A 56,622-nucleotide genomic window follows, 5' to 3' on the forward strand; every position below is an offset into this window, starting at 1 on the left:
GGCGGCGGGGGTACCCCGCCCCCCCCCGCGGGGTCCGCCCTGTGGCCGCGGGGGGCCCCCGGCGCGACCCCCACGCCCCCCCCCCCCCCCCCCGCCGTGGCGCGTGACCGGGCCGGTCCGCGCCGACATGTCCTTGCCCGCGCCGGTCACCCCGCCGGCGCCAGCGCCGCTGCGCGGCAGAAATAGAAGGAAAGCGCCATGGAGTCGACCGTCGTCGAAGAGGAGAGCGGTCTCAGTCAGCGTCCGCCCGAACCGAGGCCCGTGCTCGCCCGGCCGCGGCTCACACTCACCGTGCTGTTGTGCGCGACCTTCATGCAGTTCCTCGACGTCTCCATCGTCAACGTCGCGGTGCCCTCGATCCAGCGTGACCTGCACGCCGGCACCGGTACCGTGGAACTGGTGGCCGCCGGCTACACGCTGGCGTACGCCTGCCTGCTCATCACCGCGGGCAGGCTCGGCGACCGCTACGGCTACCGGCGTCTGTTCGCCACCGGAATGGCAGTGTTCACCGTCGCCTCACTTGCCTGTGTCCTCGCGCCGGACAGCGCGTTCCTGATCGGCGCCCGGGTCGTCCAGGGGCTCGGCAGCGGACTGATGGCCCCGCAGGTGCTGTCCGTCATCCAGGTGGAGTTCCCGCCGAGCAGCCGGGGCAAGATCTTCGGCAGCTACGGTACGGCCATCGGATCAGCCACCGTGGTGGGGCCGGTCCTCGGCGGGCTGCTGATCGCACTACACCTGTTCGGCTTGGACTGGAGGCTCGTCTTCGCCATCAACCTCCCGGTGGGTGTGGCCGCCCTGTGCGCTGTCCGCGCGATCCCGCCGAGCACCCGGCAGACGCGTGAGCGACTCGACCCGGCCGGTGTCGCGCTGATCGTCGCGGGGCTCGCCCTGCTGATGTTTCCGCTGGCGGTCGGCCGGCAGCAGGGCTGGCCGGCATGGTCCTGGGTCTCGCTGGCGGCTGCTGTCGTCGTGCTGGCCCTGTTCTGCTGGACCCAGGTCAACCGTGAACGCCGGGGCCGTGACCCGCTGCTGCACTTGCGCCTGCTCGGCAACCGCACGGTCCGCCTCGGCCTGCTCGTGGTCCTGGCGTTCTTCGCCGGTGTGCCGCCGTTCTTCTTCCTGCTCTCGGTCTACCTCCAGGCCGGTTTCGGACACTCCGCTCTGGTCGCGGGAGTCACCCAGCTTCCCTTCGCGGTGACCACCGCCGTCGGCTCACGCGTCGCGGGTCGGCTGGCCCGCCGCTACGGGAGCACCATCCTGGTGTACTGCACCGCCGCTGTGTCGGTCTCGATGCTTGCCCTGGCCCTGATCGTGCACGGGGTGGGGGTGCGGGCCACACCCTGGGAACTGGCACCGCCGATGCTGGTGGGCGGGGCCGCGTTCGGAGTCTTCACCGCTTCGGCGTTCAGCATGCTGCTGGCCCAGGTGCCCGCCGCGGCCGCGGGTTCGGCCTCCGGCATGCTGACCACCGTCCAGCAGGTGGCCGGCTCGCTGGGCCTGACCGTCGGCGCGATGGTGTTCTTCGCCTCCCAGCCGGCCGTCACCGGCGGGGCCGAACGGCGCAGCGCTGCGACGTCGTTCTTCCACACGCTGCTCTACGAGACGGTGGTGTTCGCGCTCGCCTGCCTGGGCACGTTGTCCCTGCGGCGCGTTTCGGCTGCCGCCGGGCCCGATCGGGGCTGATGACGCAGCTGAGCGGCATCCGGTGTGCGGCGGTCGCACTGCCGTGGCGCCGGCACTCCGGTGCTGGCACCGGCCGGGCCGGAGGATCGGCCCGGCCGGCGCACTCCGCTCTCGCGCTGGATCACCCGGCCGGACCTCCCGGCGTGCGCGGCCCGGCCAGGTCGGCTCCGGGGCGTCGAACGGACCGGGACGGACACGGCCCCTGCCAGCATGGAGTTCCCCTCGCGCGGCACCGTCACGGCTGTCAGGCGTCGGTGACCAGGACGGCGTTGCCGCGGACCTGGCGGTCGCGTAGGGCGCAGACCACTTCGCCGGTCCGGGTGCAGTCGTCCTGGAGGCCGATCTACGGGTGCAGTCGTCCTGCGGCCACCAGGCCGACGAGCATGGTGAGTTCGTCCCCGCTACGAGCGCGATCCCCGCAACTACCTGACTTTTCTCGGTCTCGCCGCAGCCAAGCCATGTGCCGTTGGACCAGCCGCAATCCCGCACCACTCACCGTGCTGTCGCCAGAGCAGAGGAACTCAGAAGCCACAGGTGCGGCCCCGTGCGAGGTGGTGGAGGCGGTTACTCACCCGTGGACCTTGGTTGCGGTCGGATTTCCCGCCCGGCGCCCTCGTCGCCCTCGCGGTACAGCACCAGGTGCTCGTGGTGGAGAACGCCGTCGCGGACGTCACCGGTGGCGGTGAAGCCGGTGTCATCGACGTAGTCGAGGTGGTTGCCGGTGACGGTGTAGCTGCCCGTGTAGGCACTCGGGCGGTTGCCACGAGCCTCGTCGTAGCGGCCGTTCGGCAGCAGTTCCTGGCGGATGAATCCGTCAGCGGTCACCCACATCCCGACGTACGGGTGCGGGTCGCGGGGCGTGTCGTTGCTGGTCATGCTTCTACGATCGGCCCGGCGACCGGTGGCAACCAGGCCGCCGTCTCCCCAGGTGAGGGCTTCCTGGGTGCCGGGCACCCACCATCGCGAGCCGGCCGGATCGTGGGTGCCCGACACCTAGGGACAGAGCGGCCTGGTTCCGGCCCCACCGCGCGACGAACCTGATGGTCAGGCGGCCGTGGTGGCCGCCGGAGACTCGCCTCGGACTCGCGTCGACGCTCACTCCCGCAGCGGACACACCGATGAGGCGACTCCACCGAGGAGCACGCAATGACCATCACCGACACCGGCACCGTGAGCTGGAACCCCGAGGCCCTCGACGAGATCCTCTCGAACGACGAGGGGCGTCCCGTCCTGTTCACGAATGCCCGGATCCTGACGATGGACCCGTTGATCGGGGCCATGGTCGGCGCCGACATCCTGTTCGTCGGCTCGCTGATCGCGGGGGTCGGCCCTGGCATCGTCACCGCGGCCGGGGACGACAACGCCATCGTCGTCGACGGCACCGTCACGACCATCGTCCCCGCCGTCATGGACGCCATCGCGCTGGCCCGCGGCCGCAGCCGCCGCCCGGAGTGCGTCGCGACGCTGACCCCGGGCAACACCTCCGACTTCCTGGTGGTGCCCGACGAACTCGCCGACGACGCGCCGAGCGCGGTGGCCACCCTCCTGACCCGGCCGGAGCAGGTCCGCGCACTCGTCGCGGCCGGCAGCCCGGTCCTGTGGGACGGCACCGACGTCCCCGGCCGGGCCACCGCGCCCGAGACGGGCTTCCCGGCCGCCACGGACCTGACCGGCAGCCCGCGCCTCGGCGTCTGGATCGACCGGAACGACTTCCTGCACCAAGAGCTCACCGCCGACGGCCGCTACGACGAGACCCGGGGCGGGCGCCCGCACGCCTACCAGGGCCGCTACTGGATCGACGGCGACCGCATCGACTACCTGGACGACCTCGGCTTCTGGACCTACGGCGAGTTCCAGGGCGACGAACTGCACCACGCGGGCTACGTCATGAAGCTCGGCTGACCTTCGCCCCGGCCCACCAGCCGTCCCGGCCCCTCAGTCCTCACCCGCGTGCAGCCTCTCCTCCCCCGCCTTCTCCGCCGTACCGAAAGAAGACCCCTCATGAACCTCAACGACACCACCAGCGCCGCCATACTCGAAGATCTCCGGCGGCGGCCCGCCGACCGGCGGCGCATCCTGTTCACCGGCGCGACCGTCGTCACCATGGACCCAGGCCTCGGTGTCATCGACGGCGGCGACCTCCTCGTCGAGGGCGACACGATCACCGCCGTCGGCCCCCACCTCGACGCGGGCGACGCCGTGGTCGTCGACGCCGCCGGCACGATCCTCACTCCCTGGCCACGGCCCTCCACAGCGGTTTCGACAAGTTCGACAACCTCGCCCGTATGGTGTTCGTCGACCCGGCAGGGCGCGAGTTCTACCAGGAATGGGAACGAGCCGCGCACTCCTGCGTCGCGGAGATCAGGGCCGCCTACGGCCACGACCCGGATTCCGCCCGCATCGCCGAGGTCGTGGCGGAACTGTCCGCCCAGAGCGCGGAGTTCGCCGCGATCTGGCAACTGCACGACGTCAAGAGCAAGTCCCAGGAAGGCAAGCATCTCAGACACCCCCAGGTCGGAGATCTGCACATCAAGTTCTCGGCTTTCACGGTGAACGGGGCCCCGCACCAGCAGTTGGTGGTCTATCAAGCCGAACCGGCCAGCCCGACGGCGGCCGCCTTCGAGACGCTGAGGGCCATGGCCACCCGTCCGAAGCAGGCCCGGGCCGGAGCGGTGGACGCGAGCATGTGAGCTCCGGTGGAGCCTGGTCCTGACACGCCGAGGAACAACGCGACCTTGACGGGTTCGGGCAGCGGGTAGCCCGAGCAGTTGCCGATGTCGACCACAGTGGCGGCCATGTCGGCCGTAGCGACCGAGATGACGCGCTCTCCGGTTTCGACCAGAGGGCCTGGCACGCCTGCCACGACCGTGACGCCGCCCACCGCCCCGCGGGAGCCTCGGGTTGTCCGCGCGCCACGAGCCAGCGGCGCGGACCCGCGCCGTGCGCCCGTCCACGCGGATCCGCCGATCAACTGGGCTGTGCGGTGGGCATGATCGTGACCTGCTGGAGGTTCGCGCGCGGCGGCAGGGCGGCCAGGAAACCGATGGTCTGCGCGATGTCCTCGGGCTTGAGCCACTCCATCGACTCCTTGGACCCCGCGAGCCACTCCAGCGCACCCACGTCCGTCACATGGTCCTGAAGTTCCGTACCGACGATGCCGGGCTCGATCGCCGACACACGTACGTTCTTCGGGCCCAGCTCGACACGAAGGTGCCGGGACAGATGGGTGACGTAGGCCTTGGTGCCGGAGTAGACGGCGAAGTTGGGGAAGATGTTCTGCGCCGCGATGGACGAGGTGTTGATCAGGTCCGCGACACCGCGTTCCCCGGCCGTCTTGACGAGCTGAGGCGTGAACGCGCCGATCACGTGCATCAGACCGGTGACGTTCAGATCGATCTGGCGCTGCCACTGGTCGGCGGCCAGCTCCTCGATCGGGGCGGGAAGCATGACGCCCGCGTTGTTGAACAGCAGGTCGGCACCGCCCAGTTCCGCTGCCACCCGGTCGGCCGCCCCCTGCACGGCCGCCGCGTCGGTCACGTCCACGGCGATCGCCAGGGCGCTGCCGCCGTTCTTCTCGATCCTTCCGACCAGGTCGTCCAGCCGGTCGGCACGCCGTGCCAGGACGACGACCTTCGCGCCCAGGGCGGCGAGGTGCTCGGATGTGGCCTCGCCGATGCCGCTGGACGCTCCGGTGACGACCGCGACACGGCCCGACAAAGGCTTGGCAGGGGTCTGCGTGGACATGGTGTGCACCCTTCCAGAGGAGAACGAGAGGGACGCTGTCTCCGGCACCGGCATCGCCGGTCATGTATCCAGCACACCACTCCCGCTCCCGGCGCGCGCGGTCGCAGGAGTGGCACCCGGATCTGCCGCGCCCCGGCGTCAGCCCGCCCGGGTGGCGGGCTCGGCCTCCTCGTGCTTGTCGGCCTCCGCGTCCAGGAGCCGGATCAAGGTCGTCCGGGCGCGGGCCACGCGGGAGCGGAGCGTGCCGACCGGGCAGTCGCTGATCTCGGCCGCCTCCGCGTAGGGCAGCCCGACCAGTTGGGTGAGGACGAACGCCTTCCGCCGCTCGTCCGGCAGCGACGCCAGGAGGTCCAGCAGCGCGACGCCGTCGTCGAAGCCGGGCAGGTCCTGCGGCTGGGTCAGTTCGACGGCCGTCTGCCAGTCCGGTACGTCGGACAGGCGCGGCCGGGCGGCGGCGTACCGGTAGCTGTCGATCACCGCGCGGCGGGCGATGGCCAGCAGCCAGGTACGCGCCGAGGAGCGGCCCTCGAAGCGGTGCAGACTGCCGAGCGCACGCAGGAACGTGTCCTGCGCCAGGTCGTCGACGGCCTGCGGGTCGGCGCAGAGATGGGCGACATAGCGCTGGACGTCGCGGTGCAGGGCACGGACGAAGCGCTCGACCGCGTCGGTGTCGCCGGCGCGGGCGGCGAGCGCCCAAGCGGTGATCGACTCGTCGATCGAGGCCGTGGTGTCGCGGCGGCAACGCGAGGCGGGCAGGGCAGGGGTCATCACCTGGTGTCCTTCTCGGTCATCCGGATCCGCTCCGGGTGCGCGCAGGCGCGCGGGCGGATGGTCCGGTGAGGGGGAGACGGCCCTACGACGCGTCGGCGCACCGCCCTTCGGACGTGTGCACGAGGCTACGAACCGGCCTCGCGGCTACGGCGCCCTGCGTCGGCGTCAGGCCGAGGCCCGAGGCGCGCGGGAGCGGCCTCGGGGTGCCGGCTGTCGTCAGACGACAGCGGTCCCCGCAGGCGGACCCCGGGAGATGATCGCGTGGACGAGAAGGAGGAGACGCGGCGCGCGCTCCGAGCGACGGCGACGGACCCGCGGGCCGGGGCGGTCCGGGGTACGGGGCAGGGTGAACAGCAGCCGCAGCGGCGCCGCCAGCCGGCCCGCCATGGCCCGCAGGATGCGGAACGCGGCCTTCTCCCCGTACGCCAGCCACAGTCCGCACAACAGCGCGGCCAGCAGATGGGCGGCGACCATGCCGGACGACCAGGAGCCGCCCATGGGGTGCCCCAAGGCGTCCGTACGGCTCATGTCCATGGAGCCCATACGCATCGGCGCCATGCCCGCGCCCATGTCCATAGAGCCCATGTCTGTCGAGCCAATGTCTGTCGAGCCCATGCCGGGCATGCCGTTCATGCCCGTGTCGACCTGACCCCCGGACATCGGCTGAGCGAACGTGAACGCCGAGTGGAGGGCCGTCTGGGCAGCGACCACGACCGTCACGATCAGCGGCAGCCCGCGTTCGCGTCCCGCCAGGCACCAGCCCGCGGCACCGGTCACCGCCACGCCCGTGCCGAGCGCCCACGCGGGGACATCGCGGCCGGACATCAGGACGTGGCCCAGGGCGGCGAGCAGCACACAGGCGACCGCGAACACCGCGGCCCGTAGCGTGCGAGAACACCGCCCTGCTGTCATGGCGCCTCATCCTCGCATCCGGGCTTCCGTCATCCCGTACGGGTACGGAAACCCGCAGGGTCCCGCCTCAGCCCCCGGTGTGTGGTCCAGAGCACGAGACGGTCCGCGCGGCCGCGCGCAGTGCCGCCGGCCAGCCGGTGCGCGACTCCGGGCGCCCGCAGGCCCGTAGTCCGACGACGGGCGCACCCAACAGTCCCGGGCCGGCCAGGGCCAGGTCGGCGACGAGCAGCAGTGCGCCGGGGGCGGGCCGGGTCAGCGGCAGGATCACCAGCAGGAAGCTGCGGAACGGTCCGCAGCCGTCGATCCGCGCCGCCTCATCCGGTTCGGGTGGCAGGCAGCCGGGCGTCAAAGGACTGGCCGCTCATCAACCAGAACGGCCTGTCGGCTCAGTCGTTCCACCCGAAGATCGGGGGCGCGTCGGGGAGAGCGGCCAGGCGGTGCGGGCCCGGGAGCGGGCGGAGCAACGGCTTCGGGACGTGGCGCGGGCGTACACCCCCCGCACGGCCCTGTCGCTCGGCCTGGTCGTCATGCACGACGTGTGCGTGCCGGGATCGGGACCGGGCTGGTTCTTCCAGCAGAAGACCGACGACTACAAGGTCGTCTGCTCGATGAACATCACCGCCTACTACGGCGCCGACCCCAGACACGTGGGCGACGCCCTCGACCGGATCCTGACCGTGGGCGACCACGCCCTTCCGGGCCGTCCGGATCCGGAAGTCCCATCCCCGTTCACGCACGACGATCACGGAAAGCAGCTCGTCGCCTACTACCGGGGGCACGGGCCGAACCCTCAGGGCGCGCAGGCCACGGAACCGACCCGGCTGGCCGTCCCCGGGCAGACGCTGACCTGGGACACGACATGCGGCGGCGCCTCGCGCCGACTGGTCGAGGAGCCCTACGCCGGCCTCGTGGACGATCCGCCGGTGTCCCGCTTGGTCCGTGACCCGAAGGCCGCCACGGTCGCCGCCATCCGGAAGCGGTACGGCCTGGTGTTCAAGCTGGAACTCCCCTGCAGCAACTATTACGAGGCGCTCAAGAACGGTCGGACACGCACGGAGTGACGTAGGGTTGCCTGTTCGTACAACTCGCCCAGACCCAGCTGCTCGAGCTGGGCCGTGGCGCTCTTCCCGGCTTTCTCCTTCGTTCCCTTGTCTTTCATCCCGCTAGGTCCTGTCGTCAAACTCCCGTCGTCCGCCCGGAGGGCGGCCCCTGCGACGTCAGTGTGCGTGCTCTGGGGGTACCCCTGCTTCAGGCTGCGGGAGGTCGCGGAACTCGTCGGCGACCCGTCCACCGACGCGGTGGCGCACTTGCGCCGGCTGCGCGGCCTGCTACTGGAGCGGCGTGATCGCGCTGACGCCATGGTGGCGGCCATCGACAAGGAACTCGCGTCACGAGCGAAGGGACTGAAGGTGACACCGGAGGAGCAACTGGAGGTGCTCGGTGCACGGCTGTACGACGCGATCGGCGGCGCTTACACCGCGACACGGCGTACCGAGCCACGGATCGCCGCGCAGATCTGGGACGCGCTCGGAAATTGCAGGGCGTCGGCCTCGGCAAGGGGACCGACGTGGCGGGCGCGCTCCTGGTCACCTCCGCACTGATGCTCGGTGTCTACACGATCGTCGAGACCACCGACTACGGCTGGGCTTCCGCACACACGCTGAGCTTCGGCGGCGTGGCGCTCGTCCTGTTCCTGGCATTCGTCGCCCGACAGGCGAAGGCTCCCCACCCGCTGCTGCCGCTGCGTGTGTTCCGCCCGCGCAACGTCTCGGGAGCGATGGGCCTCCAGGCTCTCATGCTGGCCGGGATGTTCAGCTTCCAGTTCCTGTGCGTGCTCTACCTGCAGAAGGTGCTCGGCTTCGACGAGATACACACCGGCCTCGGCATCTTCCCGGTCTCGGTCGCGATCGGCGCCCTGTCCCTCGGCCTCGCGCCCAAGCTGATCGCACGCTTCGGTCCCCGTGCCGTAGTCCTCCCGGGACTCTCACTGATCGCGGCAGGTCTCGCCGCGCTCGGCCGCGTACCCGAGGGCGGCAGCTTCGCCGTGGATGTCCTGCCCGCGCTGCTGCCGCTCGGCATCGGCTTCGGACTCGCGATGCCGGCGCTGGCCACGCTCGCGATGTCAGCGGCCACACCCCAGGACTCGGGGATCGCCTCCGGCATGTTCAACACCATGCAGCAGATCGGCGCCGCCTTCGGCCTCCCGGTCCTCAGCACGCTCGCCAATGCGCGCACGGATGCCCTGCTGGGTGACGGGGCAAGCACCGCCTCGGCGCTCACGGGCGGCTACCAGCTCGCCTTCCGTATCGGCGCGTGCCTCGTCGCCGTCTCTCTCCTCCTCGCCGCCGCCCTGCTGCGATCCCCCGCCCCTGCGCAACATCCGGGCGGGCGGCCACGGCGGTGGCCGTGCGGGGGCCGGAGCGGCACCCTCGCTATACATGCCGTGTATAGCCGACATGTATAGTCACCGCATGCTTTCAACGGGGAAGACGAACAGACGTGCAGTCGGGTTGCCTGCGACCGCGGCCCTTCTCGCCACCATGACCTTCGCGCTCTCGGGGTGCACCACCCTGCACACCACCGCGCCGGCGACCGTCCGTACCCACGCCGCCGCCGGCGCTCCGGCCCGGTTCGGGACCGTGGACTGCCGCCAGGCCAAGTGCATCGCGCTGACCTTCGACGCGGGGCCCAGCGAGAACTCGGCGCGGCTGCTCGACATCCTCAAGGAGAAGAAGGTGCCCGCGACCTTCTTCCTGCTGGGCAAGCGGCACATCGAGAAGTACCCGGAACTGGTCAAGCGGATGGCCGCCGAGGGACACGAGGTCGCCAGCCACACCTGGGACCACAAGATCCTCACCCAGATATCGCCGCAGCAGATACGCGAGGAGTTGCAGAAGCCGGACGACGCGATACAGCAGCTCACCGGGCGCAAGCCCACCCTGATGCGTCCGCCCCAGGGCCGTACGAACGACACCGTGCACCGGATCTGCCGTGAGATGGGGCTCTCCGAGGTGCTGTGGAGCGTCACCGCCAAGGACTACGCGACCGGCGACTCGGACCTGATCCGCAAGCGCGTGCTGGAGCAGGCGTCCCGGGACGGGATCATCCTGCTGCACGATCTGTATCCGGGCACCGTGCCCGCGGTGCCCGGGATCATCGACGCGCTCAAGGAACGGGGGTATGTGTTCGTCACCGTGCCCCAGTTGCTGGCCCCGGGGAAGGCCCAGCCGGGCACGGTGTACCGCCCCTGACGTCGGCCCGCCGGGCTCACCAGGCCAGGTGCAGTTGCCGCGGCGAGCGGTGGATCAGGGTCGGGCGCATGGTGACGGGGCGGTCGTCGGCGAGCCGCGTCCCGGCAACCGGCGGGTCAACTCGGTGAGACTTCTGCAGAGTTGCTCGCGGGCGAGCGAGGCGCCGGGGCAGCCGTGCACGCCCAGGCCGAAGGCGAGATGGCGGACGGGAGCGCGGGTGGTGTCGAACGCGTCGGGGCACGGATGCCGGGCGCCGTCGCGGCCTGCACCCCCGAAGGCGACGAAGACGACCGCCCCGGCGGGGAGTTCGGTGCCGGCCAGGGTGACCGGCCGGGTCGTGGCCCGCCGGAAGCCCTGCAGCGGGCTGTCGTAGCGGGCGGCCTCCTCGACGGCCGCCGGAATGCGCTCGGGCTCCGCGCACAGCAGCCGCCACTGGTCCGGGTGGCGCAGGAGATGCAGCACGGTGGTGCCGATCAGGGCGCCCGCCGAAGCCGCGGCCGAGCGCGGCGGGCGAGGGCAGGACGTCGGGCCGCAGCGCGCCCGCCGACGAGAAGTCCTCGGGCCGTCGCAGCGCCTCGCGTACGTCGGCGTCCCGGGCGACCAGCCGGCAGTCCAGCTCGGCGACGCGGGTGAGGCCCTCGGTCTGTCGGGCGCGCGCGTAGTGCGGGTGGGGATCGCGCTGCCACCCGTCCAGTTCGTCGTGCTGTTCGCGATCCACGGGCGGCCTCCGGCCGGGGTGCGGGTCGCGCTCATCGTGACGTACGGGCGCGCGGACGCGGTAGGGGGCCACGGCGGAACCGGCCAGGGGGAGCGCGTCAGGCCGCCGGTGCCCGGTGCCCGCCTCGTACGATCCCCCGGTGGTCCTCTTCTGCCTCGAACGCCTTGTTCCGCTCCCCGCCGACCAGGCCTGGCGGCGGCTCACGGACTGGCCGCGCCATGCGGAGGTGGTGCCGCTGACCCGGGTGACCGTGCTCACGCCGCCGCCGACGGCCGTGGGAACGGTGTTCGTGGCCCGCTCCGGCGTCGGCCCGTTCGCCTTCGACGACACGATGGAGGTGACCGTCTGGCGGCCTCCGGCACTCTGCCGCCTGGAGAAACGGGGCACGCTGGTGACCGGCTGGGCGGAGATCGAGATCCGGCCGTACTACGAGGAGCGCTCGCGCGTGCTGTGGCGGGAGGAACTGGCCGTACGCGGGCTGCCGGGGCTCTTCGACCCGCCGCTCGGAGGGCTGGCCCGGCGGATGTTCGGGCGAGCGGTGGACGGACTGCTGCGGCTGGATCCGGCCGCCGATGTCAGTGGCGGCCCCTACAGTCCACCCTCATGAACTTCCGGCGTACTTCCGGGAGTTCCACCGTGTGCTCGCACCCGGCGGCCATCTCCTCACGGCGTTCAAGGTCGGTGACGAGTGTGTGCACCTGGACCATGCCTACGGGCACGACCTCTCCCTCGACGTCTACCGCGTCCGGCCCGAGCAGGTCTCCGCGTTGCTGACGGACACCGGCTTCGAGGAGGTCGCCCGGCTGGTACGCGCGGCGGACGAGCGGGAGAACACCCCGCAGGGGTACCTCCTGGCCCGCAAGCCCGACTGAGGCCGACACCAGGCGTGCCTGCGGACGGTCAGGCCACCGAGCCGATCCCCCGCACCGTGCCCCGGGCGGTGTCGTGGTGGATCGGGGTGTGGGCGCCGGTGAGGGAGACGCCGGTGCCGCCGCGGCGGGCCGCCACGATCTCCGCGGCGATGGACAGGGCCGTCTCCTCGGGGGTACGGGCGCCGAGGTCGAGGCCGATGGGGGACCTCAGCCGGGCCAGTTCCAGCTCGGTGACGCCGACCGCGCGCAGGCGCTCGGCGCGGTCCAGGTGGGTGCGGCGGGAGCCCATCGCGCCGACGTACGCCACCGGCAGACGCAGTGCCAGCTTCAGCAGGGGTACGTCGAACTTGGCGTCGTGGGTCAGGACGCACAGGACGGTGCGCGCGTCGACCCGGGTGCGGCCCAGATACTGGTGCGGCCACTCCACGACGATCTCGTCGGCGTCCGGGAAGCGGGCGCGGGTGGCGAAGACCGGGCGCGCGTCGCAGACCGTGACGTGGTAGCCGAGGTACTTGCCCATGCGGACCAGCGCGGAGGCGAAGTCGATCGCCCCGAACACGATCATGCGGGGCGCCGGGACGGACGACTCGACCAGGACCGTGAGCGGTGCTCCGCAGCGTGAGCCCTGCTCTCCGACTTCCAGGGTGCCGGTGCGGCCCGCCTCCAGGAAGGCGCCCGCCTCGGCCGCCATCGTCCGGTCCAGCTCCGGGTGGGCGCCGAAGCCGCCCTCGTACCCGCCGTCCGGGCGTACCAGCAGCGCCCGGCCCAGCAGCTCGGCCGGGCCCGCCACGATGCGCGCGAGCGCCGCGGCGGAGCCGGCGGCCGCGGCGGCCAGCGCGGAGGCCACCGCCGGCCGCGCGGGATCGGCCGCCCGGACCGGGGTGACGAGGATGTCGAGGACACCGCCGCAGGTGAGCCCCACGGCGAAGGCGTCCTCGTCGCTGTACCCGAAGCGCTCCGTGACGCTCTCGCCGTCCTGGAGGGCCTGCCGGCACAGCTCGTAGACGGCGGCTTCCACACAGCCGCCGGAGACCGAGCCGATCGCCGTGCCCTCGGCATCCACCGCGAGGGCGGCGCCGGGCTGGCGGGGCGCGCTGCCGCCGACCGCCACCACGGTGGCGACGGCGAAGTCGCGTCCCTGCGCGGCCCACCGGTGCAGCTCGTCGGCGATGTCCAGCATCTCTCGGTCTCCTTGGCGGTATGGGGGGACGACGGAGGGGGCCGCTAGTGGACGCCCAGCCAGTTCTCGATCGGATGGAGGGCGAAGTAGACCAGGAAGACCACGGTCAGCCCCCACATGGAGGCACCGACCTCGCGGGCCTTGCCCTGGGCGGTCTTGATCGCGGTGTACGCGACGACGCCCGCGGCGACGCCGGTGGTGATGGTGTACGTGAACGGCATGAGGACCACGGTCAGGAAGACCGGGATCGCGGTGGCGCGATCGCTCCAGTCCACGTGCCGGGCGTTCATCAACATCATCGCACCGATGACGACCAGTGCGGCCGAGGCCACCTCCTGCGGGACGATCGCCGTCAGCGGGGTGAGGAACAGACAGGCCGCGAAGAAGAGCCCGGTGACGACCGAGGCGAGACCCGTGCGGGCGCCCTCGCCGACACCGGTGGCGGACTCGATGAAGACGGTCTGCCCGGAGCCGCCCGCCACGCCGCCGATCGCACCGCCCGCGCCGTCGATGAACAGGGCCCGGGACAGCCCCGGCATCCGGCCCTTGTCGTCGGCGAGACCGGCCTCCGTGCCCACGCCAATGACGGTGGCCATCGCGTCGAAGAAGCCGGCGAGGACGAGCGTGAAGACGATCAGGCCGACGGTCATCGTGCCGACCTTGTCCCAGCCGCCGAACGCCACATGCCCGAAGAGCGAGAAGTCGGGCATCGAGACCGCGCCGCCGTGCAGCTCGGGAGGCCCGCCCGCCCAGGCGCCGTCCTTGACGACGCCGGTTGCGTCGAGGAGCGCGGCGACGACCGTGCCGCCGCCGATGCCGATCAGGATGGCGCCGGGGATCTCGCGGGCCTGGAGCATGAAGATCAGCAGCAGGGTGCCGGCGAAGAGGAGGACGGGCCAGCCGGCGAGCTGCCCCGCCGGACCCAGGCTGAGCGGGGTGGCCTTGCCCTGGTGGACGAATCCGGACTTGTACAGGCCGATGAGGGCGATGAACAGTCCGATGCCCATGGTGATGCCGTGCTTGAGCGCCAACGGGATCGCGTTCATGATCGTCTCGCGGAGGCCGGTGACGACGAGCAGCATGATGACCGCGCCGTACAGCACGCACATGCCCATGGCCTGCGGCCAGGTCATCTGCGGGGCGACCTGGGAGGACAGCACACCGGAGACGGAGAGTCCGGCGGCGAGGGCGAGCGGCGCCCTCCCGACGAGCCCCATCAGCAGCGTGGTCAGGGCCGCCGCGAACGCGGTCGCGGTGATCAGGGCCTGTCGGCCGAGGGTGTCCCCCGCCACGTCCCGGCCGGACAGGATCAGGGGGTTGAGCAGCAGGATGTACGCCATCGCCATGAAGGTGGTGACGCCGCCGCGCACCTCGCGTGCGACGGTGGATTCGCGCCGGGATATGTGGAAGTACCGGTCGAGCCAGGACCGGCCGGCCGGGACGCGGGTTCCCGCGCCCGCGTCCTCGGCGGTGGTCCTCGGCTCTAGGGACTGCTGGGTCATGGTGCCGTCTCCCAAGGTTCACAGGGGCACCCGCGGGCCGTCTTCGGCGGTCAACGGGATTTGGGAAGGGTGCACGACCCGGGGGACGGCCCGAGACGAACGGTGGTGCTGCGGGTGCGCCGGCGCCGGGGTGGCCCAGGGGGCACGGATGCTGCCCGGCGGCGGCACGAGCGGGCCTATGCGGTGCCGGTCAGATGTTCGGGCCGCACAGGGGTCCGGTTCAGCTCCAGCCCCGTCGCGTCGCGGATCGCCGCGAGGACCGCCGGGGTGGACGACAGGGTGGGTGCCTCGCCGACGCCGCGCAGCCCGTACGGGGCGTGGTCGTCGGCGAGTTCGAGCACGTCGACGGGGATGGTCGGGGTGTCGAGGATGGTGGGGATCAGATAGTCCGTGAAGGAGGGGTTGCGCACCTTCGCGGTCCTGGGGTCGACGACGATCTCCTCCATGACCGCGATGCCGAGGCCCTGGGTCGTACCGCCCTGGATCTGGCCGACGACGGACAGCGGGTTGAGCGCTTTGCCGACGTCCTGGGCGCAGGCCAGTTCGATGACCTTGACCAGGCCCAGTTCGGTGTCCACCTCCACCACGGCGCGGTGCGCGGCGAAGGAGTACTGGACGTGTCCGTTGCCCTGGCCGGTGCGCAGGTCGAAGGGCTCGGTCGGCCGGTGCCGCCACTCGCGTTCGATCTCGACGGCCTCGTCGCCGAGGACGTCCACCAGATCGGCGAGCACCTCGCCGTCGTCGGTGACGACCTTGCCGCCCTCCAGCAGCAGTTCGGCGGTGGCCCAGGCGGGGTGGTACGAGCCGAACCGGCGGCGCCCGAGCTCCAGTACCCGTTCGCGCACCTGCGCACAGGCGTTTCGTACGGCGCCGCCGGTCATGTAGGTCTGCCGGGACGCGGAGGTCGAACCCGCCGATCCGACCTGGGTGTCCGCGGGGTGGATCGTCACCCGGTTGACGCCCAGCTCGGTGCGGGCGATCTGGGCGTGGACGGTGACGCCGCCCTGGCCGACCTCGGCCATGGCCGTGTGCACGGTGGCGACGGGCTCGCCCGCGACGACCTCCATACGGACCTTGGCAGTGGAGTAGTCGTCGAAGCCCTCGGAGAAGCCGACGTTCTTGATGCCGACGGCGTAGCCGACGCCGCGGACGACGCCCTCGCCGTGCGTGGTGTTGGACAGTCCGCCCGGCAGTTGCCGGATGTCCGCGCCCTCGGAGCTCTCCCACTGGCGCTCCGGCGGCATGGGCATCGCCTTGACCCGGCGCAACAGCTCGGCGACCGGCGCCGGGGAGTCGACGACCTGCCCGGTCGGCAGGACCGCGCCCTGCGACATCGCGTTCAGCCGCCGGAACTCCACCGGGTCCATGCCGAGCTTCTTCGCCACCTTGTCCATCTGGGCCTCGTAGGCGAAGCACGCCTGGACCGCGCCGAAGCCGCGCATGGCGCCGCAGGGCGGGTTGTTGGTGTAGAGGGCGAGGGCCTCGACGTCGACGTCGTCCACCACGTACGGGCCCACGCCGAGCGAGGCGGCGTTGCCGACGACGGCCGGGGAGGAGGAGGCGTACGCGCCGCCGTCGAGGACGATCCGGCATCGGACGTGGGTCAGCCTGCCGTCCTTCGTGGCCCCGTGCTCGTAGTACAGCTTCGCCGGGTGACGGTGGACGTGACCGAAGAAGGACTCGAACCGGTTGTAGACGATCTTGACCGGTTTCCCGGTGCGCAGCGCGAGCAGACAGGCGTGGATCTGCATCGACAGGTCCTCGCGGCCCCCGAAGGCGCCGCCGACGCCCGCCAGGGTCATCCGGACCTTGTCCTCGGGCAGGCCCAGCACGGGCGCGATCTGGCGGAGGTCGGCGTGCAGCCACTGGGTGGCGATGTAGAGGTCGACACCGCCGTCCTCCGCGGGCACCGCGAGACCGGACTCGGGACCGAGGAACGCCTGGTCCTGCATGCCGAAGTGGTACTCGCCCTCGACGATCACATCGGCCCGCCGACGCGCCCGCTCCGCGTCGCCGCGGACGATCGGCTGGCGGTGGACGATGTTCGGGTGCGGGACGTGGCCCGAATGGTGATCCGTACGGTTCTCGTGGACCAGGATCGCGTCCGGGGCGGTCGCGGAGGCCTCGTCGGTGACGAGGGGCAGTTCGCGGTACTCGACCCTGATCTTGGCGGCGGCACGGCGCGCGGTCTCCGGGTGGTCGGCCGCGACGACGGCGACGGGCTCGCCGTGGTGGCGCACCTTGCCGTGGGCGAGGACCGGGGTGTCCTGGATCTCCAGGCCGTAGTGCCGCACCTCGGTCGGCAGGTCGTCGTACGTCATCACCGCGTACACGCCGGGCGTGGCGAGGGCCTCACTGGTGTCGATGGAGACGATCTCGGCGTGCGCGACCGTGGAGCGCAGGATCTGGCCCCAGAGCATGTCCTCATGCCACATGTCGGACGAGTACGCGAACTCGCCGGTGACCTTGAGGGTGCCGTCCGGGCGGAGAGTGGACTCGCCGATGCCGCCCTGGGTGTGCTGAGTGATCTTGGTGGGAGCGCCGTTGGGCATCGTCAGACCCCCTCGGACTGCCGTGCGGCCGCCAGGCGGACCGCGTCCATGATCTTCTCGTAGCCGGTGCAGCGGCACAGGTTGCCGGAGAGTGCCTCGCGGATGTCCGCGTCGGTGGGGTTGGGGTTGTGCTCCAGCATCTCGTCGGCCGCGACCAGCAGCCCGGGGGTGCAGAAGCCGCACTGGACGGCGCCCGCGTCGATGAAGGCCTGCTGGATCGGGGACAACCGGGCGTGCTCGCCGGCCACGGAGTCGCTGCTCTTGGCCTCCCAGCGCCTGGCCTCGTCGAGGGAGGTGCCGCGGGCGCCGGTGGAGCGGGAGCGTTCCTCCGCGTACTCCGCCAGGCCCTCGACCGTCACGACCTCCCGGCCCTCGACCTGCCCCGCCGCCACCAGGCAGGAACAGACCGGCACGCCGTCCAGACGGACCGTGCAGGAGCCGCACTCGCCCTGCTCGCAGGCGTTCTTGGAGCCCGGCAGGCCGAGCCGCTCGCGCAGCACGTACAGCAGGCTCTCGCCCTCCCACACGTCGTCGGCCTCCTGCGGGCGTCCGTTGACGGTGAAGTTGACACGCATCACGCAGCTCCCTTCGCGGTGCGGGCGGTGCCGCGGTACGACTCCCAGGTCCACATCAGGGTGCGGCGGGCCAGGACGCCGACCGCGTGACGGCGGTAGTCCGCGGTGCCCCGGACGTCGTCGATCGGGTTGCAGGCGGCCGAGCACAGCTGCGCGAACTGCCGGACGACGGACGGGGGGACGATCTCGCCGTTGTCCCAGAGGCAGCCCTCCTCGAGTGCGGCGTTCAGGAACTCCTCCGCCACCCGGGCGCGGACGGGGGTCGGTGCGGCCGAGCCGATGCCGGTGCGGACGGTGCGGGTCCCGGGGTGCAGGGCGAGACCGAACGCGCACACGGCGATCACCATCGCGTTGCGGGTGCCGACCTTCGCGTACTGCTGGGGTCCGTCGGCCCTCTTCACATGGACGGCCCTGATCAGCTCGTCCGGGGCGAGCGCGTTGCGCTTCACGCCGGTGTAGAAGTCGTCGATCGGGATCATCCGGGAGCCGCGCACCGACGCGACCTCGACCTCGGCGCCGGCCGCGAGCAGGGCGGGGTGGGCGTCGCCGGCCGGGGAGGCGGTGCCAAGGTTGCCGCCGACGCCGCCGCGGTTGCGGATCTGGGGCGAGGCGACGGTGTGGGACGCGAGAGCCAGGCCCGGCAGCTCGGTCCGCAGATGCTCCATGATCCTCGCGTACGGGACCGACGCGCCGAGCCGTACGGCGTCGTCGCCGGTCTCCCACTCGTACAGTTCGCCGATGCGGTTCAGGTCCATCAGATGCGCGGGCCGCCGGTGATCGAAGTTGATCTCGACCATCACATCGGTGCCCCCTGCTATGGGCACGGCGGTGGGGTGCTCCGCCTTGGCGGCGAGCGCCTCGTCCCAGGTCGCGGGGCGAAGGAAGTCCATGAACGGCTCTCTTCATCGTCTCTTGAGGCGTGGATTTCGAGCCAGATCGGGAGCGGCGGGCCCGGCTCGTTCATGTCCTGTTTCACGCGGTCTGAACTCAGTACACCGCCGGGTCCATGGCCACGGTCAGTCACCGAAACCATGAAGGAGTTGGCTGGCCAGGGCGATCATCTTGTAGATTCATATGAACGGAGGCCATCAGTAACCTCTCCGCTTTCCTCTGGAAACACGACGCCTGCCGGAGGAGATCGCGAGCCCAGCTTCCGAAAGTCCCGGGCAATGCCCTGGGGCTGCCCTCGGAGGCCGAGCACATCCTCCGGAAGCCGTGGGCACGCACTCCGGGCTGGAGGGGAACCTCCTCACGGAGCCCGAGGACCCGCCCGCCGGGCCCTCACCTGACCGAACGTGGATTTCTGGACAAGAACGGCGGCGACGAGACATGCGCCTGCGCGCACTGCTGAACACCGACGCGCTGGGGCTGCGGCTGCTCGGCGGCGAGGACGAGCTGGACCGCACCGTGCGCGGTGTGATGACGACGGACCTCAAGGACCCGAGCCGCTATCTGTCCGGCGGTGAGCTGGTCCTCACGGGCCTGGCGTGGCGGCACGACACCGAGGACTTCGAGCCCTTCGTCCGGATTCTCGCGAGCGCGGGCGTCTCGGCGCTCGCCGTGGGCGAGGCGGAGCTCGGCGACATCCCGGACGATCTGCTGGTGGCCTGTGCCCGGCACCGGCTGCCGCTGTTCGCCGTGCACGAGTCCGTGGCGTTCGCCACGATCACCGAGCATGTGGTGCGCCAGGTCTCCGGCGAGCGGGCGGGGGACCTGGCGGCCGTGGTGGACCGCCACCGCAGGATGATGACCTCGGGTCCGGCGGGCGGTGGCCCCGATGTCGTCCTGGACCTGCTCGGCTCCGACCTGGACCTGCGCGCCTGGGTGCTCTCCCCCACCGGCCGGCCGATCGCCGGCCCGGCGCCGGAGCTCCCCGTGGAGGTGTGCGCCGCGCTGGCCGCCGAGCACCTCGCGGCGGCGCGCGCCGGCCGCCGGGAACCGCACCGGGCGACGGTCGGTACGACGGCGTACTCGCTGTTCCCGATCCACGGCAGCACCGGCCGCCCCGGAGGCGCCGCCCGGGACGTGCGGGAGACGGTCCTGTCGGACTGGGTGCTCGCCGTCGAGGCGGACGCCGGGGACTGGCCCGCCGAGCGGCTCGATCTGCTCCAGGGCGTCACCCAGCTGATCGCGGTGGAACGGGACCGGCGGGACGCGGCCCGCACCGTGCGGCGGCGGCTTGCCCAGGAGGTCCTGGAGCTCCTTCAGACGGGGGCCGCGCCCGCCGAGATCGCGGCCCGGCTTCGGGTCGCCGCGCCCGTGCTGCTGCCCGGGCTGGGCGCGGCCCCGCTCTGGCAGGTGGTCGTGGCCCAGGTCGAGTGGGACGGCGGCGAGATCGAGGGCGGTCCGGTCGCCCAGTCGCTGCTGGAGGAGATCCTGGTCGACCCCCGGTCGACCGGCCCCGAGCAGTCCGACCGGATCGCGGTCGCGCACACCGGCGACGAGGCCATCGCGCTCGTCCCGCTCCCGGCGGTCTCCGCGGAGCCCGAGGGGTCCGAGCCGGGCGTCCTCGCCGACGCCCTGCTGGCGGCCGTACGCGACCCGCTGTCCGCGGGTCTCGACGACGACGGGCGGCTCACGCTGGGTGTCAGCGCCGCCGTGCACTCGGCCGAGGGGCTGCGGGGCGCCCTGGAGGAGGCGCGGCACGCCCGCCGGGTCGCCGCCGCCCGCACGGGCCGGGTCTGCGCGGCCGGCCACCACGAACTCGCCTCGCACGTCCTGCTGCTGCCGTTCGTCCCCGACGACGTACGCCGCGCCTTCACGGCCCGCCTGCTGGAGCCCCTGCGCGACTACGACCGCCGGCACCGCGCCGAGCTGATCCCGACCCTGGAGGCGTTCCTCGAGTGCGACGGCTCCTGGACCCGCTGCGCGACCCGGCTGCACCTGCACGTCAACACACTGCGTTACCGGGTGGGGCGTATCGAGCAGTTGACGAGCCGTGACCTCTCGCGCCTGGAGGACAAGCTCGACTTCTTCCTCGCGCTGCGCATGAGCTGAGGTCACAGCACTGGGGCACCGGTGGCACCGAGCGCCCCCGGTGTCCCACGACTTTGTGAAATCCTTCACCCACCCCCTTGGCCCGGTACCGCGATTGGTGCTGGAATGCCGCCACCACTCAAAGCTCAATGGCGTGCTCGGGGAGGGCAACGTGGCGCATACCGCCATGTCCGGTACCGGAACGACCGCAGGCGACGATCCCCTCCAGACCGCGGTGTGGCGGCTGCGTTCACGCGCCTGCTGGGCCGACGCGGCGGCACTTCTGCCACCGGAGACGGCGGAGGCCTCGCTCCAGCGGGCCTCGCTGTTCGTGGAGCGGTGCCTGTACACGGAGAAGGGCTGGGAGGAGGCCGAGGACGCGTTGCGTACGGCCGAGGCCCAGGCCCACAGCGACGAGGAGCGGGGCGCCGCCGCCTGTGAACGCGGACAACTGGCCTACGCGGCCACGCTGCACGGGGTACGGGACCGGGCGGACGAGGCGCGGGCGGCCCTCGGCCGGGCCGCGGCCCTGATCCCGCCCGGCGCCCCGGGCCGGGCACTGCTGGACTTCCGGCGGGGGCTCCTCGCCGAGAACCTCGCCCGCTCCCCGCAGGCCGCGCGCGCCGCCTACCGGCGCGCCCACGCGGGTGCCTCCGCGCACGGCGACGCGCTGCTGCTCTCCTTCACCTGGCGGCATCTCGCCGGACTCGCCCTGCGCGACGGCGAGATGACGGAGGCTCGGCACGGCTTCACGGAATCGCTGCGGATCCGTGAAGAGCTGGGCTATCTCGTCGGTACGGCGCCGGCGCTGGCGTCGCTCGCGGATGCGGAGGACGAGCCGGACGCCTCCCGGCTGCGGGCGGAGGCGGGCCGGCTGTTCCGCCTCCTGGGCGGGGTACCGACATGGCTGGCCCGACAGTTGGCGTCGGTGACACCGGCGGCGGGACCGGCCGCCTCGTAGCGGACCGAGCCGGGGACACGGGCGGGCAGACCGCCTTTTCCCCCGGTCCGGCTGAGGCAGGTTGGTCCGGTTTCTCCGGTTTTTCTCTCAGAAGAAGCTGAGAGGCTGCTGTGCCAGGCTGGCGCGCCGATCGGCGGACACGGACTCGGGCCGTGCCGCCACCCCCCTCGGCCGCCTCCCGGAGGAACACCGATGAGTCTCGTCAACGGCTTGCCCGCGCATGTGCTGTTCGTCCACTTCGTCGTCGTCCTGGTCCCGTTGACCGCGCTGGCTCTCGTGCTCTCCGCCGTGTGGCCGAGAGCCGCGCGGCGGCTGGGGCCGCTGCTGCCCATGCTGGCGTTCGTGTCCCTGGTGACCGTGCCCCTGACCACCCAGGCCGGCGAGTGGCTGGAGCGGCACGTCGACAGCGACCCGCTGGTGCGCCGGCACGCCGAGCTCGGGGACGGGCTGCTGCCGTGGGCCGCCGGCCTGTTCGTCCTGGCGGCGGTCGTCTGGTGGACCACCCGCCGGACGGCCGCGCAGCCGGACGGCACCCCGGGCACGGTCCGCGGCGGTGCGCTCGTACGGGTCGCGGCGGCCGTGCTGTCCGTCGTGGTGGCCACCGGGGCCGTCGTCGACGTGTACCGCATAGGCGACTCCGGCGCGAAGGCCGCCTGGCACGACAGCTTCTCCCAGACGGCCACCGGTCACGGCGGCTGACGGCCGTCCGCTCACAGGCCCCTGACGAACGTCCATACGGCGATACGGAATTCGGGGTCCCGGGCGAGGAGCACGGCGGCGGCGACGAGCACCGCGAACGCCAGCGGTCCGCCGGGGCCGTCCACGGCGGACACCCATCGCTTCGGGCCTCGCCCCCGGGCCCTGTGCCGCCCGGCTCCGGCACCGCCGCCGAGTCGTTTCCGCTGCCGCCGCTCCGCGTCGGACATCATCGTCGCTCCCCCGTGGGACGACCCTCGTCCCTCACCGGGCAGTACGCGACGAACCACCGGAGCAGTTCCCTCCCCGGCGACCGTCCCAAGGCCAGGGGCGTCGGTCAGGCCGCCCCGGTGAAATGCTCCCGCACCAAGGACTGCACCACCGCCAGATCCTGCGCGGCCAGCGCGTCCAGCAGGGCCGTGTGCTCGGCCGCGTCGGCGACCAGGTCGGCCCGCCCACGCGTGCCGGGACCACCGACGAGCGGCCACTGAGCACGCCGATGCAGATCCTCCGCGAGCCGCACCAACTGCTCATTGCCCGCCAGGGCGAGCACCGCGCGATGGAACGCGCGGTCGGACTCGGCGTAGGTGGCCCGGCAGCCGGAGGACGCGGCCCGGACGGTCGCCTCGGCCAGCGGGCGCAGTTCCGCCCAGCGTTCGGCGGGCACCGTACAGGCGAGCCGGAGCATCACGGGGACCTCGATGAGCCCTCGGATCTCGGCCAGTTCGGCCAGCTCGCGGGCGCCGCGGACGGCGACCCGGAAGCCACGGTTGGGTACGACCTCGACCGCCCCCTCCAGCGCGAGCTGCTGCATCGCCTCACGCACGGGGGTCGCGGACACCCCGAACCGCTCGGCGAGCGCGGGGGCCGAGTACACCTCGCCGGGCGTCAGCTCCCCCGCGACCAGCGCGGTGCGCAGGGCGTCCAGGATCTGGCGGCGGACGGAGGCTCGCTGCACGACGGGACGTCCCGCTCCGGACGGCACCCCGTCGAAGGGCCCCTCGTGTGCCGTGCCGGGCCGCTCCCCGCGCACCGGCAGCTGCCCGCCGTCGGGCCGCCGGCCGCCGTGGGGCTCTTCGTCGCCGTACGGCCGCTCCTTCAGGCGCGGACGCGGGATCGCCGGCTCGCTGTGGGTGTGCTCGCCGCGCGTGGCGCCCGCGGCGGCGCCCCGCTCACGGACCTCGTCCCCGGATCCGGGCCGCGGCACCTGCGCGGTCTCCGCCCCCGCGTCCGCGACCCACGTCTCGGCGGAGCCCTCCGCACGGCGCGAACGGGCCTGCTCCACGGGCTCCTCCTCCGGTCCTGGCGGTGCTGGGCAGTACGGCGGACCCCTCCGGGGGTTGTTACCGCTCGGAAAGCACCTTAGGCACCTTACGCTCCGGTTCCCTCGCTCACCATCTTCGATAAGGTAAGCCTTACCTACGAAGACTCGTGAAACGGCGGTCCCGTATGCCTCTGTCGCCTCGTTCCGTACTGCCCTCGTCCGCGCTCGCCGAGGCGTACACCCGACTCGGCGAGGCGTTCCCCGCCCTGACCGTCGGGGAGCTGGGCCCGGGCGAGGCGGTCCCGGAGGGCGACGGCTGGTTCCCGGCCGCCCTCCTCGCCCGCGACGAGGCGGCCCTCGACGCGTTCCTGGCCCAGGACGAGGCACAGGTGCTGCGCGACTACGGGCAGGGGGCCCGGCCGGACGTCGTGGCGAGTTTCGGGCTGCGCCGCTACGCATGGCCGGCCTGCCTGCTGATCACCGTGCCGTGGTTCCTGCTGCGCCGAGTCCCCCGCCTGCCCGTGGAGCACGCCTCCCTCCACCGCGGCCTCGGCCGCATGGCGGTGCGGCCCGACACGTTCGCGTGCCTGCCGGACGACCCGGCGGCCGGGCTGCCCGGGGCCCGGGTCGTGGCGGACGAGGAGGCGCTGCGGTCCGAGGTGCGGGCGGCCGTGGCCGAGCACCTGGAGCCGGTGCTCGCGAGCTTCGGGCCGCGTATGCGTCGCCGGGGGCGGGCCCTGTGGGGCATGGCGACGGACGAGCTGGTCGAGGGCCTCTGGTACGTCGGCGGGCTGCTCGGGGAGGAGCGGCGCGCGATGCGCGAGCTGGAACTGCTGCTGCCGGGCGCCACGAAGCCGTACGCCGGCTCGGCCGCCTTCCGTGAACTGGCCGGTCCGGAGGGACCCCCGCTGCCCACCCGGGACCGCGTGAGCTGCTGCCTCTTCTACACCCTGCGCCCCGAGGACACGTGCGTCACCTGCCCGCGCACCGGTGACGCCGAGCGGGTGGCCAAGCTGACGGCGCTCGCCGCGAGTTGAGCGCGCCTCAGCGCCCCGATGCGCCCGGGACCCCGGCAGGCGGAGCCGTCCGCGTGCCGTAAGATCCACTTGAACAAGACCCCACTCGGACTCACAGGTGTTTCACAAATTCCCCACTCGTCTCGGGAACTTTCCGTGGCACCACCCGTCCGGGTAGTCTTATTCGAACTCAACTCCCGCCCCTCAAGCGGCAGTTCGAGCAGAACGCCGCCCTGGGCATCCCCTTGCACTTCCTTGGCGGCCTCTTGCCCCGAAACCCCCTGAGGGCCGGTGGAATTGGGCCACTATGGCGGGCGTTACGCCCTATCCCAATGCAAGGGACCCCAGATGAGACTGACCGACATATCGCTGAACTGGCTGCTTCCGGGCGCCGTCTTGCTCCTGGGCGCGGTGGCGGCGGTGGCGGTGCTCGCGCGCGGAAAGCGCTCCTCCGGGGAGAACGCGAGCGCGGACGACTCGTGGGAGCGCGCCGAGGAGCGCCGCAGGCGTAAGGAAGCCATCTACGCCACCGCCTCCTACGTACTGCTCTTCTGCTGCGCCGCCGTCGCCGCGGCGCTCTCTTTCCACGGCCTGGTCGGCTTCGGCCAGCAGAACCTCGGGCTGACGGGCGGCTGGGAGTACCTGGTCCCGTTCGGCCTGGACGGCGCGGCCATGTTCTGCTCCGTGCTCGCGGTCCGCGAGGCCAGCCACGGTGACGCCGCGCTCGGCTCCCGCATCCTGGTGTGGACGTTCGCCGCCGCCTCCGCCTGGTTCAACTGGGTGCACGCGCCGAGGGGTATCGACCACGCGGGCGCGCCGCAGTTCTTCGCAGGCATGTCCATGTCGGCCGCCGTGCTCTTCGACCGCGCGCTGAAGCAGACCCGCCGTGCCGCGCTGCGTGAGCAGGGCCTGGTGCCGCGCCCGCTGCCGCAGATCCGCATCGTCCGCTGGCTGCGGGCCCCGCGTGAGACGTACAAGGCCTGGTCGCTGATGCTGCTGGAGGGCGTGCGCAGCCTGGACGAGGCCGTCGAGGAGGTCCGCGAGGACCGCCGCGAGAAGGAGCAGAACCGCTCGCGCCGACGCGAGCAGCAGCGCCTGGAGCGCGCTCAGCTGAAGGCGCTCAGCCGCGGCCACCGCGCACTGACCGGCGGCAACGGCGGACGTCAGGTGGACGTCACCACCGTGGAGCGCGCCTCCGCACCCGTACCTTCGGAGCCTGCCCTACCCGCGGCGGAACTGCCCTCGGCGAGCCGCCCCTCGCTCCAGCCCGTCCGGAGCTCCGCCGCTGACCCGATCAGGGTCGATCTGACTGCGGAGGACGACACCATGGCCCTGCCGCGGCTGGACTCCCTGGAGCGCAAGCTCAAGGACCTTGAACAGCAGTTCGGCTGAGACCGGACGTCTTCACCGGAAGGGGGGCGCGGCATCTGCCGCGCCCCCCTTCCGGTGTCAGGCGGCCTCCGCGTCGAGGTCGAACCACACGGCCTTCCCCACCCCGTGCGCCCGTACGCCCCACGCGTCCGCGAGGGACTGCACGAGGACCAGCCCCCGGCCGTGTGTACCGTCGTCGGTGGTCGGCATCCGCAGATGCGGTCTGCGCCGGACGAAGTCCCGCACCTCCACGTGCAGTCCGTCGGATGAGACGGTGGCCGTCAGGACCGCGTCGCGGTCGGTGTGGACGAGTGCGTTGGTGACCAGTTCGCTGGTGAGCAGTTCGGCTATCTCGGATCGTCCCGGCTTCCCCCAGTGCGTCAGCAGCTCCCTCAGTGCCCTGCGCGCCTCGGGCACGGCCCGTAAGTCCGCCCGTCCCAGCCTGCGGTTGAGCTGGGCGCCCGGCGAGCAACCCCTCGCACCGTCGGCTGTCTCCTCCGTCTTCTTCGCCGAGAAGGCCCCGATGGTCGCGGGACCGCCTCCTCGTGCTCGCCTCTTCATGACCCCCGCCTGTACGTGGTTGTCGGTTCCCCTCCTGACCGAACGCCTCAGGGGGATCCATGCCCCGTGCGGCAGTCGCCAGTCCTGTCGAATCGTCAACAGTCGAACCGGCGCGTCCGGATACGCCCGGTCCCGGTGACCCGGCGCCGACCCGCCCGTGGGTCGCCCGGGGCGCCCCACCGGACCGGACTCTTGTCGCAGGACATCCCCCGCTTCCCGGGAGTGGGCGCCCGCGCCGCCGCTGCCCGACGACGGGACCGTGACACGGGGCGAGCCGGCGGCGATCCCGGCGGTCACGCAGGGCCACGGACTACGCGCCGGGCGGGCCGCCGACCGCCCGGGCCGGTCCCATCGGCCGACCCCCGGCTGCCGCCACGGTCGTACGCGAACCGCCGCCCTCGCAGGGCGGGGAGGAACTTCCTTAAGGACGCGGCACGTTACGGATGTTGGAGCGGGCCATCTGGACCATGCGTCCGACACCGCCGTCCAGCACGATCTTCGAGGCGGAGAGCGCGAAGCCCTTCACCATGTCCCGGCTGATCCGCGGCGGGATCGACAGCGCGTTGGGGTCGGTGACGACGTCCACCAGAGCGGGCCCCTTGTGCCGGAACGCGTCTTTCAGGGCACCCGTGAGCTGCTTGGGCTTCTCCACCCGGATGCCGTACGCCCCGCACGCCTCGGCCACGGCCGCGAAGTCGGGGTTCTTGGCGCTGGTGCCGTACGACGGCAGTCCCGCGACCATCATCTCCAGCTCCACCATGCCGAGCGAGGAGTTGTTGAACAGCACCACCTTCACCGGAAGGTCGTACTGCACCAGGGTCAGGAAGTCGCCCATCAGCATGGAGAACCCGCCGTCCCCGGACATCGACACGACTTGCCGCTTCCGGTCGGTGAACTGCGCCCCGATCGCCATCGGCAGCGCGTTCGCCATCGAACCGTGGGAGAACGAGCCGATGACGCGGCGACGGCCGTTCGGCGAGATGTAGCGGGCGGCCCATACGTTGCACATCCCGGTGTCGACCGTGAAGACCGCGTCGTCGGCGGCGACCTCGTCGACGACCGACGCCACATACTCCGGGTGGATAGGAACGTGCTTCTCCACCTTGCGGGTGTAGGCCTTCACCACGCCTTCGAGCGCGTCCGCGTGTTTCTTCAGCATCTTGTCCAGGAAGCGCCGGTTCTGCTTGGCCTTCACCCGCGGGATGAGACAGCGCAGGGTCTCCTTGACGTCGCCCCACACCGCGAGGTCCAGCTTGGAGCGACGGCCCAGGTTCTCCGGCCGCACATCGATCTGGGCGATCTTCACATCGTCCGGCAGGAAGGCGTTGTACGGGAAGTCGGTGCCCAGCAGGATCAGCAGGTCGCACTCGTGGGTGGCCTCGTAGGCGGCGCCGTAGCCGAGCAGCCCGCTCATCCCGACGTCGTACGGGTTGTCGTACTGGATCCATTCCTTGCCGCGCAGGGCGTGTCCCACCGGGGACTTGATCTTCCCGGCGAACTCCATCACCTCGGCGTGCGCCCCCCGGGTGCCGCTGCCGCAGAACAGGGTGACCTTCTCCGCCTCGTCGATCATCGCCGCCAGCCGGGCGATCTCGTCGTCGCCGGGACGCACGGTGGGCCGTGAGGTGACGAGGGCGGTCTCGGCCGACCGGTCGGGCGCGGGCTCGTCGGCGATGTCACCGGGGAGCGAGACGACACTGACGCCGCTGCGGCCGATCGCGTTCTGGATCGCCGTCTGCAGCAGCCGGGGCATCTGCTTCGGGTTGGAGATCAGCTCGCTGTAGTGACTGCACTCGCTGAACAAGCGGTCGGGGTGGGTCTCCTGGAAGTAGCCGAGCCCGATCTCGCTGGACGGGATGTGGGAGGCGAGGGCGAGCACCGGGGCCATGGAGCGGTGGGCGTCGTACAGACCGTTGATGAGGTGCAGATTGCCGGGGCCGCAGGAGCCCGCGCAGGCGGTCAGCTTCCCGGTGATCTGCGCCTCGGCGCCCGCGGCGAAGGCGGCGGTCTCCTCGTGCCGTACATGCACCCAGTCGAGTGCGGAGTTGCGGCGCACGGCGTCCACGATCGGGTTGAGGCTGTCGCCCACCACCCCGTACAGGCGTTTGACTCCCGCCCGGGCGAGGATGTCGACGAACTGGTCCGCGACGTTCTGCTTGGCCATGGATCCATGCACCCCTTCCGTCTCCTTGGGTCCATCAATCCACAGTGACCGCGATCACGCCTCCCAAACAGCCGCCGCCGTACGGTCGTCGGCGTAGCCCTTCACCCTCACCCGGGTGTCCACGAGGAAGGCGTCCAGGCTCGGCGGTCCGCCTGTCGACCAGCGAAGTGTCAGGTGCCGGGCGAGCTGCGGCTCATCGCGCAGCGGGTCGGCGAGGCCGCTGCTGCACAGCACGAGCGTGTCACCCGGGCGGGCGACGGAGGCACGGAAGCGGAAGGGGTCCCGGGGCGGCCCGACGGGTCCGTTCCCCTCGGGCGGGACCGGGAGCCCGGGGGACGGCTCATCAGGGTGCGGGGACGTCGTGATGCCCAGGTCCATGGTGAGGCGGTCTCCCTCGGGGGTCTCGGACGGCAGCGAGCCGAACCCGACCACCGGCTCGCCCGCCGACTCGGCCACCCGGGGCTCGATGTCCTGCCACTCTCCGCCCCGCAGCCGGAACAGACCGCCCTCGCCGACGCCGAAGAACACCCGGGTGCGGCAGGCCGGGTCGGCGGGCAGCAGCAGACAGCGCAGACCGGCGGTGTACTCCTCGGGGTCGACGCCCTGTTCGGCGGCGCTCGCGCGGAGCCGGCCCAGGCTGCGGTCGGTGAGCCGGTGCAGGCCCGACTTGAGGTCGCCGCGCCGGGCGGCCCGGATGTCCTCGGCCAGCCGGACGTGGCTGCGTCCGACGGCCCGTCCGATCCACCGGCACACCTGGGCGGCGGCCCGGTGCGCCCCGGGCGTGGCCCGTGCGCCGGTCGCCATGGCGACGAGGACGAGGGCCTGGTCGCCGGTGCCGAAGCGGGCGGTGAGCAGGCAGTCCCGGCGCGGCTCGCCCCGGAAGCGCGCCGAGTCACCGCGCACGGAGGCCGCGCGCAGCGTCAGGGCCCCGTAGCGCGCGCCGTCCAGCACGGTGTCGGGGACCAGGTCGTCCAGGCCGTCGGGGTCGGCGAGCGGGAGAGCGGTGGGCTCGGCGTCATAGGTGGGCGGTCCGGAGCCGACGTAGTCGACCGGGGCCGGGGTGCGGGGGACGACAGCCTCCGCGGGCGGACGGGCGGCAGGGGGCGGGGCTTCGCCGGGCGGCGGTACGACGGCCGGAGCGGATCCCGCCGGGGCGGCACCGGTGGGAAGCGCCGGGGAGCGGTCCGGGGGTGGCGGTACGGCGGCCGGCGGACGGGCGGGAGGCGGCGGTACGGCGGCCGGAGGGTGGTCCGGGGGCGGAACCTGGGCGGATGACGGCCCCGTCGGGGAGCCGTCGAAGGGGGCCACCTCGCGGAACCCCGGCGGCATCGGCCCGGGCGGGAAGGTCACGGGGCCGGGCGGACGGGTGGACGGAGGCTCCCACGGCACGGGCCCCTGACGAGGGACGGGGCCGCTCCCCCGCGCACCACCACCGCCGCCGCCGTCGTCGTCGTCGGCGGCGGCGGCACCGGATTCACCCTCCGAAGACCCCTCGAACGGAGGAGTCCCCCCGTCGACCGTGCCCGCCGCGGAGGCGAAGCGGTCGTCCAGGCTGTCGGCCCCGGGGGCCGGTCCGGTGTCCTCGGTGGAGTCGTCGTACAGCTGCCCCCACCAGTCGTCCTCGTGGCCGTCAGGCTTCTCCCCCTGCTGACTCATGCCCCCAATTGTCCACCGCGCGCGGCGTATGAAAACGGGGCATCGGGAAAATCGGGCCGTGCCACCTCGCCCTGACGGCAGGGCGGTCGAGCCTCGAACGGTGATACGAGGCCGGAGGGGTGAGGCGGGCCGGCCGGACGGTCCACCCCCCACGGGGAACCGCCCGGCGGCACCGTGGTGACGGGTCCGGCACGCCTCCGGTCTCCGTCACGTCTTCAAGGACCCCAAGGTCCCTCGGTCGGCATCCGTGCAGGCCGTATGGCCTCCGGACGACGACATGGGTGGTGATCAACGCCTCTGTGGCGCCACCTTGGCAGACGGAGCGGGGGTACGGCGATGATGTTCCGAGGCGGGTTTGCGCCGTGGCTGTTTTCCGCCATGCGGCGCACCGCGAGGTCTTGTCTCAGGGGAGGGGACGACGGCTGATGCTGGCAGCGATTGGGCTGGACGAGACACATGAGAGCGCGTACCGGGCACTGGTGTCGGTGGGCGCCGCCGATGTGCCCGATCTCGCACGGCGGCTGATACTCGGCGAGGGGGACACCGAGCGTCTGCTGCGGCGCCTGGAGCACCACGGCCTCGCGGCCCAGTCGTCGGCGCGGCCCGGCCGCTGGGTGGCGGCGCCGCCCGGGGTGGCGCTGGGCGCGCTGCTCACCCAGCAGCGGCACGAGCTGGAGCAGGCCGAGTTGGCGGCGGCGCTGCTGGCCGAGGAGTACCGGGCGGCGGCCGCCGAACCCGCGGTGCACGATCTGGTCGAGGTGGTGATCGGCGCGGCCGCGGTCACCCAGCGCTTCCTGCAGCTCCAGCTCGGTGCGGCCGAGGAGGTGTGCGCTCTCGTCACCGGCACCGCGGTCGCCGTGACGGGGATGGAGAACGAGGCGGAGGAGCAGGCCACCGCCCGGGGCGTGCGTTACCGGGTGGTCGTCGAGCGGGCGGTGCTCGACCAGCCCGACGGGATCACCGAGCTGACGGCCGCGCTGAGCCGCGACGAACAGGTGCGGGTCATCGACACGGTGCCGACCAAACTGGTGGTCGCCGACCGGGCGTTGGCCATGGTTCCGCTCACCACGCACACCGCGGAGCCGGCCGCGCTGGTCGTGCACGCGAGCGGACTGCTGGAGCTGCTGTCCGGCCTGTTCGAGTCGGTGTGGCGGGATGCGCTGCCGTTGCGGCTCGGTGCGTCCGGCGCCACCGAACAGACGCCGGACGGCCCCGACAACACCGATCTGGAGGTCCTGTCACTGCTGCTCGCCGGACTGACCGACGCGAGCGTCGCCAAACAGCTCGATCTGGGTCTGCGGACCGTACAACGGCGGGTGAAGCGGCTGATGGAGCTGTCCGGGGTGACGACCCGGCTGCAACTCGGCTGGCAGGCCTACGAACGGGGCTGGGTGGCTCGCAACTGATCTGCGCGGCGGCCCGGTTCGGCCCTGCGGACGCCGCCCGATCCCCGGACACCCGTCACCGTACAGCTGGACACATCGGATGTATCCCAGCTCATTGACGTACATCCATTGCCTTCTCTACGTTGCTTCGCGGGATAGCTCCGATGAATCACCGAGCCGCCTGGAGGCCACCGTGTCCAGCCCATCCAGACGTACCGTCCTCGCCACCGGCTCCGCCCTGGGCGGCGCACTCCTCGCCCAGGGCCTGCCCGCCCCCGCCGCGGCGGCCGACCGCGACGACAGCACCACCCCCGACACCCCCGGCCCGCATCATGGGGCACCCGACCCCTGGCGCACCGTCCTCGATGACGCCGACCTGGTCTGGCAGCGGATGCCGACGACCTGGTACGAGGGCCCCTATCTGGGCAACGGCCTTCTCGGCTCGGGCATCTACGCCGAGCCCGACGCACCGACGCGGGCCGTCCGCTTCAACGTCCAGCACTCCGAGGTCCAGGACCACCGCCCCGAGTTCGGTTCGCTGTTCGGGCTCGCGCGGCTGCCGATCGGCTACTTCACCCTCGAACCGGTCGGCACCATCACCGCCGTGGACTGGCGGCTCGGGCTGCACGACGCCGAGCTGACCGGCACGCTCACCACCGACCGGGGCACCCTCACCCTGCGCACCCTGGTGCACACCTCCCGCTCGCTGCTGGCGGTGGAGGTCACCGCGAGCCCCGGCGAGCGCGGCTTCCGCTGGGTGTTCCACCCGGCGGACGCGATCAGCCCGCGCGCCGCCTTCAAGCCCCTCCCCGACGGCTACACGGGCAACCCGCCCGCCGAGACCGGCGACCACGACGGCGTCCGGGCCGCCGTACAGCCCCTGTTGTCGGGCGGACAGCATGTGACGGCATGGCGGGAGACCGCCCGGGGCGACCGGCGGACGCTGTACGCACACGTGGCGCACTCCTACCCGCGGACCACAGCACTGCCCACGGCACTGAAGGCGGTCCGCGACGCCGCCCGACTCCCCTACGACGCGCTCGCGGCGACCCACCGCGCGGAGTGGCACGCCTACTACCGCAAGAGCTTCCTCTCCCTGCCCGACGCACGCATCCAGCGCTTCTACTGGATCCAGCTCTACAAGCTCGCCTCGGCGGCCCGGCGCGACGCCCCCGTGATGGCCACCAGCGGCCCCTGGCTGGAGCCGACGCCCTGGCCCAACACCTGGTGGAACCTCAACGTCCAACTGGAGTACTGGCTGATCCACGGCTCCAACCATCTCGAACTGGATGCCGTCACCAGAGCGCTCGGCGAGTTCCGGGACAACCTGGCCAAGGAGGTGGCCCAGCAGTACCGGTCCGACTCGCTCGGCATCCCGCGCACCACCGACCCGCACCTCGTCAACGGCGCCGCGGGCACCCTCACCGGCTACGGCGTCGGCATCCCGGGCCAGGACCCGCCGACCCCCGAGGTGGGAAACCTGACCTGGGCCCTGCACAACGTCTGGCTCAGCTACCGCCACACCATGGACGAGTCGATCCTGTGCGACGTCCTCTTCCCGTTGCTCCGCAAGGCGATCAACTACTATCTGCACTTCCTGGAGCCCGGCCCGGACGGCCGACTCCATCTGCCGGCCACCTTCTCCCCGGAGTACGGCGGCGACACCCGCGACTGCAACTACGACCTCATGCTGCTCACCTGGGGCTGCCGCACGCTCCTCGACACGGCGGACCTCCTCGGCATCGACGACCCCCTGGCGCCGCGCTGGCGCGAGGTGCTGGCCCGTCGGGTGCCGTATCCCACCGACGCGAACGGATTCATGATCGGCGCGGACATCCCGTTCGCGAAGTCCCACCGCCACTACTCGCATCTGCTGGCGGTCTACCCGCTGTACGAGGTGACCGGCCGTACCCCCGAAGAACGCGCCTTGATCGAACGGTCGTTGGCCCACTGGGTCGGTTTCGAGGGCGCTTTGCAGGGCTACACCTTCACCGGCGCCGCCTCCATGTCCGCGCTGCTCGGCAAGGGCGAGGACGCCCTGAGGTACCTGGGCGAGCTGATGAGCCGGTTCATCGAGGCCAACACCATGTACAAGGAGTCCGGGCCGGTCATCGAGACCCCGCTGTCGGCGGCCCAGTCGCTGCACGACATGGTGTGCCAGTCCTGGGGCGGGACCATCCGCGTCTTCCCCGCGTCGCCGGACGCCTGGGCGGACCTCACCGTGCACGACTTCCGCACCCAGGGGGCCTTTCTGCTGTCCGCCGTCCGCAGGGGCGGGGTGACCCGGTGGGTGCGCCTGGTCAGCGAGGCGGGCGCGCCCTGCGTCGTACGGCACGGTATCCCGGGTGCGGTCGAGGTGCGGGACGGCCGGGGACACCCGCTGCGGTACCGGACGGTCGACGACGGCACCCTCGAACTTCCGCTGCGCAAGGGCGAATCGGCGCTGATCACGGCGCGGGGCGACCGGCCGGACCTCACGATCGCGCCCGTCACACCGAACGCGCCCGCTCCCCGCTGGGGCCTGCCCGTCTGATGTCCCTCATCCGCCGAGCCCGGTCGCGTCCACGGCTCCGGCCAGCGCCGACATGCCCGCGTCGTCGAGGTGGAGGTGGTCGCCCGAGTCGTAGACCGGCCGGATGCGGTCGGGACGGGCGGGGTCGCGGACGGCCGCGTCGAAGTCCGCGACCGCGTCGAACATCCCGCTGCGGATGAGGGCGTTGACCGCGTGCCGCAGGCCCTCACGCGCCGGCGTCCAGGCGCTGTGGCCGCCGAAGGGGGTGAAGGTGGCGCCGATGACGCGGATGCCGTGGGCGTGGGCGCGGGCCACGATCCGGCGGTAGGCGCGGACGAAGGCGCCCGGATCGGTCTCGGGCGGGGTGCCCTTGAGGTCGTTGACGCCCTCCAGGACGATCAGTGTGCGCACCCCGGTGCGGGAGAACACATCCGCGTCGAGGCGGCTCAGCGCGCTCGGCCCCACGCCGTCGCGCAGCAGGCGGTTGCCGGAGATCCCCGCGTTCAGCACACCGGGCCGCCGCTCGGCGGGCAGCAGCCGGCGCAGCCGCCCGGACAGCAGATCGGGCCAGCGGTGGTTGGTGCCGTACGAGGATCCGTCGCCGTCGGTGAGGGAGTCGCCGAGGGCGACGACACTGTCGGGGGCGACGGTGCGCAGTACGTCGACGCCGGTCACGTAGTACCAGTGGGACATCCTGCCCGTGTACGCGGCGGCGGAGGTGTCGGCCGCCCGGTTGCCGTCCGTGGCCAGGAAGACCCGCTGAAGGGAGGTGCGGTGGAAGGTCGCGGGGCCGCAGTCGCCGGAGGTGTGCACGGTGACGAGGAGGTCGGCGTCCGCCGGAACGGCCAGGCGGACGGCGTCGGTGACCCGGTCCTGCCCCGGCGGGACGGTCACGGAGGTGGCACCGGCGAAGGTGGCGACGCGCAGGGAGCCCGGCACCGCCGCGGGGCTGCCGGCCTCGGAGGCCCGCTGCACCGCGACGGTGACGGTGTCGAGGTGCAGCGGAGCGGTGCCGAGACGGTTGGAGAGGCGGACCCGGGCGGCGCTGCCGCCGACGCTGATGTGCACGACGTTGCGGATCGAGGTGCCGGGCAGGGCGGGGGCGGTTCCGGAGGCGGCGGCCTCCCAGGTTCCGGTCCAGTGCGGTGCCGTCTCGGCCCGGCCGACGGCGCCCGGGAGGGTGGCCGCGGTCGACAGGACGGTGAGCACCGCGACGGCCAGGCAGCGGCGCCGGGTTCCGGTCAGCCGGGGAAGGTGGATCATACGGACTCGCCCTTTCCGCACCGGCGGCCCCGAGCACGGGGCCGGGAAGCGCTCGATGTCTTCCCAGGACACATGGCCGGGCTAACACACCGTCACACGTACGGGTGACCGCCGGGGGCGCGGACGCAAACACCTGCGGCGGCGTACGGACACCCGCGCCGGTGTGCGGATCCATGCCGTGCAAGGCGGGCAGCGTCCTGCATCGCGCACGGCGTCGCGCACACCGGCCGCGGTGCCGTGCCCTCAGCCCCGCCGCCCCCGCTTGGCGTCCATAGCCGCCTTCCCCTCGGCTCCCCTCCGTTTCCACTCGCGCCGCAGCTCCGCCCGTGCCCGCGCATCCGTCTTCGCGACGATCCACTGGTTCTCGCGGAGCAGCTTCCGGTAGCTGTCCAGCCGTCGCTCGGGCAGTTGCCCGGCCTCCAGGGCGGCGCGCACCGCGCATCCGGGTTCCGTGCCGTGCGCGCAGTCGTGGAAACGGCACTCCTGGGCCAGTTCCTCGATCTCGGAGAACACCTGGCCCACCCCGGTCTCGGCGTCCCAGAGCCCTACCCCGCGCAGCCCGGGGGTGTCGATGACGACTCCCCCGCCCGGCAGGACGAGCAGATTGCGCGTGGTGGTGGTGTGGCGGCCCTTGCCGTCCATGTCCCTGGTGGCCTGGACGGTCATGACGTCCTCGCCGAGGAGCACGTTGGCGAGGGTCGACTTGCCGGCGCCGGACTGCCCGAGCAGCACGGACGTACCGCCGGAGACCACGGCGGCGAGGACGTCGACTCCCTCGCCCAGCCGCGCGCTGACCGGCAGCACCGGCACTCCGGGAGCGCTCGCCTCCACGTCCTGGACGAGATACGAGAGCGTCACCGCGTCCGGCACCAGATCGGCCTTGGTCAGCACGACGACCGGCTGCGCCCCGGACTCCCAGGCCAGCGCGAGGAAGCGTTCGACGCGGCCGAGGTCCAGTTCCACGGCGAGGGAGACGGCGATGATCGCGTGGTCGACGTTGGCCGCGAGGATCTGCCCCTCGGACCGCTTGGAGGAGGTGGAGCGTACGAAGGCGGTGCGGCGCGGCAGATACGTGCGCACATAGCGGGGGTTGCCCGCGGGTTCGACGGCCGCCCAGTCGCCGGTGCACACGACCCTGAGGGGGTCGTGCGGGGTGACGAAGGCGGTGTCGGCGCGCAGCACCCCCTCGGCGGTGACCACATCACACTGACCACGATCGACACGAACGACACGGCCGGGCAGGAGCCCCTGCTCGGCAAAGGGAGCGAACTCCGACTCCCAGTCCGCGTCCCAGCCGTACACGGCGAGAGGGTGCGACGAGACCGAGGAAGCCGAAGAAGAAGAGAGGTTCAAGGGAAACCCTTCACAAGGGCGGCCCCGGCCGTGCGCGGAGGTGCGCGGTGAGAGAGGTCAGCCGGAGGCCACGGAGGTGGAGTGGATGATCTTCTGGTTGCGGGCAGCACCCATCACAGAGACAGCCATCAGTCACACCTCCCGTTCCTCACTCGGTCGACAGCGGCAACCACTCGGCCACCGCGAGCAGTCCTCACCCTAGAGCGGCACGCATCCGGGTGCCACCGATTTTCCGGCAGGGTCACAGGCCGTGCTCGACCAAGGAGCCTCATCAGGTTCCGCTTGCGCCTCCGGGCAGACAGGACTGCGCGTCGGCTCGATGTCGCGCAGGCAATGCGGACCAGGCGCCAGCCCGCCGGAGTGTTTTCCTGAGGTAGCGGGCGAATGATCTTCTGGTTGCGGGCAGCGCCCATCACAGAGACAGCGGCACGCATCCGGGGCCCCCGCCGAATGCCGACTCGGCGGAGGCCCCGATGTGCGGCCGAGTGGACTCAGACATCCTCGGCGATTGCCTCTTCGGCGTGCCGGGGACGCCGGCGCCTACGACAGGTTGCCCCTGGCGTGGCCGACAGACTCGCTACGGACGTCGTAGCAGGTACTTGTGCTGTCCCGACAGCACGAGCTCGCCGTGTTGGTTGTGGACGGTGGCCTCGGTGACCACCATCCCGTTGTCGCCCCGCGGCTCCAGACCGGTGATGGTGAGCTGCGGGTACAGGGTGTCGCCGGAGTGCACCTCGGCCAGGAAGGTGCAGGACAGCTCGACGAAGCTGATGAAGACCTCGCCGATGAAGTGCGGGAACAGGGTGGCTCCCGGCGCGGTGAAGGCGAGCACCTGGAGGCCGTGCACGACCGGCGCGGAGTGTCCGTGCTTGCGCGCCCACTCGGCGTCGTAGTGCACGGGGTGGTTGTCCGCGGACACCGTCTGGAAGGCCGCCGCGTGGGCGTCCGTCAGGGTTCGGCTGGGGGCCCGGAAGACATCGCCGACGCGGAGGTCCTCGAATGTCTTCGCGGGAACGACCAGGAACGCGTCGGGGTCGAAGGCGGCCGGTGAGGTCGCCGCCGGCTCGGTGTCGGGCTGGGTCATCAGGCTGTCCTCTCGAACGGGATGTGCGGTGCTGTCTCCGGGGCGGGCGGCACGGCCGTCCTACTTGCCCGGCGTGATCCGGGCGGCCAGGAGGTTGGGGTCCTTGTCGGTGAAGTAGGCGCCGCTGGCGATGTAGGCGGTGGTGCCGCGTACGGCGAGCGAGGTCGGGTTCTCCAGGCCGTCGGCGCCGGTCAGTACGACGGTGTGGCTGCCGTTCGGCCGGACCAGGGCGACCTCGTTGTCCGCGTTGATCGCGGCCAGCAGGGTGTCGCCGCGGCCGGTGAACGCGAAGTCGTCGATGTTCTCCAGGCCCGTGGCCCGGGTCTGGACGGGACCGGCGGTGCCGCGCCGGGTGACCGGGATGCGCAGCACGGTGCCCTGGTCCAGGTTGGAGACCCACACGGCATCGTCGTGGACCTTGATTCCGTTGGCTCCGAGGAATCCGGCAGCGGCCAGTTCGGGTGCGGCGGCCCATCGGGTGGGCGTGCCTCCGCCGGCCGGCGCCCGCCAGACCGTGCCGAGGACCGAGTCGGCGACGTAGAGATGGCGTTGGCTGCGGTCGAGCGTCAGGCCGTTGGGCAGACCGTCGGCCGGGAGCGCGGCGATCCGCTGCGGGGTGCCGCCGGGACGCAGGCGCCACAGGCCGGTCAGGTCGCTGCTGCCCGTGGCGTAGAGGAAGTACAGGGTTCCGTCGTGGGTGCGGACGACGCCGCCGAGGAACGGTGACGACAGGGCGGGTGTGGTGGAGCCGGCCGGGGGCTCGGGAAGGGTGGCGAGAACGCGCACGGTGCCGTCGCGGCCGATACGGGCCACCTGGCGGCTGTAGGCGAAGGTGACGACTGCGCTGCCGCCGGGCTCCAGGGTGATGTTCTCCGGACGCTGCCCGTCGGCTATGTCCAGGTGTGCGACGAAGCGGACGTCCGGATTCTTGGCGGCGGTCGCCATGGTCGTGGGGGCGGCGGTCGCCATGGTCGCGGGCCCGGCCGCGGTGACGGCGAGGGCCGCCGCCACAGCAGACGCGAGCAGGCCGGCGCGGGTACGGGTCAGGAACGTGGACATGAGGGCTCGCTCTTTTCCTTCTCGGGGTGATGGGGCGGCCGTCGCTCGGCCGCCGGGCACGGCGGCTGCCGTGCGCTGGGGAAAGGCAGGGCTGTGAGGTCAGCCGGAGAATCGTTGCCGCAGTTCGCCGATTCCCTCGATGGAGCTGACGAGTTCGTCGCCGGCGGTCAGCCAGCGCTGCGGCGTGCGGCCGAGGCCGACACCGGCCGGCGTGCCGGTGAAGATCAGGTCTCCCGGGAACAGGGGGAGCACGCCGGACAGCCTGGCGATGAGGGCCGGCACGGAGAAGACGAGCTGTCTGCTGCGGCCGCGCTGCATCTCCTCGCCGTTGACGGCACAGGTCAGTTCGAGGTCGTCGGGGTCGTCGAACTCGTCCGGGGTCACCAGCCGGGGGCCCGTCGGAGCGAAGCCCGGGTAGGACTTGCCGAGGCTGAACTGCGGTGCCGGGCCGTCCATCTGCAGGACGCGCTCGGAGATGTCCTGCCCGACGGTCAGGCCGGCGACATGGCTCCAGGCATCGGCCTCGGACACGTGGCGGGCCTCCTTGCCGAGGACCACGACGAGTTCGACCTCCCAGTCGGTGTGGCCGCCCGGCGGCAGGGTCACCTCGGTCACCGGTCCGGTGAGCGCGGTCACGAACTTGGTGAACACCAGCGTGCCCTGGGAACCGACCATCAGCCCGCGCAGGATCTCCACGGGGGTGGAGCCGTCCAGGAAGGCGTCGAGGCGGTAGCCGTTGGTGTTCTTCAGCTCGTACTTCGCGCGGATCCGGGCGACGAGCGCGGGGTCGGCCTCGATCTCGGCCTTGAGCGCCGGCAGCCCCGCGGCCAGCTCGGGTTCGGCCTTCCGCAGCCGCTCGTCGGCGTCCGGGGCCGCGGTGTCGACGACCGTGCCGGACGGCAGGACCAGGGTGAGCGAGGAGAGCAGACGGTACGAGTTCCGGGTGACGCCGGCGGTCATGCCGGAGGCGTTGTTGGCGACGACTCCTCCGACGGTGCAGGCGCTGGAGCTCGCCGGATCGGGGCCCATCAGCCTGCCGTACCGCGACAGCGCGATGTTGGCACGGCCCACGGTCGTGCCGGGTCCGATCCGCGCCCGGCGGCCGCCGTCTAGGACATCGAGGCCCGTCCAGTGGCGGCGGACGTCGACGAGGATGTCCGTGCCCTGGGCCTGGCCGTTCAGCGAGGTGCCGGCCGCCCGGAAGACGACGGCACGTCGGTGCTCACGGGCGTACCGCAGCACCGCGGCGACGTCGTCGACGTCCTCGGCGATCACGACCACCTGGGGCACGAAGCGGTAGGGGCTGGCGTCCGAGGCGTACTTCACGAGGTCGGACAGTGCGTGGAGCACCTTGTCGGCACCCAACAGGCGGACCAGGTCCGCGCGCAGGGTGTCGGGGGTCCCGGACGCCCGCTCGTCGGGGACCCGGTCGGCGGCCGGACCCTCGGTCCGCCGCGGGCGCAGCTTTCCTGGTTCCGGATCGAGCAGGGGCATGCGGCTTTCCGTTCCGGTGTCGAAGGATTTGGAGTGGCCGTCGGTGCCGACCGGGCGCGCGGGCGTGGTCCGGGTCAGCCGGTGACGGCCCGGAGGGCTTCCTCGATCAGCTCGACGACGCGGTCGGGGTGGGCGAGCATCACCAGGTGCGAGGAGTCGACCTCGACGGTGGTCATGGCGGCCCGCTCGTAGCCGAAGCGCTCGACATCGGGGTTGATGGTGTGGTCGGACGTGGCGATCAGGCCCCAGGAGGGCTTGGTCTTCCAGGCGGCGGCCGGGGCGGCGTCGGCGAACGCCTGGGCGGCGAGCGGGCGTTGGGAGACAGCGAGTACGGCAGCGAGGTCGGGGTCGACGTCGGCCGCGAAGATGGCCGGGAACTTGGCGGTCTCGACCGACACGTCGGTGCCGGTCTCCGTCGAGCCGTCGATCGGGAAGGGGGTGTAGACGAGTGCGGCGGCGAGGTCGGAGTCCGGGAAACGGCCCTGCAGTTCGCCGAGGCTCTCGCCCTTCTCCAGCGCGTAGCCGGCGAGGTAGACCAGCGCCTCCACGTTGTCCTCGATGCCGGCGACCGTGATGACGGCACCGCCGTAGGAGTGGCCCACCAGGACGACTGGGCCCGGTATCTGCCGGACGACGGAGGCGATGTAGGCGGCGTCCCCGATGAGGCTGCGGTTGGGGACGGCCGGGGCGACCACGTCGACACCACGGGCGATCAGCTTCGGGATGACCTGGGCATAGCTGGAGGCGTCGGCGAAGGCACCGTGGACGAGGACGACGGTCGGCTTGTCGGAGGTGGACATGGTGGAACTCCCTTGATGGTCGGAGGTTTTCGGGTGAGCGGGTGTGGCTTTCGGATGCGGAGCCGCCGGTGGGCGGGGGCCGGAGCCGGCGGCGATCCGTGGGACGGTTGGGGGGAAGTCCGCCTCGGCGGGGCGGGTCAGCCGGTCCAGTCCGTGAGGAAGTCGAGGAGTTCCCGGTTGACGATGTCGGGGCGTTCCTCCTGGCAGAGGTGGCCGCACTGGGCGACGGGCGCCCCACGGACGTCCCGGGCCAGTCCCTTCCACACCTCCAGGACGTCGTAGGCCTGCCCGACGGCGCTGAAGTCCTCGCCCCGCATGGTCAGTACGGGGCAGTCGATGAGCCGGTCGACGTCCTCCTGGTCCTGGGCGACGTCCTGGGGCGCCGCTCGGTAGTCCATGCAGGAGCCCCGTACGGCGCCGGGCTGCTGGTAGGCCCGGACGTACTCGGCGACCTCGGCGGGGGTGAACAGGTCGGGGTTGTACGACCAGCTGCGGAAGAAGTGGGTGAGCCAGATCTCCTCGCGACCGGCGATCAGCGCCTCGGGAAGGTCGGGCACGCCGAGGAAGGTGAAGAACCAGTACCCCTGCCGGGCGAGGGTCACGTCGTAGGTCTCGGCGATCACTCGCGTGGGGATGTTGTCCATCGCCACGAACCGGTCGAGGCGCTGCGGGTGGTCCTTGGCGAACCGGGTGCCGACGCGAGCGCCGCGGTCGTGGCCGACCAGGGCGATCCGCTCGTGTCCGAGGTGGTCCATCAGCGCGATGACGTCGTTGGCCATCGTCCGCTTGTCGTATCCGGAGGCGGGCTTCTCGGTGTCGCCGTAGCCCCGCAGGTCCGGGGCGATCACGGTGAACCGCTCGGCCAGTACGGGGATCTGCTTGCGCCACCCGTACCAGGTCTCGGGGAAGCCGTGCAGCAGGTAGACCGGCGGGCCCTGCCCCGCGCTGACCCAGTGCTGCTTGATCCCGTTGAGTACGGCGGTGTGGTGCGTCATTTCTGTGAGATCTGTCAGGTCGGTCATGGGTGTCCGCTCGGGTCGAGGGGGTGGGGACTTGACCGTCGGCCGGGAGGGGGCGGTCCCGGCCGTGCCTCGTCCGCTGCCGGCGGTGCGACGCTAAGGCGCGGTGGTCCCTCGGATGTCGCGGCCTCTGCACGGGTGCGGATGTCAGAGTGCACTGACGAGACCCGTCGCGGGCCTGACGCGACTGCCGGGCGCCGACGGCCGAAGGCCGCGGTGACAGGCGGCCCCGCCGTGCCGGGCGGGGCCGGTCGCACGGTCAGCCGACCGTCCGGGCCGCGGCGGTGATGGTGCCGGCGACCACGTCGGGGCGCGTGACCAGGGACAGGTGACCCGCCTTGACCTCGGTGATGCGGGCGTTCGCCCGTTCGGCCATGGAGCGCTGCTCGGTCGGCGGAATGACGTGGTCCTGCGTGCCGACGACCGCCCACGACGGGATGGTCTTCCACGCGGGGACGCCGGAGGGCTCCGAACCCGCGCTCACGGCGAACGGCCGCTGGCCGGCGGCGAGGAGCCGGGCCTGCTGGTGGGGCACACCGTTGGCGAAGCAGCCCTGGAAGCCCTTGTAGTCGCCGTTGGGGGCGAACTTGAGGTATGCGTCGACGTCGCCGTTCTGCGCGCCCGGGTAGGGCACCAGGTTCAGGAACGTCGACGGCTCGGCCGTCACGCACGAGCCCGGCTCGGCCGCGTTGATCTGGAAGACGGTCTCGCCCTGGTCGGGGATGTAGGCGTCGTCGTAGACGAGCGCCTTGACGTTCGGGGCGTTCACCGCCGCGTTGGTGATCACGAAGCCGCCGTAGGAGTGGCCGACGAGCACCACGGGCCCGGGGATGGTCGCCAGGAAGTCGCTCAGGGTCTCGGCGTCCTGGGCGACGCCGCGCAGCGGGTTCGGCGGGGCGTAGACGGTGTAACCGGCGTGCTGGAGGCGGCTGGTGACCCCGTTCCAGCTCGACGCGTCGGCCCAGGCGCCGTGCACCAGCACGACCGTCGGCTTGCCGCCCTTCGCCTCGAAGTCCGCCGTCACGGAGGCCGTGATCGAGGACGCCGTCGCGGCCTTCGCCGGTGCCGCGCTTCCCTGAGTCGCGACGAACACGGTGGTCGCTGCGGCGATCACGCAGGACAGGGCGAGCAGCCCGGACTTTCGTCGCAACGGCCGGGTGGTGAGGTTCATGCGGTTCTCCCTTGCCATTCATCGGCTGAAAAATGAAATTCGGCATCGACCGGATTCAGCTGCCGAGACAGTAACCACGGCGAAAGCGGAAAGGCGAGTTGCGGCCGGGATTGTGCATTCTGAGAACATCAGCGGTGCACTGCTCGCCCCACTGCCCGGGGCTCTGCCATGTGATCGGCGGAATAGCAGGTTCACTTTTTCGGACAACACCCGGTGCACGCGTCGACAAGCCACCCCACCGCCCCGGCGTACGGTCGTCGGAAACCGTACGAATTCTCAGACACAGGGGCTGAATGAGAATCCCTCTTTCCGATTCCGCGGATGTACCCTCGACCGTTCTCCCGGCGGAAGTCAAGATCAGCGTGGGCGGCGGACCCTGGGTGCCGCTCCCCGTCGAACTCTGTTACGACGTGGCCGATCCCTACGCCGTGCGTCTCTCCATCGGCGCCCCCTCGACCCCTTCCGTCGACTGGGTTTTCGCCCGGTCGCACCTGCTGGAGGGAGTCCGTCGACCCGCGGGGATCGGAGACGTGGCGGTCATCCCGCGTCACCGGTGCGATCCGGAGGCGGTCCGCCTCCTCCTGCGGACCCGCACCGGGGCGGCGCTGCTCGCGGCCCGCGCCGCGATGGTCATGGGCTTCCTGCGCCGGTCCGAGGCGCTGGTGCCGCCGGGCACCGAGCACCACCACGTCGATCTGGACCGCCTCATCGACTCGCTCACGGCCGGCAGCGAGTGAGACCGGCTGGAACTCCGCCCGGCGGGCCCGCGGTGGCGCCGCCGCCGGACCCTGAGCCCGCGGCTGTGACCACGGTCACATTGCCACGTGATCCACCGCGGACCGCCGAGCTGTGCTAAGGTCTCGGCGTTGCAGTTGTGGTACCCATGAACCTATGTGCGCCTGACGGGAATGTTCCGCCTTCAGGCGCATTATTTGTTTTCCGGCATCTCCGGATGGGGCCTCTGCCTACAGATCGGAGAAAGTCATGGCACAGGGAACCGTGAAGTGGTTCAACGCCGAAAAGGGTTTCGGCTTCATCCAGCAGGACGGCGGCGGCCCCGACGTCTTCGCCCACTACTCGAACATCGCGACCCAGGGCTTCCGTGAGCTCCAGGAGGGCCAGCGGGTCTCCTTCGACGTCACGCAGGGCCAGAAGGGCCCGCAGGCGGAGAACATCATCCCCGCCTGATTGCCGGGCGCGTATCCGCTCACCGGGGTCCGCACCACCATGGTGCGGACCCCGGTTTGTGCTGTTTCCAGGAAGGCAGATAACCGAATGTCCCGCAGGCCCCAGAAGTCGAACCGGCGCGCCTCGTCACCGTCACCGTCCGCGTCGTCGCCGAGGGAATTCCGGCTGCCGGAAAGCACGACACCCGCACTTCCCCCCGTCGAGGACTTCGCCGGTCTGGACATGCCCGCGGGACTGCTGAAGACCCTCACCGCGCAAGGCGTCACCACCCCTTTCCCCATCCAGGCCGCCACGCTGCCCAACTCGCTGGCCGGCCGTGATCTGCTGGGACGGGGACGCACCGGCTCCGGCAAGACCCTCGCGTTCGGGCTTGCGCTCCTGGCCCGCACGGCCGGACTGCGTGCGGAGCCCAAGGCCCCCCTCGCCCTTGTGCTGGTGCCCACCCGTGAACTCGCCCAGCAGGTGACCGACGCGCTGACCCCCTATGCGACGGCGGTGAACCTCAGGCTGGCCACCGTGGTCGGCGGGCTGTCCATCACCAAGCAGGCCGCTGCGCTCCGGCGCGGCACCGAGGTGCTCGTGGCGACCCCCGGCCGGCTCAACGACCTGGTGGCGCAGGGTGACTGCGTGCTCGGCAGCGTACGCATCACGGTGCTGGACGAAGCCGACCAGATGACCGACATGGGCTTCCTGCCGCAGATCACCAAGCTGATCCAGCAAGTACGGCCCGACGGGCAGCGCATGCTCTTCTCGGCCACCCTGGACCGCAACATCGACCGCCTGGTGCAGCGGTTCCTGACCGACCCCGTGGTGCACTCCGTGGACCCGTCCGCGGGGGCGGTGACCACCATGGAGCACCACGTGCTCCACGTCCAGGACGAGACCGACAAGAAGGCGGTCACCACGCGCATCGCCGCCCGTGACGGCCGGGTCATCCTGTTCCTCGATACCAAGAGGTCCGCCGACCGGCTCACCAAGCGGCTCCTGGCCGTCGGTGTCCGCGCCGCGGCACTGCACGGAGGCCGCTCCCAGCCCCAGCGCAACCGCACCCTGGAACAGTTCAAGAACGGTCAGGTCACCGCGCTGGTGGCGACGAACGTCGCGGCCCGGGGCATACACGTCGACGACCTCGACCTCGTCGTGAACGTCGATCCCCCCGCCGACCACAAGGACTACGTCCACCGAGGCGGACGCACGGCCCGCGCCGGCGGCACGGGCAGCGTGGTCACCCTGGTCCTGCCCGACCAGAAGCGGGACGTCACCCGGCTCATGTCGGACGCGGGCATCCGCCCCCGCACGGCCCAGATCAAGTCGAGCGACGCGGAACTGGCCGCCATCACCGGCGCCCGCGAGCCGTCCGGCGTGCCCGTCACCATCGAGGTCCCCCAGCCGGCCACGCCGACGACGTCCCGCCCGGACCGGAAGGCCGGCAGCGAGCGCAGCAGGCGGTCCGGCCGCCGCGTCCGAAACGGCGGCGGGCCCGGAACGGCGACAGGTGCTGCCACCGGTACGGGTGGCCGTGGCTCGGACCGCCGGGCCGCCGCCGGGACGGCAGCGGCTGGTGGTACCTCCGCAACCGGCGGGCGCGGCTCCGCCCGCCGTGCGGGAGCCGCCGGGGCCACGGGGAGTGCCGGGGGTGCGGGCGGCCGGGGTTCCGACCGCCGAGCCGCGCCCGGTGCGGCGACCGGCACCGCATCCGGCAAGGATGCCCGCAGGTCCCGCCCGCGAGCGGCGGCCGGCGGAGCCACGGGCGGCGCTGCCGGCACCGGCGGCCGCGGCGCCGACCGCCGAGGCGGCCGCCGCACGTCGGCCGACTAGTGCGGCATCAGGCACCACTTCCCCCTGTTGATCACCTCGCTTAGGCGTCGGGGCCCGATCGGCACAGGGAGCGCACTCAGGGGCGCCCGCGAGCGGGCGCCCCTGATGTTTCCTTGTCGAACCTGCTCAGCAGGAGTTGATGCGCCTCTCGTCTTACCAGGAGTCGGTGCACTTCTCGTCGAGAAGGACCCTGACGCACGCCTTGGCCGTCACTCCCATGTCATTCACCATCGGCGTATACACGTTGTCCGATGTGGTGATCACGCGGAGTTGGAAGCGCCCGCCGTCCCCTCGCACCGTCGCGACATCGCCCGGCTGCCCGTTCCAGAGTTGGGCCCAAGCCGCTCGGCAGGTCTCGCTGTACCGCAGTCGGATCACCCGGCCCTGGAACACCTCGTCGAAGACGGAGCGCGCGTCCGCACTGCAGCGAGTCGTGCGGGGATCCTGCCCCTCACACGTGGGGCCGTGACATGTCGGACTCGCGCTTGGTGCGGTCTGTGCTGAGGCAGGGACCGCTGTGGTGGTGACCGCCGCCGTTGCCGTCACCAGCAGTGCGGCGATCGGCAGTGCACGGTGCCGTGTCCTCGCCATGGCAGTACCTCCCATAGGGATTGCTCCCCGCCCGTGCGATCGCCGAGCAGGTTCGAACCCCCTGTGCAGGAACCTGATGACAGGTAGATCCAGGAGACACCGGCCGCCCGGCGCGTGCAACCGGAGTTGTCGTGAGGCTCAGCCGGTTGTCGAGCAGGCGGCGCCGTTCACCGTGAAAGCGCGGGGTTCGCCGTTGGTGCCGTGCCAGGTCGCGTTGAACCCCACGGCGAAGGTGCCGTTCGCGGCGACCTGCTTGTTGTAGTCGGCAGCGCGCGCGGTGACCTCGGAGCCGTCCTGGGTGTAGGCGCCGTCCCACATCTGGGTGATGTGCTGGCCGTCCCCGAAGGTCCAGTCGATGTGCCAGTCGTCGAGCGCCTTGGCCGAGGTGACCGTGACCGTGGCCTGGAAGCCCTCCGGCCACTCGTCGACGATGTCGTACTTCACCCGGCAGGTCGAAGGCGCGGGCGGGGCGGGAGCCGCCGACGCCGTGGTCGGGTCGGCCACCGGGCTCGTCGACTTCCCCTGGGGTTCGGTGTCGGAGTCACCGCTCTTGGGGGTGCTGCCCGAGCGGGCCGGGCGCGTGACGTGAGACGTGCCGGTCGGGGTGTGGCCCGGGGTCGTACCGAGGGGCGGCAAGGACGGCGTAGAGGCCGCGATCGCGCCCTCGGTCGGGTCGTTGCTCGCGCTCGCCCGCCCGCCCGAGTCGCCGAGTTGCATGAGCGAGACCGTCAGTGCGAGCGCGGACACGATCACGGCCGTGGCCAGGATCCCGGACCGGCCGATCCGGGGCCGCGTCACGGCGCCCACCGAGATGCCCCGGTCGCTGCCCGCGTCCGTGCGTCCTCCGATCAGCCCCGCTTCCGCGGCCCTGCGGCGCCGTTCCAGATAGGCGAGCCCGCCCCAGCCGATGACTCCGCTCGCCAGCGCGGCGGGCGTGCCACCGCCGTGCAGCCGCAGGCAGGCCGCGGCCTCCGCGCACTCCACGCAGGTGGCGAGGTGCCGCGAGAGGTCTCCGGGCGTGTCGGCGCCCGGGGAGCGGGTGACCGCGTCGAGGAGCCGGGCATAGGTGCGGCAGTCCGCGCCCATCGGGGTGTCGAGATGGTTGCGCCGGCAGCGGTCCCGGAACAGCGCCCGCACCTGGATGAGTTCCTGCGCGGCGGTCGCCGGGTCCAGGCCCAGCCGACGGCCCACGTCCGGCAGGGGCAGCGCCTCCACCTCCACCAGCCACAGCAGCGCCGCGTCCGGCTCCTGAAGGTCCTTCAGTCCGCGCAGGGCCAGCGGGCGCGTCAGGGGCGGGCCGGTGTACCGGGCGGCCTTCCCGGAGTTCAGCCACAGGCGCAGATCCGGATCGAGCAGATGTCCCTTGCCCTCGTCCTCCCAAGCCGCGGCGGTACTGCGGACCGCGGTGAGCAGCAGCGGGATCCGGGGCAGCCGCGGGGTGCGGCGCCCGCTGGTCCGCTCCTGGGCCTCGGCCTCACGTGCCTCATGGATGCCGCGGCTGAACGCCTCGGTGGCCAGGTGCCGGCCGGCCGACGACCCGGAGGTGCACAGGTCGGCGTACGACAGGACCGCGTCCCAGCACTCGGAGAACAGCGCCGCCTCGGCGGCGTCCTGAGGGGTCGGCAGGTCAGGCATGGCGGGCTCCTGCATCAACTGCTTCCACGAGCAAGGCCAACACACCTGTGATACAGGGGAGTTGGGGGCCGTCTGACGGCAGGGCCAGAGCCTTTCACGCCTCCCGCACAACTGACAAGCGGCGTTTTCAAATGCCATGGAAGGGCTTGCCTTCCGCCGAGTGGTACGCACACAGGCCCCGGCACGACTCATCGCGCCGGGGCCTGTGATGCGTTTGTGATGCGTGTTACGCGCGGGCTGGTTCCTCGGTCGTCTCCTGGGCCGGGAGGCTGTCCATGAACGAGCTGACGGAGAACACCGCGCGGCCCGGGCCGGGCGGGCCGTAGCCGGGCGGGGAGGACAGTCCGAAGTCGTCCATCGTGGCGCGGTAGGCCTCCAGCAGACGGATGTGGTACTCCAGCGGCGCGCCCTGCGGGTTGGCCTTGCCGAGCGGGGTCGTCGGCTCCGGGCACCAGGTGGTGAAGCGGGGCGTGATGCCGTGCGACATGAAGAAGCGCAGGCCCTCCGTGGTGGAGGCGATCGCCTCGTCGACGGTGGTGAAGCCGAAGGGTTCGGCCATCTCCACGCCCGCCACGAAGTTGGGGATCACGTTGCGCGCGCCGAAGACGTCCGCGGAGTCGAGGATCCGCCGGTGCCACTCGTCCCGGCCGACGTATCGCTCCTTGCCCGGGCAGTACAGCTCGAACAGACGCCGGTCCCACACCTCGAAGTTGGGGTGGTAGATCTGCACGCCGTAGTCCTTGAAGCGCTGTACGTCGGCCTTCGGCAGCGCCTGGGCGACGACCTTGCCGATCCAGCGGCCCGGGAAGCGCTCCTCGATGGCCTTGGCGTAGTGCCCGTAGAAGTCGGCCTCGTCCCGGCCCGCGACCTTGGACGTGATCGCGCCGCCGGTGAGGGTGTAGGCGGTGGACGCCTGCTGGGTGTCGTACCGGTCGATGATCTCCAGCGCCTCCAGGACCTCCTCGACGTCCTTCACACCGGTGTACGGGCGGCCGGCCGCCTTGTGCTGGCGCCAGTTGTGGTTGATGTCGCAGTACTGGCACTCCTCCTTGGCGCCGAAGTACTGGCAGACGCGAAAGACGGTGAGGTAGATGAGATAGCCCCACTGGATGGTGGGGGCCACCTCCATCACGGACTTCCCGTTGGAGAGGGTGTGCCGGTAGTACTCGGGCATGGGCGGCACGCCGACGTCCGCGATCCGCCGCCCGTCGAGGTAGAGGCCGAGCAGGCCGTCCTCGTCGGCGGCCACCCGGTAGGGCGAGGACGGGTTGACCCGTACGGAGACGACGGTCCGGCGCAGGTCGTAGGGGCCGCCGGTGAGGATGATCTCCTCGGGCGGGCGGCGCAGGGCCGCCTCGCCCAGCTCCGGCAGGGTGCCGTGGTCGAAGGAGAAGATGAAGTACGACTTCGGCTTGACCTCGCCGTTCTCGTTGTCCGAGAGGGCGGACGCGTCGAAGGCCACGCCTCCGCGGAGCAGGTCCTCTTTGAAGACGGCTTCCCGCGGCACGTGCGGGAAGCGCTCCATCAGATCCTCGACCAATGCGGTGCGGCTGCCCATCCCGTATCTCCTCCCGGCTCAGGCGTTCGGCTCCTCACGGTATGCCCCCGCCTGCGCGTCAGCCGTGCCGGGTCCCCTCGCGCCGCGCGATGTGTCCTGGTACGGCGATGTCCGGCGGCAGCCGGGGGTCCGGCACGGGCGCGCCCCACACCGAGGTGAGCGGCAGCTCACCGGCCCACAGGCCCAGCTCCGCGTCGGGCCCGTCGCCGTCGTCGGGGGCGCCTGTGCGGATCTTGACCGAGGCCTCTTCGAGGGACAGGGCGAGCAGGGTGGTGGCGGCCAGCTCCTTGCGGTTCGGCCGGCGGGCGTACGACCACTGCCCCGGGGTCGCGTGCTCGGTGAGCCGGCGCAGTCCCGCCAGCTTCTCCTCGGGGTCGGTGACGCGGCGGGGGACGCCGTGGATCACGGCGCTGCGGTAGTTCACCCCGTGCTCGAAGACGGACCGCGCGAGGACCAGCCCGTCGACGTGCGTGACGGTCACGCAGACGGGAGTGCCGCCGGTGAGGCTGCGGCTGGCGACCGAGCCGTGGAGGTAGAGCTGCTGGTCGTCGCGCCCGTACACGGTGGGCACGACCAGTGGCCGGCCGTCGACGACCACGCCGAGGTGGCAGACGAACCCCGCGTCGAGGATCGCGTGGAGATCGGCCCGCCGAAGGCTGCCCTGGTCGCGCAGGCGGCGGTGCGTCGTCAGCTCGGTCTGCGGGAGGGTGGCGGATAGCGGCGGAGGCTGCGTCATGACCAGCGAGGCTACCGATATAGGTTCGCCGGTGGATGCGCGGATGTGACGGCGGAGGTGGCTCGTGCCACGGGGAGGGACAACGAGATGACCGAGAGCGTGACCAACTGGGCGGGCAACATCACCTACGCCGCCAAGGAGCTGCACCGGCCGGGCTCGCTCGACGTGCTGAGAGCGCTGGTCGCCGCGCACGCGAAGGTGCGCGTCCTGGGCAGTGGGCACTCCTTCAACGACATCGCCGAACCGGGCGCCGACGGTGTGCTGGTCTCGCTGTCCGCGCTGCCGGCCGAGGTGGACGTGGACACCGCGGCCTGTACGGTACGGGTGGGCGGAGGTGTCCGGTACGCCGAACTGGCCCGGGTGGTGCACGAGCACGGGCTCGCCCTGCACAACATGGCGTCCCTGCCGCACATCTCGGTGGCGGGCTCGGTCGCCACCGGCACGCACGGCTCCGGGGTCGCCAACGGCTCGCTCGCGTCGGCCGTGCGCGAGGTGGAGCTGATCACGGCGAACGGGTCGACGCTGCGGATCGGGCGCGGGGAGCGCCGCTTCGACGGCGCGGTGACCGCGCTCGGGGCGCTCGGCGTGGTCAGCGCGCTCACCCTGGACCTGGAGCCGGACTTCCGTGTCGAGCAGCATGTGTTCACCGAACTCCCGCTGGCGGGGCTGGACTTCGAGAGCGTGGCGGCGTCGGCGTACAGCGTGAGTCTGTTCACCGACTGGCGCGCGCCGGGATTCCGGCAGGTGTGGCTGAAGCGGCGCACCGACCAGCCGCTGCCGGACCTCTCCTGGGCGCGGCCGGCCACCGAGGCGATGCACCCGGTGCCCGGCATGCCCGCGGTCAACTGCACCCGGCAGTTCGGCGTCCCCGGGCCCTGGCACGAGCGGCTTCCGCACTTCCGGGCGGACTTCATACCGAGCAGCGGCGCCGAGTTGCAGTCGGAGTATCTGCTGCCGCGCCCGCACGCGCTTGAGGCGCTGCACGCCCTGGACGCGATCCGTACGACGGTGGCGCCCGTGCTGCAGACCTGCGAGGTGCGCACGATCGCCGCCGACGCCCAGTGGCTGAGCCCCGCGTACGGGAGGGACTCGGTGGCGCTGCACTTCACCTGGGTCGAGGACACGGCGGCCGTGCTGCCGGTGGTGCGGCGGGTGGAGGAGGCACTCGACGCGTTCGAGGCCCGCCCGCACTGGGGCAAGGTGTTCACCGTGCCCGCGCGGACGCTCCACGCGCGCTACCCGCGGCTGGACGACTTCGCGGTGCTCGCGGCCGAGCTGGACCCGACGGGGAAGTTCCGCAACCGGTTCGTGGCGGACGTGCTGGGAGCGACCGGGACAACGCCCTGACCGCGGCCCCACCGCTCCTGGCTTCCCCTGTCCCGGCTTCGTAAAACCCCTTTCCTAACCCCTTGTAGAAACCCATCGGCGGTCATAGGCTCGCGCCGGGCCGCGCCGAGGTCGGAGCGGAGTCGCATCAAGCCAGGGGAAGTCGGGGGAAGGCCGGATGAAGCCGGGCACGTCGCGCGACATTCGTACCGCCAACCGGTACGAGGTGCTGCGTCAGATCATCGCCCGGTCGCCGACGTCCCGGCCGGAGCTGGCGGCCGTGACCGGGCTGAGTCTGCCCACGGTCGCCACGCTCGTCGGTGAACTGCTCGACCTCGGGATGCTGACCGAGGTCGGATTCGAGGAGTCGGCGGGCGGCCGGCCGCGCGGTCTGGTCGCGGTCAACGCGTCGGGGGGCGCCCTGATCGGCGTCGACCTGGCGGAGACATACGTCCGCGTCGAGCTGTTCGACCTGGCGCTGAACGTACTGGCCCGCGCCGACGAGGACATGGCGCCCGGCCGGACCCGCCCCGGCCAGGTCGTCGCCCAAGTGGCGGCGGCCGTGGACTCCGTGGTCGCGCGGGCCGGTGTGGAGGGCTCCCGGGTCCTGGGGACCGGCATCAGCGTGCCCGGTCAGGTCGACCGCGACCGGGGCGTGGCCGAGTACGCCGCGAACTGGGGCTGGCACGATGTGCCGCTGCTCGACCTGCTCGCGGAGCACATCGCCCATCCCTTGTATCTGGACAACCCGCTGCGTGCCAGCGTGGTGGCCGAGCTGTGGTTCGGCGCAGCCCGTGGGCGCGAGGACGCCGTGATCGTCAACCTGGGCACGGGCGTCGGTGCCGGGCTGGCGCTGGGCGGCCGACTTCACCGGGGTGTCAGCAACAGTGCGGGCGAGTGGGGCCATACGACGCTGGTGCTGGACGGGCGGCCGTGCCACTGCGGTGACCGGGGCTGTGTGGAGGCCTACGTCGGGGCACCCGGCATCATGCGGAACCTGCGGGAACTGAGCCCGGACAGCCCGCTGTTGCACCCAGGGGACCAGACCGCCACGATCGACGCCCTCGCCCGCGGGGCCGCCGGCGGGGATCCCGTCGCCCTCGACGTCGTCCGCGCCACCGCCCGTCACCTGGGTGCCGCGATCGCCGATCTGGTCAATCTGCTCAACCCCGAGGTGGTGGTGCTCAGCAGCTGGGTCGCGGCGACGCTCGGCGAACCGCTGCTGGCCGAGGTGCGTGCGGTCGTCGAACAGCACGCGCTCCGACGCCCGTTCACCGCCACCGAGATCGTCCTGTCCCCGATCCCCACCGACCCGGTGTGCCTCGGCGCCGCGACCTTCGCCCTCGAAGGCGCGCTCCAGCCGGCCGGCCCCGGCCGGAGAACCGGCCGGGGACCCGGCCCGCGCACCGCCCCCGCGAGAAGCCGCACCTGATCCTCATGGCCGTCACCGTCTCGATCCCGCACCGCTGAGCTAGGAGAACGATGACCTTCCGCCCCTCCCCCGAGCTCTCGTCCTCTCCCTCCTCGACCTCCTCTGCCTCCTCTGCTTCTTCTGCCGTCGGTTACGTCGAGGACGTCTCACCGGGCAGCGGCAGCCTGCCGCCGCGCGCGTGGTACGCGTCCTCGGACGCGTCCTCCCTCTCCCTGAACGGCAGTTGGCGCTTCCGTCCGGCGCCGACGGCGGACGCCCACGACGACTCGTTCGCCGAGCCCGGATACGACGCCGGGGACTGGGCGCAGCTTGCCGTACCCGGCCACTGGGTGCTCCAGGGCGACGGCTCCTTCGGGTCTCCCATCTACACCAACCACCTCTACCCCTTCCCGGTCGACCCGCCCCGCGTCCCGACCGAGAACCCCACTGGCGACCATCTGCGCCTGTTCGACCTGCCGGACGACTGGCCGTCGGACGGCGGGACGGTACTGCGCTTCGACGGCGTGGAGTCCTGCGCCCGGGTGTGGCTGAACGGCACCGACATCGGCGAGTTCAAGGGCTCCCGGCTGCCGCACGAGTTCGCTGTCGGACATCTGCTCCGGCCGCGCGGCAATGTGCTCGCGGTCCGGGTCCACCAGTGGTCCGCGGGCTCCTACCTGGAGGACCAGGACCAGTGGTGGCTGCCGGGCATCTTCCGGGACGTCACGCTGCTGCACCGCCCGGCGGGCGCCGTCCTCGACTTCTTCGTGCACTCCTCGTACGACCATCTGTCCGGCGAGGGCACGCTGAAGGTCGACTCGGACGTGGACGGCCAGGTCACCGTACCCGCCCTCGGTATCGATGTCGCCACCGGCGAGTCGGTGACCGTCCCCGTGGAGCCGTGGTCCGCGGAGAACCCCAGGCTCTACGACGGTGTGCTGGCCACCGAGGGCGAGCAGGTGCCCCTGCGGATCGGCTTCCGCACGGTCGCCCTCCAGGACGGTCTGATCAAGGTCAACGGCAGGCCGGTGCTCTTCAAGGGCGTCAACCGGCACGAGTGGCACCCCGAGAAGGGCCGCGCGCTCGACCTGGAGACCATGCGCGAGGATGTGCTGCTGATGAAGCGGCACAACATCAACGCCGTCCGCACCTCGCACTACCCGCCGCATCCCGCCTTCCTGGACCTGTGCGACGAGTTCGGCCTCTGGGTGATCGACGAATGCGACCTGGAGACCCACGGCTTCACCGAGCAGGCCTGGCGTGACAACCCGGTCGACGACGACCGCTGGACCCCGGCGCTGCTCGACCGGGCCGCCCGCATGGTCGAACGCGACAAGAACCACCCGTCGGTCGTCATCTGGTCCCTGGGCAACGAGGCCGGCACCGGGCGCGGACTGACGGCGATGGCCGAGTGGATCCACGACCGGGACAACTCCCGGCTCCTGCACTACGAGGGCGATCCGACCTGCCGCGACACGGACATGTACTCGCGGATGTACGCCTTCCACGACGAGGTGGAGCGGATCGGCCGGAGGCTGGACGGCGGCGGTCTCAAGCGGCGCGAACTCCCCTTCGTCCTCTGCGAGTACGGGCACGCCATGGGCAACGGGCCCGGCGGGATCGCCGACTACCAGCGGCTCTTCGAGACGTACGACCGGCTCCAGGGCGGCTTCATCTGGGAGTGGATCGACCACGGCATCAAGGACGGCCGGTACGGCTTCGCCTACGGCGGCGACTTCGGCGAGGAGCTGCACGACGGGAACTTCGTCTGCGACGGGCTGCTGTTCCCGGACCGCAGGCCCTCGCCGGGCCTGATCGAGTTCAAGAAGGTCATCGAGCCGGTCCGGATCGAGGGCGAGGGCCGCAGCGGCACGGTGCGGATCCACAACGGGCATGACGTCGTCGACCTCTCGGCACTCGCCTTCGAGTGGTCCTTCCAGGCGGACGGCGAGACCGTCGCGTCGGGTGCGCTGTCGGTGCCGGTGCTCGCGCCGGGCCAGTCAGCGGATGTGAAGCTGCCGGAGCCGCCCGATGTGCGGGGTGCCGAGACCCACTGGACAGTGCGGGCGGTGCTGGCCTCCGACACCGCGTGGGCGCCGACGGGACACGAGGTGGCGTGGGGTCAGTTCCCTGTGGCCCGGCGGCCGTCGGTACGGGTCGCCCCGGACCGGGCTCCCGTCGTCGCCGACGGCCGGATCACCCTCGGCCCGGCCACCTTCGACGCCCGCACGGGCGCGCCGAGGACCATCGGCGCGGTGGACCTGACCGGTCTGCGTCTGGATGTGTGGCGGGCCCCCACCGACAACGACGACGGCGCCTCCTGGCAGGGCGACCCCCGCTACGGTCTGCTGTGGCGGAAACTCGGCCTGCACCGGATGCGGCACCGGCTGGACGCCGTGGAGCCGGGCGACGACGCGCTGACCGTGGGGACGCGGGTCGCGCCCGCCGCCCGGGAGATCGGCCTCTCCACGGTCTACCGCTGGACCTCCGACGGGGACCGGCTGAGGCTGACCGTGTCCGTCGCGCCCGAGGGCGACTGGACGGTGCCGCTGCCCCGGCTCGGCATCCGGTTCGGACTGCCGGACTCGGCGGACCGCGTGCGGTGGTACGGCGGCGGGCCCGGCGAGGCGTACCCGGACACGAGGTCGGCCTCCCGGATCGGCCGCTGGGAGTCCACGGTCGACGAGCTCGGGACGCCGTACGTCAAACCGCAGGAGAACGGCGCCCGGCCCGATGTCCGCTGGGCCGAGATCGGCGGTCTCAGGATCGAGGGCGACCCGGAGTTCTGGTTCAG

The 56,622-nt window shown here is 71.9% G+C and carries 46 protein-coding genes and 6 pseudogenes (1 of these 52 running past the window's edge); 22 read left to right on the forward strand and 30 right to left on the reverse strand.

Features of this window, described 5'->3' with window-relative positions:
- Window positions 1–198: 198 nt before the first annotated feature.
- Window positions 199–1,683 carry an MFS transporter gene (locus tag AB0L95_RS01745; protein ID WP_365155258.1) on the forward strand — a complete coding sequence of 495 codons (1,485 nt, stop codon included), beginning with the start codon at window positions 199–201 and terminating at the stop codon, window positions 1,681–1,683.
- Between the two features lie 564 nt (window positions 1,684–2,247).
- Here the strand turns inward: AB0L95_RS01745 and AB0L95_RS01750 are convergent.
- Window positions 2,248–2,559, reverse strand: a complete 312-nt coding sequence (locus AB0L95_RS01750; RefSeq protein WP_365155261.1) for an Atu4866 domain-containing protein — start codon at window positions 2,557–2,559, stop codon at window positions 2,248–2,250.
- Window positions 2,560–2,829: 270 nt separating this feature from the next.
- Here AB0L95_RS01750 and AB0L95_RS01755 point away from each other — a divergent pair, with 270 nt between their 5' ends.
- On the forward strand, window positions 2,830–3,585 hold the full coding sequence (locus tag AB0L95_RS01755; RefSeq protein WP_365155264.1) for an Atu4866 domain-containing protein: 756 nt from the start codon (window positions 2,830–2,832) through the stop codon (window positions 3,583–3,585).
- A gap of 33 nt (window positions 3,586–3,618) precedes the next feature.
- Here the strand turns inward: AB0L95_RS01755 and AB0L95_RS01760 are convergent, their stop codons facing one another.
- Window positions 3,619–3,864 carry a hypothetical protein gene (locus tag AB0L95_RS01760; protein WP_365155267.1) on the reverse strand — a complete coding sequence of 82 codons (246 nt, stop codon included), beginning with the start codon at window positions 3,862–3,864 and terminating at the stop codon, window positions 3,619–3,621.
- A gap of 104 nt (window positions 3,865–3,968) precedes the next feature.
- Between AB0L95_RS01760 and AB0L95_RS01765 the strand changes: the two genes are divergently transcribed.
- A complete protein-coding gene (locus tag AB0L95_RS01765; RefSeq protein ID WP_365155270.1) occupies window positions 3,969–4,373 on the forward strand; it encodes a hypothetical protein in 405 nt (134 codons plus the stop codon).
- A 277-nt stretch (window positions 4,374–4,650) separates the two neighbouring features.
- Here AB0L95_RS01765 and AB0L95_RS01770 read toward each other — a convergent pair whose 3' ends face one another.
- The 4 genes and pseudogenes from AB0L95_RS01770 to AB0L95_RS01785 form a co-directional block, all read right to left on the reverse strand.
- Window positions 4,651–5,427, reverse strand: a complete 777-nt coding sequence (locus tag AB0L95_RS01770; protein WP_365155273.1) for an SDR family oxidoreductase — start codon at window positions 5,425–5,427, stop codon at window positions 4,651–4,653.
- A 138-nt stretch (window positions 5,428–5,565) separates the two neighbouring features.
- Entirely contained in the window at window positions 5,566–6,195 is a 630-nt protein-coding gene (locus AB0L95_RS01775) for a sigma-70 family RNA polymerase sigma factor (RefSeq protein ID WP_365155276.1), read from the reverse strand.
- A 219-nt stretch (window positions 6,196–6,414) separates the two neighbouring features.
- Window positions 6,415–7,110, reverse strand: coding sequence for a hypothetical protein (locus tag AB0L95_RS01780; protein WP_365155279.1), 696 nt, complete (start codon window positions 7,108–7,110; stop codon window positions 6,415–6,417).
- 241 nt (window positions 7,111–7,351) lie between these two features.
- Window positions 7,352–7,450: pseudogene (locus AB0L95_RS01785) on the reverse strand (carbohydrate ABC transporter permease); the annotation flags it as partial.
- A gap of 97 nt (window positions 7,451–7,547) precedes the next feature.
- Between AB0L95_RS01785 and AB0L95_RS01790 the strand changes: the two are divergent.
- The 4 genes and pseudogenes from AB0L95_RS01790 (at window position 7,548) to AB0L95_RS01805 (ending at window position 10,361) form a co-directional block, all read left to right on the forward strand.
- Window positions 7,548–8,171, forward strand: a complete 624-nt coding sequence (locus AB0L95_RS01790; protein WP_365155282.1) for a hypothetical protein — start codon at window positions 7,548–7,550, stop codon at window positions 8,169–8,171.
- A 192-nt stretch (window positions 8,172–8,363) separates the two neighbouring features.
- Window positions 8,364–8,645: pseudogene (locus AB0L95_RS01795) on the forward strand (MerR family transcriptional regulator); the annotation flags it as partial.
- 5 nt (window positions 8,646–8,650) lie between these two features.
- Window positions 8,651–9,574: pseudogene (locus tag AB0L95_RS01800) on the forward strand (MFS transporter); the annotation flags it as partial.
- Between the two features lie 76 nt (window positions 9,575–9,650).
- The gene (locus tag AB0L95_RS01805) at window positions 9,651–10,361 is read left to right on the forward strand and encodes a polysaccharide deacetylase family protein (RefSeq protein WP_365155285.1); all 711 of its coding nucleotides are present in this window, start codon (window positions 9,651–9,653) and stop codon (window positions 10,359–10,361) included.
- A gap of 16 nt (window positions 10,362–10,377) precedes the next feature.
- Here the strand turns inward: AB0L95_RS01805 and AB0L95_RS01810 are convergent.
- Window positions 10,378–11,079 (reverse strand): annotated as a pseudogene (locus AB0L95_RS01810) (cytochrome P450).
- A 139-nt stretch (window positions 11,080–11,218) separates the two neighbouring features.
- On the opposite strand from AB0L95_RS01810, the gene AB0L95_RS01815 reads away from it, so the two are divergent.
- Both AB0L95_RS01815 and AB0L95_RS01820 read left to right on the forward strand, forming a co-directional pair.
- Entirely contained in the window at window positions 11,219–11,686 is a 468-nt protein-coding gene (locus tag AB0L95_RS01815; RefSeq protein WP_365155287.1) for an SRPBCC family protein, read from the forward strand.
- Between the two features lie 31 nt (window positions 11,687–11,717).
- The gene (locus AB0L95_RS01820; protein WP_365155290.1) at window positions 11,718–11,951 is read left to right on the forward strand and encodes a hypothetical protein; all 234 of its coding nucleotides are present in this window, start codon (window positions 11,718–11,720) and stop codon (window positions 11,949–11,951) included.
- Between the two features lie 28 nt (window positions 11,952–11,979).
- On the opposite strand, the gene AB0L95_RS01825 is transcribed toward AB0L95_RS01820, so the two are convergent.
- The 5 genes from AB0L95_RS01825 to AB0L95_RS01845 form a co-directional block, all read right to left on the reverse strand.
- Window positions 11,980–13,131, reverse strand: a complete 1,152-nt coding sequence (locus tag AB0L95_RS01825) for an XdhC/CoxI family protein (protein WP_365155293.1) — start codon at window positions 13,129–13,131, stop codon at window positions 11,980–11,982.
- 44 nt (window positions 13,132–13,175) lie between these two features.
- Complete coding sequence (locus AB0L95_RS01830) at window positions 13,176–14,633, reverse strand: NCS2 family permease (RefSeq protein ID WP_365155296.1); 1,458 nt, start codon at window positions 14,631–14,633, stop codon at window positions 13,176–13,178.
- Window positions 14,634–14,809: 176 nt separating this feature from the next.
- Window positions 14,810–17,185 carry a molybdopterin cofactor-binding domain-containing protein gene (locus AB0L95_RS01835; protein ID WP_365155300.1) on the reverse strand — a complete coding sequence of 792 codons (2,376 nt, stop codon included), beginning with the start codon at window positions 17,183–17,185 and terminating at the stop codon, window positions 14,810–14,812.
- 2 nt (window positions 17,186–17,187) lie between these two features.
- Entirely contained in the window at window positions 17,188–17,760 is a 573-nt protein-coding gene (locus tag AB0L95_RS01840; RefSeq protein ID WP_365155303.1) for a (2Fe-2S)-binding protein, read from the reverse strand.
- Window positions 17,760–18,650, reverse strand: a complete 891-nt coding sequence (locus AB0L95_RS01845) for a xanthine dehydrogenase family protein subunit M (RefSeq protein ID WP_365155306.1) — start codon at window positions 18,648–18,650, stop codon at window positions 17,760–17,762. Before AB0L95_RS01845 ends, AB0L95_RS01840 begins: the two co-directional genes overlap by 1 nt.
- Window positions 18,651–19,089: 439 nt before the next feature.
- On the opposite strand from AB0L95_RS01845, the gene AB0L95_RS01850 reads away from it, so the two are divergent.
- The 3 genes from AB0L95_RS01850 to AB0L95_RS01860 all read left to right on the forward strand — a co-directional run bounded on the left by AB0L95_RS01850 (window position 19,090) and on the right by AB0L95_RS01860 (window position 22,396).
- Window positions 19,090–20,757 carry a PucR family transcriptional regulator ligand-binding domain-containing protein gene (locus tag AB0L95_RS01850; protein WP_365155309.1) on the forward strand — a complete coding sequence of 556 codons (1,668 nt, stop codon included), beginning with the start codon at window positions 19,090–19,092 and terminating at the stop codon, window positions 20,755–20,757.
- Between the two features lie 151 nt (window positions 20,758–20,908).
- Complete coding sequence (locus AB0L95_RS01855; protein ID WP_365155311.1) at window positions 20,909–21,697, forward strand: hypothetical protein; 789 nt, start codon at window positions 20,909–20,911, stop codon at window positions 21,695–21,697.
- A 192-nt stretch (window positions 21,698–21,889) separates the two neighbouring features.
- Window positions 21,890–22,396, forward strand: coding sequence for a DUF2231 domain-containing protein (locus AB0L95_RS01860; protein ID WP_365155314.1), 507 nt, complete (start codon window positions 21,890–21,892; stop codon window positions 22,394–22,396).
- 11 nt (window positions 22,397–22,407) lie between these two features.
- Here AB0L95_RS01860 and AB0L95_RS01865 read toward each other — a convergent pair whose 3' ends face one another.
- Both AB0L95_RS01865 and AB0L95_RS01870 read right to left on the reverse strand, forming a co-directional pair.
- Window positions 22,408–22,626, reverse strand: coding sequence for a hypothetical protein (locus AB0L95_RS01865; RefSeq protein WP_365155317.1), 219 nt, complete (start codon window positions 22,624–22,626; stop codon window positions 22,408–22,410).
- Between the two features lie 104 nt (window positions 22,627–22,730).
- Window positions 22,731–23,600 (reverse strand): GntR family transcriptional regulator, encoded by an 870-nt coding sequence (locus AB0L95_RS01870; protein WP_365156468.1) that lies wholly within the window; start codon window positions 23,598–23,600, stop codon window positions 22,731–22,733.
- A gap of 242 nt (window positions 23,601–23,842) precedes the next feature.
- Here AB0L95_RS01870 and AB0L95_RS01875 point away from each other — a divergent pair, with 242 nt between their 5' ends.
- Window positions 23,843–24,694, forward strand: a complete 852-nt coding sequence (locus tag AB0L95_RS01875; RefSeq protein ID WP_365155320.1) for a (2Fe-2S)-binding protein — start codon at window positions 23,843–23,845, stop codon at window positions 24,692–24,694.
- Window positions 24,695–25,021: 327 nt separating this feature from the next.
- Entirely contained in the window at window positions 25,022–26,065 is a 1,044-nt protein-coding gene (locus tag AB0L95_RS01880) for a DUF2637 domain-containing protein (RefSeq protein WP_365155323.1), read from the forward strand.
- A gap of 57 nt (window positions 26,066–26,122) precedes the next feature.
- Here AB0L95_RS01880 and AB0L95_RS01885 read toward each other — a convergent pair whose 3' ends face one another.
- The 3 genes from AB0L95_RS01885 to AB0L95_RS01895 form a co-directional block, all read right to left on the reverse strand.
- Complete coding sequence (locus tag AB0L95_RS01885) at window positions 26,123–26,605, reverse strand: ATP-binding protein (protein ID WP_365155326.1); 483 nt, start codon at window positions 26,603–26,605, stop codon at window positions 26,123–26,125.
- A 421-nt stretch (window positions 26,606–27,026) separates the two neighbouring features.
- Complete coding sequence (locus AB0L95_RS01890; RefSeq protein ID WP_365155328.1) at window positions 27,027–28,769, reverse strand: pyruvate dehydrogenase; 1,743 nt, start codon at window positions 28,767–28,769, stop codon at window positions 27,027–27,029.
- A 54-nt stretch (window positions 28,770–28,823) separates the two neighbouring features.
- Window positions 28,824–30,425: a protein phosphatase 2C domain-containing protein gene (locus AB0L95_RS01895; protein ID WP_365155331.1), complete on the reverse strand. Its 1,602-nt coding sequence runs from the start codon at window positions 30,423–30,425 to the stop codon at window positions 28,824–28,826.
- Between the two features lie 425 nt (window positions 30,426–30,850).
- Between AB0L95_RS01895 and AB0L95_RS01900 the strand changes: the two genes are divergently transcribed.
- Both AB0L95_RS01900 and AB0L95_RS01905 read left to right on the forward strand, forming a co-directional pair.
- A complete protein-coding gene (locus AB0L95_RS01900) occupies window positions 30,851–31,831 on the forward strand; it encodes a helix-turn-helix transcriptional regulator (protein ID WP_365155333.1) in 981 nt (326 codons plus the stop codon).
- 172 nt (window positions 31,832–32,003) lie between these two features.
- Window positions 32,004–34,343 carry a Tat pathway signal sequence domain protein gene (locus tag AB0L95_RS01905; protein ID WP_365155336.1) on the forward strand — a complete coding sequence of 780 codons (2,340 nt, stop codon included), beginning with the start codon at window positions 32,004–32,006 and terminating at the stop codon, window positions 34,341–34,343.
- Window positions 34,344–34,349: 6 nt separating this feature from the next.
- Here AB0L95_RS01905 and AB0L95_RS01910 read toward each other — a convergent pair whose 3' ends face one another.
- The 9 genes and pseudogenes from AB0L95_RS01910 to AB0L95_RS01950 form a co-directional block, all read right to left on the reverse strand.
- Window positions 34,350–35,585, reverse strand: a complete 1,236-nt coding sequence (locus AB0L95_RS01910) for an SGNH/GDSL hydrolase family protein (RefSeq protein ID WP_365155339.1) — start codon at window positions 35,583–35,585, stop codon at window positions 34,350–34,352.
- Between the two features lie 243 nt (window positions 35,586–35,828).
- A complete protein-coding gene (gene rsgA, locus AB0L95_RS01915) occupies window positions 35,829–36,938 on the reverse strand; it encodes a ribosome small subunit-dependent GTPase A (protein ID WP_365155341.1) in 1,110 nt (369 codons plus the stop codon).
- A gap of 577 nt (window positions 36,939–37,515) precedes the next feature.
- Window positions 37,516–38,022 (reverse strand): MaoC family dehydratase, encoded by a 507-nt coding sequence (locus tag AB0L95_RS01920; RefSeq protein WP_365155344.1) that lies wholly within the window; start codon window positions 38,020–38,022, stop codon window positions 37,516–37,518.
- Window positions 38,023–38,082: 60 nt separating this feature from the next.
- Window positions 38,083–39,081, reverse strand: coding sequence for a hypothetical protein (locus tag AB0L95_RS01925; RefSeq protein WP_365155347.1), 999 nt, complete (start codon window positions 39,079–39,081; stop codon window positions 38,083–38,085).
- Window positions 39,082–39,180: 99 nt separating this feature from the next.
- Window positions 39,181–39,732: pseudogene (locus tag AB0L95_RS01930) on the reverse strand (fumarylacetoacetate hydrolase family protein); the annotation flags it as partial.
- A 3-nt stretch (window positions 39,733–39,735) separates the two neighbouring features.
- Window positions 39,736–40,575, reverse strand: a pseudogene (locus AB0L95_RS01935) (FAD-dependent oxidoreductase); the annotation flags it as partial.
- Between the two features lie 74 nt (window positions 40,576–40,649).
- Window positions 40,650–41,375: an alpha/beta hydrolase gene (locus AB0L95_RS01940; RefSeq protein ID WP_365155350.1), complete on the reverse strand. Its 726-nt coding sequence runs from the start codon at window positions 41,373–41,375 to the stop codon at window positions 40,650–40,652.
- Window positions 41,376–41,512: 137 nt separating this feature from the next.
- Window positions 41,513–42,397, reverse strand: coding sequence for an alpha/beta hydrolase (locus AB0L95_RS01945; RefSeq protein WP_365155353.1), 885 nt, complete (start codon window positions 42,395–42,397; stop codon window positions 41,513–41,515).
- Between the two features lie 256 nt (window positions 42,398–42,653).
- A complete protein-coding gene (locus AB0L95_RS01950; RefSeq protein WP_365155356.1) occupies window positions 42,654–43,565 on the reverse strand; it encodes an alpha/beta hydrolase in 912 nt (303 codons plus the stop codon).
- A 380-nt stretch (window positions 43,566–43,945) separates the two neighbouring features.
- On the opposite strand from AB0L95_RS01950, the gene AB0L95_RS01955 reads away from it, so the two are divergent.
- The 3 genes from AB0L95_RS01955 to AB0L95_RS01965 all read left to right on the forward strand — a co-directional run bounded on the left by AB0L95_RS01955 (window position 43,946) and on the right by AB0L95_RS01965 (window position 46,571).
- The gene (locus AB0L95_RS01955) at window positions 43,946–44,302 is read left to right on the forward strand and encodes an SsgA family sporulation/cell division regulator (RefSeq protein ID WP_365155359.1); all 357 of its coding nucleotides are present in this window, start codon (window positions 43,946–43,948) and stop codon (window positions 44,300–44,302) included.
- Between the two features lie 247 nt (window positions 44,303–44,549).
- Complete coding sequence (locus AB0L95_RS01960) at window positions 44,550–44,753, forward strand: cold-shock protein (RefSeq protein ID WP_071365560.1); 204 nt, start codon at window positions 44,550–44,552, stop codon at window positions 44,751–44,753.
- 87 nt (window positions 44,754–44,840) lie between these two features.
- The gene (locus tag AB0L95_RS01965) at window positions 44,841–46,571 is read left to right on the forward strand and encodes a DEAD/DEAH box helicase (RefSeq protein ID WP_365155362.1); all 1,731 of its coding nucleotides are present in this window, start codon (window positions 44,841–44,843) and stop codon (window positions 46,569–46,571) included.
- A gap of 153 nt (window positions 46,572–46,724) precedes the next feature.
- Here AB0L95_RS01965 and AB0L95_RS01970 read toward each other — a convergent pair whose 3' ends face one another.
- The 4 genes from AB0L95_RS01970 to AB0L95_RS01985 form a co-directional block, all read right to left on the reverse strand.
- Window positions 46,725–47,177, reverse strand: coding sequence for a YjfA family protein (locus tag AB0L95_RS01970; RefSeq protein WP_365155365.1), 453 nt, complete (start codon window positions 47,175–47,177; stop codon window positions 46,725–46,727).
- 123 nt (window positions 47,178–47,300) lie between these two features.
- Complete coding sequence (locus tag AB0L95_RS01975; protein ID WP_365155368.1) at window positions 47,301–48,797, reverse strand: cellulose-binding domain-containing protein; 1,497 nt, start codon at window positions 48,795–48,797, stop codon at window positions 47,301–47,303.
- A 226-nt stretch (window positions 48,798–49,023) separates the two neighbouring features.
- A complete protein-coding gene (locus AB0L95_RS01980; protein WP_365155371.1) occupies window positions 49,024–50,355 on the reverse strand; it encodes a radical SAM protein in 1,332 nt (443 codons plus the stop codon).
- Between the two features lie 58 nt (window positions 50,356–50,413).
- Entirely contained in the window at window positions 50,414–51,091 is a 678-nt protein-coding gene (locus AB0L95_RS01985) for a pyridoxamine 5'-phosphate oxidase family protein (protein ID WP_365155373.1), read from the reverse strand.
- A gap of 87 nt (window positions 51,092–51,178) precedes the next feature.
- Between AB0L95_RS01985 and AB0L95_RS01990 the strand changes: the two genes are divergently transcribed.
- From AB0L95_RS01990 to AB0L95_RS02000, 3 genes are all read left to right on the forward strand, one after another.
- A complete protein-coding gene (locus tag AB0L95_RS01990; RefSeq protein WP_365155376.1) occupies window positions 51,179–52,438 on the forward strand; it encodes a D-arabinono-1,4-lactone oxidase in 1,260 nt (419 codons plus the stop codon).
- Window positions 52,439–52,595: 157 nt separating this feature from the next.
- The gene (locus tag AB0L95_RS01995; protein WP_365155379.1) at window positions 52,596–53,849 is read left to right on the forward strand and encodes an ROK family transcriptional regulator; all 1,254 of its coding nucleotides are present in this window, start codon (window positions 52,596–52,598) and stop codon (window positions 53,847–53,849) included.
- 50 nt (window positions 53,850–53,899) lie between these two features.
- Window positions 53,900–56,622: the 5' portion of a glycoside hydrolase family 2 TIM barrel-domain containing protein gene (locus tag AB0L95_RS02000; protein ID WP_365155381.1), read on the forward strand. The gene runs 199 nt beyond the window's last position; 2,723 of the gene's 2,922 nt are visible here — the first part of the coding sequence; the start codon lies at window positions 53,900–53,902; its stop codon lies off the right edge, out of view.

It is taken from the genome of Streptomyces sp. NPDC052036 (assembly GCF_040680495.1).
In the GTDB taxonomy this organism is placed as follows: Bacteria; Actinomycetota; Actinomycetes; order Streptomycetales; family Streptomycetaceae; genus Streptomyces.

Excerpts from the sequence above, each read along its gene's own strand:
- AB0L95_RS01745 (WP_365155258.1), top strand. The coding sequence starts at position 199 with ATGGAGTCGACCGTCGTCGAAGAGGAGAGCGGTCTCAGTCAGCGTCCG.
- AB0L95_RS01750 (WP_365155261.1), bottom strand. The coding sequence starts at position 2,559 with ATGACCAGCAACGACACGCCCCGCGACCCGCACCCGTACGTCGGGATG.
- AB0L95_RS01755 (WP_365155264.1), top strand. The coding sequence starts at position 2,830 with ATGACCATCACCGACACCGGCACCGTGAGCTGGAACCCCGAGGCCCTC.
- AB0L95_RS01765 (WP_365155270.1), top strand. The coding sequence starts at position 3,969 with ATGGTGTTCGTCGACCCGGCAGGGCGCGAGTTCTACCAGGAATGGGAA.
- AB0L95_RS01770 (WP_365155273.1), bottom strand. The coding sequence starts at position 5,427 with ATGTCCACGCAGACCCCTGCCAAGCCTTTGTCGGGCCGTGTCGCGGTC.
- AB0L95_RS01775 (WP_365155276.1), bottom strand. The coding sequence starts at position 6,195 with ATGACCCCTGCCCTGCCCGCCTCGCGTTGCCGCCGCGACACCACGGCC.
- AB0L95_RS01780 (WP_365155279.1), bottom strand. The coding sequence starts at position 7,110 with ATGACAGCAGGGCGGTGTTCTCGCACGCTACGGGCCGCGGTGTTCGCG.
- AB0L95_RS01805 (WP_365155285.1), top strand. The coding sequence starts at position 9,651 with ATGACCTTCGCGCTCTCGGGGTGCACCACCCTGCACACCACCGCGCCG.
- AB0L95_RS01825 (WP_365155293.1), bottom strand. The coding sequence starts at position 13,131 with ATGCTGGACATCGCCGACGAGCTGCACCGGTGGGCCGCGCAGGGACGC.
- AB0L95_RS01830 (WP_365155296.1), bottom strand. The coding sequence starts at position 14,633 with ATGACCCAGCAGTCCCTAGAGCCGAGGACCACCGCCGAGGACGCGGGC.
- AB0L95_RS01835 (WP_365155300.1), bottom strand. The coding sequence starts at position 17,185 with ATGCCCAACGGCGCTCCCACCAAGATCACTCAGCACACCCAGGGCGGC.
- AB0L95_RS01840 (WP_365155303.1), bottom strand. The coding sequence starts at position 17,760 with ATGCGTGTCAACTTCACCGTCAACGGACGCCCGCAGGAGGCCGACGAC.
- AB0L95_RS01845 (WP_365155306.1), bottom strand. The coding sequence starts at position 18,650 with ATGGACTTCCTTCGCCCCGCGACCTGGGACGAGGCGCTCGCCGCCAAG.
- AB0L95_RS01850 (WP_365155309.1), top strand. The coding sequence starts at position 19,090 with ATGCGCCTGCGCGCACTGCTGAACACCGACGCGCTGGGGCTGCGGCTG.
- AB0L95_RS01860 (WP_365155314.1), top strand. The coding sequence starts at position 21,890 with ATGAGTCTCGTCAACGGCTTGCCCGCGCATGTGCTGTTCGTCCACTTC.
- AB0L95_RS01865 (WP_365155317.1), bottom strand. The coding sequence starts at position 22,626 with ATGATGTCCGACGCGGAGCGGCGGCAGCGGAAACGACTCGGCGGCGGT.
- AB0L95_RS01875 (WP_365155320.1), top strand. The coding sequence starts at position 23,843 with ATGCCTCTGTCGCCTCGTTCCGTACTGCCCTCGTCCGCGCTCGCCGAG.
- AB0L95_RS01880 (WP_365155323.1), top strand. The coding sequence starts at position 25,022 with ATGAGACTGACCGACATATCGCTGAACTGGCTGCTTCCGGGCGCCGTC.
- AB0L95_RS01885 (WP_365155326.1), bottom strand. The coding sequence starts at position 26,605 with ATGAAGAGGCGAGCACGAGGAGGCGGTCCCGCGACCATCGGGGCCTTC.
- AB0L95_RS01890 (WP_365155328.1), bottom strand. The coding sequence starts at position 28,769 with ATGGCCAAGCAGAACGTCGCGGACCAGTTCGTCGACATCCTCGCCCGG.
- AB0L95_RS01895 (WP_365155331.1), bottom strand. The coding sequence starts at position 30,425 with ATGAGTCAGCAGGGGGAGAAGCCTGACGGCCACGAGGACGACTGGTGG.
- AB0L95_RS01900 (WP_365155333.1), top strand. The coding sequence starts at position 30,851 with ATGCTGGCAGCGATTGGGCTGGACGAGACACATGAGAGCGCGTACCGG.
- AB0L95_RS01910 (WP_365155339.1), bottom strand. The coding sequence starts at position 35,585 with ATGATCCACCTTCCCCGGCTGACCGGAACCCGGCGCCGCTGCCTGGCC.
- AB0L95_RS01920 (WP_365155344.1), bottom strand. The coding sequence starts at position 38,022 with ATGACCCAGCCCGACACCGAGCCGGCGGCGACCTCACCGGCCGCCTTC.
- AB0L95_RS01925 (WP_365155347.1), bottom strand. The coding sequence starts at position 39,081 with ATGTCCACGTTCCTGACCCGTACCCGCGCCGGCCTGCTCGCGTCTGCT.
- AB0L95_RS01940 (WP_365155350.1), bottom strand. The coding sequence starts at position 41,375 with ATGTCCACCTCCGACAAGCCGACCGTCGTCCTCGTCCACGGTGCCTTC.
- AB0L95_RS01945 (WP_365155353.1), bottom strand. The coding sequence starts at position 42,397 with ATGACCGACCTGACAGATCTCACAGAAATGACGCACCACACCGCCGTA.
- AB0L95_RS01950 (WP_365155356.1), bottom strand. The coding sequence starts at position 43,565 with ATGAACCTCACCACCCGGCCGTTGCGACGAAAGTCCGGGCTGCTCGCC.
- AB0L95_RS01960 (WP_071365560.1), top strand. The coding sequence starts at position 44,550 with ATGGCACAGGGAACCGTGAAGTGGTTCAACGCCGAAAAGGGTTTCGGC.
- AB0L95_RS01965 (WP_365155362.1), top strand. The coding sequence starts at position 44,841 with ATGTCCCGCAGGCCCCAGAAGTCGAACCGGCGCGCCTCGTCACCGTCA.
- AB0L95_RS01970 (WP_365155365.1), bottom strand. The coding sequence starts at position 47,177 with ATGGGAGGTACTGCCATGGCGAGGACACGGCACCGTGCACTGCCGATC.
- AB0L95_RS01975 (WP_365155368.1), bottom strand. The coding sequence starts at position 48,797 with ATGCCTGACCTGCCGACCCCTCAGGACGCCGCCGAGGCGGCGCTGTTC.
- AB0L95_RS01980 (WP_365155371.1), bottom strand. The coding sequence starts at position 50,355 with ATGGGCAGCCGCACCGCATTGGTCGAGGATCTGATGGAGCGCTTCCCG.
- AB0L95_RS01985 (WP_365155373.1), bottom strand. The coding sequence starts at position 51,091 with ATGACGCAGCCTCCGCCGCTATCCGCCACCCTCCCGCAGACCGAGCTG.
- AB0L95_RS01990 (WP_365155376.1), top strand. The coding sequence starts at position 51,179 with ATGACCGAGAGCGTGACCAACTGGGCGGGCAACATCACCTACGCCGCC.
- AB0L95_RS01995 (WP_365155379.1), top strand. The coding sequence starts at position 52,596 with ATGAAGCCGGGCACGTCGCGCGACATTCGTACCGCCAACCGGTACGAG.